We start from the raw sequence: 56,023 nt of genomic DNA, 5'->3' as shown, positions 1-56,023 counted from the left end.
GCCAGAACCAGCGCCGACAATGGGGTTTCCGCCGCAGGCCGCGCAACAAAGGCGCAGCCCGCCGCCAGCGCCGGGCCAGCCTTGCGGGTGATCATCGCATTGGGGAAGTTCCACGGCGTGATCGACGCGGCCACCCCGATCGGCTGTTTCAGCACGGTGATCCGCTTGTCGCGCTGGTGGCCGGGAATGGTTTCGCCATAGATGCGCTTGGCCTCTTCGGCAAAGAACTCGATGAAGGATGCACCATAGGCGATCTCACCCACCGCCTCGGTCAGGGGCTTGCCCTGTTCGGCGGTCAGGATGCGGCCCAGATCCTCGGCATTGGCCATCATCAGGTCGTACCAGCGCCGCAGGATCGCGGCGCGTTCCTTGCCCGTGTATTTGGCCCATTCCTTTTGCGCCGCCTCTGCCTGGACGATGGCGCCTGCCACCTGGGCCCGGCTCAGGTCCGCGACCTCGGCGATCACGTCGCCGCGCGCGGGGTTGGTCACGGCAAAGGTGCCGTTGTCGCCATCGACCCATTGGCCGCCGATATAGGCCTTGGTCGCCAGCAGCTCCGGGTTCTTGAGGAGCGATTTCAGATCGGTCATTGCGTCCAGCATGGCTGAGTCTCCGCCTAGAATGTCTCGGGTGCACCCAATCAGGTGTGTCGCCTCTTGTCTATGTCCACTCGTGGGGCGGAATCAATCCAGATTTGATCAAATTATCGGTCAAGACTTGGGAAAACTCCCACTTGATCGACTCGGGGGCTTGCGCCAATGTCCGCGCGGGCTCTGGCGATGGCGTCGCCTCATGCCGCGCGGCATGCGCCCACTCCCCGTCCTGAACGCCGGGACCTTTCTGCAAAGGAGGGTCAACCATGACCGCTGATTTGTCGCGTCCGGAATTCTATCGCTATCACAACGGAACCGAAGCCAAGCTGCCTTTCGAGGCCGCGGAATACGAGGCGCGTCTGGCCGGGTTGCGCGCCCGGATGGAGGCGCTGGGCGCCGAGGCCGCCGTGTTCACCTCGATGCACAACATCGCCTATTACTCGGGCTTTCTCTATTGCGCCTTCGGGCGGCCCTATGCACTGGTGGTCACCCCGAGCGAAAGCGTGACGATCAGTGCGGGTATCGACGCGGGCCAGCCCTGGCGCCGCTGCCATGGCGACAACATCACCTATACCGACTGGCAGCGCGACAACTACTGGCGCGCGATCCGTTCGGTGACCGGAGAGGGACGGGTGATCGGCTATGAAAGCGACCACCTGAGCCTGTTGCAGAAGGGCAAGCTCGACAGCTTCCTGGCGCCGTCGAAAACCGTCGACCTTTTCGACACCACCATGCGCCAGCGGATGATGAAATCGCCGGCCGAGATCGCATTGATCCGGCAAGGCGCGCAGGTGGCCGATGTGGGCGGCTATGCCATCCGCGAGGCGGTCAAGGCCGGGGTGCGCGAGATCGACGTGGCCATGGCCGGGCGCGACGCGATGGAACTGGAGATTGCCAAGCGGTTCCCCGATGCCGAATACCGCGACACCTGGGTCTGGTTCCAGTCGGGGCTCAACACCGATGGTGCGCATAACCCGGTGACGGGCCGGGTGCTGGAACGGGGCGATATCCTGTCGCTCAACACCTTTCCGATGATCTCGGGTTATTACACGGCGCTGGAACGCACCATGTTCGTGCAGGAAGTGGACCCGGCGAGCCTCAAGATCTGGGAGGCCAATGTCGCAGCTCATGAATATGGCATGTCGCTGCTGAAACCGGGGGCGAGCTGTGCCGAGGTCACCCACAAGATCAACGATTTCTTTGCCGAGCGTGACCTGCTGCAATACCGCACCTTTGGCTATGGTCACAGCTTTGGCGTGCTCAGCCATTACTATGGGCGCGAGGCGGGTCTGGAGCTGCGCGAGGATATCGACACTGTGCTTGAGCCGGGCATGGTGATCTCGATGGAACCGATGCTGACCATCGCCAATGACCAGCCCGGCGCAGGCGGATATCGTGAACACGATATCCTTGTGATCACCGAGGACGGCAACGAGAACATCACCGGCTATCCCTACGGGCCGGAATTCAACGTCGTCGGCTGAGGCAGGCGAGATTTTTCGCCGAAAAATCTTCGCCCCCTGACGGGGGCGGGGTATCGCGCGTCACAACCGGATCACGTAATCCTTGGTGGTGGTCTCGATCACCTCCCACGTACCGGAGAACCCGGGGCGCAGAATGAAACTGTCCCCGGCGCGCAGCGTGATCTCGGTGCCCTCGGCATCGGTCAGTATCGAATGGCCTGACAGGATGCGGCAATACTCCCATTCATCGTAAGAGATGCGCCATTTGCCAGGCGTCGCGCGCCAGATGCCGCAATAGAGCCCGTCACGCTCTTCGAGGTTCCAGGTGGTAAAGACCGGATCGCCCGACAGCACCTTTTCGGGTGCGGGGCGCTCGGTCTCACCCGCACCCTCGGGGGTCACCGGTTGGTAATAGCTGCTCATTGCCTGCCTTCCTCTGAATGGTTCGCAGCGGAGCATCGCCCGAGGTGCGGCCGTCGACAAGGCAGATTCAACCGGCTTTCTTTTTGCGTCCGAGTTTGCCACAGTTTTTCCAATCCCGGCCTATAGGGGGATGTAAATCCTCATTACATAGCCTATCTATCAGATGTATTTGACCTAAAAGGATAAAGCCATGTCCGATACCGCATTCGAGGCAATGATCCTGGAAACGCAGCGCAAGGTGCGCGAGAGCCAGGCCCAGATCGAAGGTGTCACCAGCCGGATCGAGGCGGCGCGCGCCAAGATCGGCACCGCCGAGGCCGATATCGACATCGAGAACGCCACCCTTGAGGATGTGCACGCCCATACCGAGGTGATGAATGCCAATATCGCCGAGCTGATCATGGGGCTCGATGATGTGACATCGGCCTTTTCCAAGGATTTCGACGAGATGCGCTCGAAAACCGGGTGGGAGAGCTTTGTCGGCATCTTCTCCAGCGGCAAATCGGAATCGATGCGGCAAGAGCGGATGCGCACCGCCAATATCGACGACAAGTTGCAGGATCTGATCGCCAAGTCGGATGTGATCGTCAAGCTGCTCGAAGGGCAGTTGGCGGTGCTCGAAGAGCAGCGCACCAAGGTGGAAACCAACCTGACCGGCACGCTGGACGACCGCGAATTCACCGTGCAGGAACTGGAAGCGGTGCGGGCCGAAATCCTTGCCATGGATCCGCAGATCATCGCGCTGGAAAACAAGATCAGCGTCGAACAGGACGCTGCCGCGCGCACCAAGCTGGAAACCGAACTGGCCGAGCTGAACAAGGCCTATAACGCCAAGGTACGCGACGAGCAGGTGAAACTGGCGAAGAGCCAGACGCTGGAGCGCTACATCGAAAAGGGCAAGACCTGGGTGGACAGTCTGCAAAATCAGGCCGCAACCCAGATGGTGCTGATCAACAAGCTGCAAACGGACACGCAACAGCGCGTGGTGCTCTATGACGCGCTGACCAAATCGCTGAAGACCGCGCAGCAGCAGGATGTGGCCCACCGTATCAACGAAATCGGCGTGCAGACCGACCAGGAGGCGCAGACCGCCATGGCCGCCATCGGCACCGCGACCAACCAGAAAATGGCCGACATGCTTGAGGCGCACGAGGATCACATGGTCTTTGCCCGCGACGTGCTGGAGAAAAAGGCCAAGGCCGATGAGCGCTTTGCCCGCCGGTTCGCCGCGATCGTCGAGAAGCACGACAAGAACCTCTACGGGGGCTGATCTTGGCCGACCCCGCCCACGATCACGTCGGCCTGACCGACACCTTCGCCTCGCGCCGGTATTTCCGCAAGTTCGAGGTGATCACCACCCATCTGCTGCGGGTGGCCGCCAACATGGAGGCCGAGGGCGTGATCAGCCGGGATGAGGTGCGGATCGTCTCGCGCTATATCTCGGGATTGCTGTTCACATTTAGGGCGCTGAGCATGAAATACCTGCTGGTCGGGCGCGACACGGGGCGGTTTTTTGGCTCGCTCAACATGGACAAGCGCGACAGCGGTTTTCCGGTGGCGGCCGAGTTGATGACCATGGCCAACGATGCCCAGCAGGCGGCCAGCCATCTGGCCAACATGCCCTCCGAGGCGGCGCTGAAGGACGAGATGGTCCAGACCATCCTCGGCAGTCGCGAGATCCCGACCAAGCTGCAATTCGCCCTGTCGCAGCGGCTCTATTACGAGGAACTGGCCAGGGGGCAGCTGTTCTGGGTGCGGAACGACCCCGAATGCCACTGGATCGCGACCGAGGGCGAGCGGCGCCGGTTCCTGCTGCATTGGGCGGTCTATGACAGCCAGATCAACCTGCCGGTGATCTATCTGATGCGGCTGGAGGATACCGGCAAACAGGCGCTGCCCAAGGACAGCCGCCGCTGGCCCGAGGTACAGGCGCATCTGATGGCGCAGTCGCTGGCCGGGCTGAAGCTGTTGACCATCGCCAAGGGGTTTGACGAGGATTTCGACGACCTGCACCCCAAGAATCTGCGCCGCATACACGTGGGGCCAATGTATTCCTCGGCCTATACCGAACAGTCCGGCCCGCTGCGTGCGGTGCTGGAGGACGCGCAGGCCCCTGCCGGGCAGGACTGGGCGCTGGCCTGGACCAGCGAGGAGCTGGAAAGCGAGGACGTACGTGAGGAACGCGCGGGCTGGTTCGGCACGGTCGAGCGCGAGGTCTTTGCCCTCGACCCGTTTGGCGGGCAGGGGGCCGAGACCGGGGCCACGCGCACCAGCCGCTCGATCATCCTGCCGCAACGCCCGTTCCAGGTGCTGGCCGAACGCAATCCGCCGGGTTTTGCCGATGTGCGCAAATTCGTGGTGAGCGAGGGTGGGCAGGTTCTGCGATATTGATTGGCCCTGCCGGGCCAAGCCTCCGGCGGGAGTATTTTGAGCAAAGTGAAGACAGGGGCACTGCGACATGAGCCTGACATCCGACCAGATGGAGCTGCGCGAAGAGACGATCCGCGCGCATTACCCGGCGGCGACCGCATTGCTGGACGGGTTCGATCATGCGCCGCGCGTGGCGCAGGCGAGGACGCCCGCCAGGGCGGAGGAGCGCTCGCCGGGCATCCCCGCGGCGCGACGGTTCCGCTCGACCACCCCCGGTCTGGTGACGCGGCGCACCACCCGACCCGACGGGGTGCATCTGCGCGAACGGATCGAGGCGGCGGATGACGGCGACACGCTGGTTTCGCCGCTACAGGCCACCGTGGAGCAGGCGATCCGCCGGGCGCTGGCGATCGCATTGGCCATGGGCGAGGGCTATGGCGAGCGCACGCCGCTGGGCGATCTGAAACGCGCCAATCTGGCGGGCGACCTGCCAGTGGCGCGCAAGGGCGAGTTCACCGAATTGCTGACCGCCGAGGCGCTGGTAGTCTCCCATGTGTTCGGCAATGCCCTGGCCTATCTGTTGTCGCCGCATCTGGGCGCCACCTCGGTCGAGGTGGGCGAGGTCGAGGAGTTTCTGACCGACAATGCGCAAGTGGCGCTGCACGGGGCGCTGTGGGATCTGGACCAGAAGCTGGAGCAGTTCGCGGGTGACGACGCACAGCTGATCGCCACCACCGCCGGTTTTGCCGAACAGCTGATGGCCAAGGCCGCCGCGCGCGCACAAGGCGCCGGGCATCTGGGGCCCTTCACCGGGGCCGCCTGGCATGTCGAGGCCGATGATCTCACCCTGCGCGGCTTTACGCCCGCGGCCAAGGCGCGCTCGACCAAACTGACCATGACGTTCAAGAAACCGAACGAGGTGGTCGGCAACCATATCGCCAAATACCAGGCCATGAAGCTGGCCAAGATGCTGATGGCCTATGATTTCGAGCGCCGCCTGAACCCCTTTGCGGAACTGGGCGGCTTCATCTTCACCTTCATGGGCGATGGCAAGCCGGGCACCGGCAAGACGACGCTGATCCAGATGATGGCGGGGCTGATCGACGAATACTGCCGCAACGCGGGCTATCCGTTCCGCTATCAGAACTTCGGCATCGACAATATCGACAGCTATCAGGGCAAGTCGGGCCAGAATGCCAAGGCCTTTGTCCAGAGCGTGCTCGACCCCGGCGTGATCGGGTTCGGCACCATCGACGATATCGACCAGATCGCGGGCAAGCGCGGCGACCGCCAGTCGAGCGCGGGCCAGCAGGAGGTGACGGCGGTGTTCATGGAGGCATTCGCTGGCGCCAATACCGTGGTGCGCGGCAATTGCACCTTTGGCATGTTCTCGAACTATCCCGAGAATGTCGACGACGCCCTGCGCCAGCGGGCGGGAGCGCGGTTCCTGGTCGACGGGCCGCAGACGCGCGAGGATTACATCGACATCCTGGCCCTGCTGCTGGGCAAGCGCCACGACATCCCGCTGGGCGCGCATGACCTATATGCCGCGCAAGAGATCAAGCGCGCGGTGGCCGCCAGTTTTGCCGCCCATGGCCGCCCGCAAGAGGCCGGTCTGGCGCAGGTGTGGGAGAGGGTGGGGGCGCAGGTCGGCCCGCTCGACACCATCGCCAAGCTGGGAACCTATCTGAAGGGGATACAGGAGGCCGACGAACGCTTCACCGGCCGGGCGATCAAGAACATCACCGACGCGGTCAAGGTGCGGGCGATGGATTTCGAATTGCCCGACGAATGGATGGAGAACCCCGACCTGTTCCTGTTTCGCGACTATGACGCAAAATTGGCGATGATCGAGGAGCTGCGCCAGCCCATCACGGTCGAGATGGTGGTGCAAGAGATCAACCGCTATGCGGATTCCGAGTTCCGTTATGCCGACAAGTCCGACGAGGTGGCCATCGACGGCATGGTGCGCGAGATGGGGCGGATGGAAGAGGCGAAGAAGCGGTATTTGGAGGGGAAGGGGTGAGCAGATTGGTGGTGATCCACGCGGCGAAGCCGCGACGCGCCCGACCCGCCCCCCAGGGCGGGCGCGTACCGCACCCACCCTCGGGCCGGGCGCATCGCTGCCGTCCTGCGGAAAGGCAAATATCATGATCCGCCTCATCCAATCCGGCCTGATGTTCGGCAATCTCGTCCATATCTCCAGCCCGGCGCTGGTGGAGCGGTATAATCGCGCGCTCCAGCATCTGGCGGGCAAGACCACGGCGCTTAGCGATTTCCATATCGACATCTCGGGCTATTCGCCTGAGATCGGGGACGAGTTGGGCGATCCGCTCTACCTCAACCCCAATGGGGTCAACCGGCAGTTCATCCTGCTGACGCCCGAGCAGAAGCGCGCGCCGCTGTTGAATGTCAAATTCTCGACCTCGCGCCCGATCCTGCGCGACTTCATCGAGGCGAACGAGGCGCAGCTGTTTGCGCTGACCGCCACCGATGCGGTGGCGGGGGAACTGGTGAACTCGGTCTTCAAGCTGCGCGCGCCCGCCGACCTTTTCACCCTGCGCAAGATCGAGATCGAGGCCGACACCGTCGGCGGCACGCTGAAAAACGCCGACAAGCTGGCGGCGATGATCGAACGGTTCAAGACCGAAAACGACGCCTGGTTCGACGATGTGCTGATTGCCGAGATGATCGGCATCTCGAAACAGACCGGCGATATCAGCCGCAATCCCGTGCATCTGAGCCACAAGGCGCATGAGCAGCGCAATTTCTGGACGGCGCATTTCGGCGGGCTCTACCTGTTCCCCGATGTGCAGCACCCGGCGATGATCTGCGCGGGGGAAAAGCCGCGCGAAGAGATGCCGGTGAAATACGTGTTCGACCTGAGCGAACGCAACCGGATTGCCAAGTTCCTTGATTACAACAAGCTGGCCGAACCCATCGTGCGGGCGCGCGGCATGGATGCGGCGGCGGTGCTGCGGCAAAAGATGGATTTCATCGTCATCGACACCGCCGCGGGCGCCGGTCTGAACCCGGCGGGGCTGGACCGGGGCGATATGCGGCGGCTGGCGCGGATGCATGCCGACCGGCTGCCGGACGAGTATCACGGGCTGGCGCAACTGGCGCGCTGGGCCGAGAATGGCGGCGACTGGCCCCGTATCTCGGCCGATCATCCGGCCTATTTCTATGGTCTGCGGGCGGCGGATACGCCCGACCGCGATCTGGTCAACATGCTGTTGGCGGAACTGGCACCGCTGGATGCCCGTCAGCTGTTCATCTGTCACAAGGAGCTGTTTTATGGGCTCTATGCCACCTGGAGCGAGGCCAAGAAGAGCTTCGTTGCCGATTTCCTCGCACGAGAGTATCAGGTGGACAAAGCGGGCGCCCGCGCGGCGCTGTTCGGGCACGAGCCCGCGATGGAGAGCGAGGACAGCCCGCCCGGGCTGGACGAGCGTCTGATTGCGCGGGTCGGCCCCTGGGGCGCGATACGGAGGAGATAGCGTGTTCGGACTTCTCAGGCTTGTCGTTGTCCTGTTGGTGGTGCAGACGGTCGCCTATATCGGCCTGTCGCTCTATTCCCGGGCGGTGCGGCGCGGCAAGCTGGCGCGCTGGTGGGAGGAAAAGGGCAAGACCGGCGACAAGGAAGCCTTTGTCGCGCGCGGTCTCAGGGCCTATGACAAATCGTTTCGGCGCAAGCTGATCCTGGGGGTCTACTTCGTGCCCTGGGTGCTGATCGCAGTGCTGATCTATATCGTGAATTTCAAGTGAGGACCTGGCCATGCGCTATGTCAAATGGGTGATCATCGGGCTGTTCTGGCTCAGCGTCGCCGCCTTCCTGCACTATACGTTGCCGCAGCGCGACATCGTGCGCATCGTCAACACTTATGAGGAACGGCAAGAGCTGAACGACTGGACCCGCATCTTCTGGTCACGGCCCGACGACCAGTCGGTGGCGATCATCAACCGTGATGTCCAGTTCATCCAGGGGGTGACACCCGAAGGCCGACCGCGTGTCTATCGCAACGAGGATACCAGCTGGAGCTGGCCGCCCTATTTCAAGTTCGACACCGCCAATCTCTATACCGAGGCGAATGACGCGATTTCGTCAAAGGACAAACCTGAATGGGTAGCGGTCACCCATTACGGCTGGCGTAATGAATTCCTGTCGATCTTTCCCAACGCGGTCGCAATCAAGCCGGTTGCGGGGCCGGATGTCCGCCTGATCCCCTGGCTGAACATCATCATCCTGATCCTGCTGGCCGCGCTGGTCTGGGCGATCTGGGTACGCTGGCGGCGGTTCCGGCAGCGGCGCATCGATCCGGTGATCGAGGATGTCGAAGACAGCCTCTATGCGGCCGGCGAGGCGATCGAAGAGCGTCGGGGGCGGTTCCGGCGCTGGTTGGACAGCTGGAAATCGAAATAGAACTTCATGCTTGACCTTTCACCGGCTGGAACCTTCAGAAGCGGGTGAAAGTTCTTGGGGAGCATGAAGTGAATCGCGCTGTCATCATCAGTCTGGCCGTGGCCGTCGCCGTGGCGGCATATGTCCTGTATCCGCGATCAAAGGCGGTCGAACCGGTCGCCTCGAATACAGGGGTGGCGTTGGTGTCTGTGACCTTGCCTCAGAGCCTGTCAGAGAATGCGCAGATCGGTGCCCGGGTGTACGAGGCAAAATGTCTTGTCTGCCACGGTCCCAACGCAGAGGGGCAGGATGGGGTCGCACCGCCCTTGGTACACAAGATTTACGAGCCGTCCCATCATGGAGACGAGGCGTTTCAGCGCGCGGTTTCTCAAGGTGTGCGCGCGCATCACTGGCGGTTTGGGGATATGCCTCCGGTTCAGGGCCTTAGCCGGGCCGATGTTGCAATGATCATCAGCTATGTCCGAGAGCTTCAGATTGCCAATAGCATCCGCTGAGATGGTTCAATCGGCAAAAAGATGGTCGGTCTGGGTGATCCGCAACGCCTGATCCCAGGGGATCGACAGGAACTCGGCAACCTTGTCGGCGTTCTCTTCCGGGGTAGAGGTCTGGTGAACCCGGCCATATCGGGCAAAGCCGGCATCGCGGATGCGGTCGGCCTCGTATGTCATCTCGTTGCGGATGGTAGGCAGCAGTCTTTCTAGAGTCGCCCGGGGCGTGCGTTCGCCCGCAAGCCCCACCCGATAGGCGTGACCGATCAGGTAGTCGTCGGTGAACTGGCAGTCGACCTCCAGCATGCGAGTCACCGAACGGTCCGAGAAGAAGTCGTGCATCAGTTCCAGGTTCGACGGGTCTAGGCAGATTACCAGCCGGTCGGTCTCGAAATATTCAAACAACATCCGCATCAGGGCGCGACGGTGGCGAGTGCGCTTTTCCAACGTCGCCTGTATGCCGCCCAGATCGGGCAGCGGAGTGCTTTCTTCGTTGAAGAGATACTCGATCGCCGGCACGTTCGTAACCTGTCGGATCTTTTCCAGCAGCCGTTTAGCCACGTGCCACTTCTTGCAAACCAAGATCATCAATTCGCGCTCGCGGCCCAGTGTGCTTTCGGTCTCCCAGAACCGCATTGCGAACCGGCGTCCGATACGACCGCGCCCTGTCAGGAACTTGTACAGGTTGCGCCCTTCGTTGGAGATCTGAAATTGAACACCATGCGTGGCATAGAGACGGCCCAACCGCGCCTTCAGCTCCTTTGCCTCGGGGCTGATTTTGCGGGCAAAGAGGAAATCCTGACTCAAGAGCAGGTCGTAATGGTCGTTATAGAAACTGACCGGCATCCCGTAATCCGAGAACATCAGAAAGGTCAGCGTGCGTGGATCGATCTCGCGTTCCGGGATCAAGTGGCGGACCAAGGTCTGGAAAAAGGTCTCATCCGGTATCCAGGTGGTAGCAAAAAACCGCATCACGTCGCTGCGCTCGCGGGTGAAATCGAGGATCCATTCGATCGTACGACGGCGTAGGCACCACCATTGACTGCCGATCATGACCTGGATGTCGCTCGGGATCTCGCGGGTCAGGCCAAATCGTTTCTGCGCCTCGAACATAGCGTAGAAAAGGCGTTTCTGGGTACGCTCGTTGAACCAGTGGCGATAGATCAACCGCTCTTCCTTCCAGCCAGTCTTGATCCAGTCGCTTTCGAAATAGTCGAAACTTTCGATGTAATCCTTGTCCTCAGCATCCAGAAAGCTGTGGGCGTATTCGGCGGTCTTGATGGCCATGCAGTCGCCCGACAGCATGTAGAAATGGGTGGCGCGCGGGAAATCCTCGACCGCGGCCTCGATCGCGTTCAACGTCGCCTGCACCAGAGACCATTCTCCCCAACCGCACTTGATGCGGCGCCGGGCAAAGGTGACGTTTGGATTGTCGGCCAACGCCGAACGGATTCGGGCAAAATCGGTCTTGCGCGCGCGGGCGTCGAAATGGATCGACATATAGTCGCCAGCGGCGGTCAGCCGCTCAGCCTGCATGATGATCGCATCCGGATCCTTGTGACACAGGAGAATATAGGCGATTTTTGCCATATCGGAAACGATCAATCCCTGTTTCTGCTCGTTGTCTACCCTGTTAACGTTGAAGGCCGATTGAATAAACAGAGTTTTTTTGATTTTTTGGTGCGCAAAGACGCCTGAAGCCAGACTAAGGCGGAACAGGCAAAGGAGGCAAGGCAGATGGGTTTTCCCGGCACTTGGATGACGGAAAGTGAAAGCGTGGTCTACCGGGTGGTGCCGAAATGCGCCTGCTCGACCATCGGACAAATCATGTACTACTCGGATCATGGCGCGTTCTTCGATGGCGACATCCACGATGCGCAGTCCGGGTTGCACAAATGGGCACTTGAGGCCAGCCAGGGGCCGATCACCCGCAATGTAAAGGCGCACAGGTCCTATTCCTTCACCTGCGTGCGCAATCCCTATACCCGTATCCTCAGTTCGTTCTTCGACAAGATCTGCGGCATCCAGCGCAACGGCAAGCGCTATCGCGGCAATCTGGTGCCGATGCTGGTCTATAAATACGGTGTCGAGGTCGGTGGCGAGGACGGCAAACAGGAGTTTGACCAGATCGCCAGTTTCCGCCGGTTCCTGCTGTTCGCACGCGACACCATCCGCTGGCGGCGGCCGATGGACCCGGATATTCACTGGTCGGCCATGTCGGGCCATATCTCGACCTTCATCTGCAACGGTGGGCGCTACGACAAGATCTTCTGGACCGAGGCGTTCAACGACGGCATGCAGGAGGTGCTCGATAATATCGAGACGCCGCACAAGGTCAGGCTCGACAAGATCCCCCGCTTCAACGAGAGTGAGGGGCACGGACCGAAACGGCTGCATCCGGTCGAGGATTACTTCGACGATCTGTCGAAACACCTGGTCTATGAAATCTACAAGCGCGATTTCGACCTGTTCAAATACGATTTCGAGAACCCGGCCAACAAGATGCCAATCGACGAGATCGACCTGGACGAGGTGCACGCCAAGCTGGGCGAATAGGGCGTCGACCACGACCCCGCCCAGTTGCGCAGGGTTCTATCCGCGGTGCAGGTTGCTGGCGCCCGATCTATTGCGTTCACGGTCTGCTGTCCTGTGACAATGGCCTCGAAGAGCTGTCCTGCGAGATAGCCAATGCGAAAAGCGAGCGGGTCGTGACCGCCTTGACGGGGCGGACACCGCTGTTCAGCCAAAGTCGGAACAGCGGTGCCCGATATGGGTCAGTTGACCCCGGCCAGCCACAAATAAAGCGGCAGGCCCAGCGTGACGTTGAAGGGAAAGGTCACCCCCAGCGAAAGCGTCAGATAGACACCGCTTTCGGCGCGGGGCAGAGCGATCCGCATCGCGGCGGGCACCGCGATATACGAGGCCGAGGCCGCCAGCACCATCAGCAGGAACAGGCCGCCCGGCGAGAGCGGGATCAGCTGCCCGAGGCCGAGTGCCAGAAGACTGGACAGGACCGGCATCAGCAGACCGAAGGCAAACAGACCCGGTGTCAGCAGCGCCCGGTTGCGCAGCAGGCTGCGTCCGGCGGACAGGCCCATGTCCAGCAGGAAAAGGCAGAGCACACCGGTGAACGGGGTGACGATGAAGGGGGCGATGGTCTCCATCCCGTCGCCGCCGGTGGCCGCGCCGATGACAAAGGCGCCCAGCAGTAGAACGATGGACCCATTGGCCAGCAGGTCGCGCCACAGGTGATCGGTGCCTTCGGTCCGGGCGCCGCCCCGATGCGCCAGCCACAGCGCCGACAGGATCGCGGGCACCTCCATCGCGGCGGCCACCGCGATCATGTAGCCCTCGTAGCTGTAGCCGCCCAGCTCCAGCAGGCTGGTGGCGGTAACAAAGGTGACGATCGAGATCGACCCGTAATGCCCCGCCACGGCGGCGGCGTTCATCGGGTCGAGCCGGGTCATCGCCCGCAACAGCAGATAGGCGGCAAAGGGCAGCGCAAAGGACAATGCGACACCGGCACCGATGGCCGCGAAGAGGTCGGCGTGAATGCCATGCTCCGCCAAGCTGGCACCGCCTTTGAAGCCGATGGCCATCAGCAGATAGATCGACATCAGCTTGGCCGCGCCTTCGGGGATCGACAGGTCGCTTCGGGCGAAGGCGGCGATCAGGCCGAGGGCGAAAAACAGGATGGTGGGGGTCATGAGATTGACGGTCAGGCTATCGAGGATCAGAGGCATGAGAAGTCCTTGGTTTCGTGCGTTCGCGTCTCATCGCTTGCCTTCACGGATAAGGCCAATACATGATGTCAGTGGTATTCATAGTTTTAGGCTATCTGTCATGCGCCCCTCTCTGCGTCAGCTCGAATACATCGTCGCCGTTGACCGGCTGGGCCGGTTCGGCCTTGCTGCGTCGGCGCTGAATGTCAGTCAGCCGAGCCTTTCGGCCCAGATCGCCGAGGTCGAGGCCGAGCTTGGCCTGCGGCTGTTCCATCGCAGCCGTACGGGCGTGGTTGCGACGGCGCAGGGGGCAGAGCTGATCCGCCGCGCCCGACGTATCCTGCGCGAGATGGAGGACCTGCGCGCCGCTGCGTCGGGTGGGGTTCCCTTTGGTGGGCGGTTGCGGCTGGGCGTGCTGCCCTCGATCGGCCCCTATCTGTTACCCGGTGTGGTCAGCGCCCTGCATCGCAACCACCCCGAATTGCGTATCCTGGTGCGTGAGGAAAGCACCCAATGGCTGGAGCAGGGGCTGAAGGCCGGGCGGTTCGATCTGATCATCTCGACGCCCGAGGATCATCCCGGCACGGTGCAGACACGGCTGTTTTCCGAGCGGCTCTGGATCGCTGTGGCCCGCGATGATGCGCTGGCGCGCGATGTGGGTCCTGTGCGCGCGAATGATCTGCGCGGGCGGATGTTCCTGACGCTTGATCGGGGTCACCGCCTGTCGCGCATCGTCTATGCGCTGGCCTCAGAGTGCGGCGGCGTGGTGTCCGAGGAATACGAGGGCACCAGCCTGGACGGTATCCGGCTGATGGCGGCCTCGGGCGCAGGGGTGGCGATCCTGCCCGAGGTCTATGTGCGCCGGCAGGGAGAGGCCGGGCATGAAACGGTGTTGCGCCCCCTGGTGGCGGCGCAGGCAAGCCGGGACATTGCGCTGCTGCAACTGGGTGGCGGCGAGGAAATGGCCGGCACCGGCCTGATCGCAGGCGCCTTGCGGCAGGGTGCAGAGGCCTTGGGGATCGCGGGGGTTCGGGCAGGGGAGGAAACCTGAGAACGGGGCCCTCCCGCCCGTCGTCGATGATTCTGGCGAAACATCTCCTCCCGTTGGGCCGGGCGCCGCGCTAGTGGCGCGGCGCCCGGATCGCCAGTTTGCGGGCGAGGATGCCCGTCAGGGCGGACCGAGCCGCCCCTTGAGCCAGATCAGACCTGACGCACCGCGCCCTTGGCGGCGCTGGTGGTCAGCTTGGCATAGGCCTTGAGCGCGGTCGACACCTTGCGCTTGCGCGGTTTGGCCGGGTGCCAGCCCTTGGCCTCTTGCGCGGCGCGGCGCGCGGCCAGAACCTCGTCCGAGACCGCCAGATGAATGCGGCGGTTGGGAATGTCGATCTCGATACGGTCACCATCTTCGACCAGACCGATGGTGCCTCCCTCGGCCGCCTCTGGCGAGACGTGGCCGATGGACAGCCCCGAGGTGCCGCCCGAGAAGCGTCCGTCGGTCAGCAGCGCGCAGGCTTTGCCCAGCCCCTTCGACTTCAGATAGGAGGTCGGATAGAGCATCTCTTGCATGCCCGGTCCGCCGCGCGGCCCCTCATAACGGATCACCACCACGTCGCCTTCCTTGACCTTGCCGGTCAGGATGTTGTTGACCGCATCATCCTGGCTCTCGCAGACATGGGCGGTGCCGGTGAATTGCAGGATCGACGCGTCCACACCGGCGGTTTTCACGATACAGCCGTCCTCGGCGATATTGCCGAACAGGACCGCAAGCCCGCCATCCTGGCTGAAGGCATGCTCTTTGGAGCGGATCACGCCGCTTTCGCGATCGGTATCCAGCTCCTTGTAACGGTTCGACTGGCTAAAGGCCTGGGTGGTACGCACGCCGCCGGGCGCGGCCTTGAACAGGCTCTCGGCCTCGGGGTTGTTGGCGACCTTGATATCCCATTTCGCAATTGCCTCGCCCATCGAGGCCGAATGTACCGTGCCGCAGCCGTCATGCAGCAGCCCGGCGCGGCTCAGCTCTCCCAGGATCGAGAAGATGCCGCCCGCGCGGTGCACATCCTCCATATGGACGTTTGCGGTATTGGGCGCGACCTTGCATAGGCAGGGCACCTTGCGGCTGAGCCGGTCCATGTCGGACATGGTGAAATCCACCTCGCCCTCATGGGCGATGGCCAGAAGGTGCAGCACGGTATTGGTCGAGCCGCCCATGGCGATATCCAGGCTCATCGCGTTTTCAAACGCCTCGAACGTCGCGATTTCGCGCGGCAGCAGGCCCTTCTCTTCGCCCTCGTAATGGCGTTTGGTGATCTCGACGATGCGGCGACCGGCTTCGAGGAACAGCGCCTTGCGGTCCGAATGGGTGGCGAGCGTCGAGCCATTGCCCGGCAGCGCCAGCCCCAGCGCCTCGGCCAGGCAGTTCATCGAGTTGGCGGTGAACATGCCCGAACAGGATCCGCAGGTGGGGCAGGCGTTTTCCTCGATATGCTGCACCTGTTCGTCGGTGAACTTGTCATTGGCGGCGGCGACCATGGCGTCGACCAGGTCGATCTTGGTCATTTCCAGATCGGCGATGTCGATCTTGCCCGCCTCCATCGGCCCGCCCGAGACAAAGATGCAGGGAATGTTGAGCCGCATCGCCGCCATCAGCATGCCGGGCGTGATCTTGTCGCAGTTCGAGATACAGACCATCGCGTCGGCGCAATGGGCGTTGACCATGTATTCGACGCTGTCGGCGATGACCTCGCGCGAAGGCAGCGAATAGAGCATGCCGTCATGACCCATGGCGATGCCATCATCCACCGCGATGGTGTTGAATTCCTTGGCGACACCGCCTGCGGCCTCGACCTCGCGGGCGACCATCTGGCCCAGGTCCTTCAGGTGCACATGTCCCGGCACGAACTGGGTGAAGGAATTGACGATGGCGATGATCGGCTTGCCGAAATCGCTGTCGGTCATGCCGGTCGCGCGCCAGAGCCCGCGCGCGCCCGCCATGTTGCGTCCATGGGTCGAGGTTCTGGATCGGTACATTGGCATCTTGCTGTTTCCCTATTGCCCGCAGCGGGCGGTTGATCTCTGAGGACGCGGTTGGAGGCGCCGGTTGGTTTTCGCCTTGTCCGGCCCCAGCCAGGCCCTTGTTTGCCAGGGGCGGACGTTATAGCGTACGCTACAGCATGGACGTTATAACGCACAAGAGAATTCGCGGGGCAAAAGGCATGCAGCCGGAAGAAATTACCCTGAAACTGCGCGAGGTGCGGGCCGCGGCGGGACTGAGCCTTGCCAAGGTGGCCGAGCTGACCGGCGTCAGCAAGGCGATGCTGGGACAGATCGAGCGTGGCGAATCGAGCCCGACCATCGCCACGCTGTGGAAGATCGCCAAAGGGTTCCAGATGCCGCTGAGCGCGCTCATCGGCCCTGCCGCGCTGCGGGATCCGAACGATGCGCGGCTCTTTCGCACCGTGACCTTTCCCGGCAGTATCGAGGTCAAGATCGTGTTTCCCTTTGACCCGCTCTTGGGGGCCGAGACCTTTCATGTCGCCTTGAAACCCGATCAATGCCACCAAAGCGCCGCCCATGCTGCCGGTGTCACCGAAGAGGTGTTCATCTTGCAGGGTACGCTGGAGGTTCTGCGCGAAGGAGATTGGGTGCCCTTGGGCGCGGGGCAAGGCCTGCGCTTTGCCGCCGACCTGCCGCATGGCTATCGGGCCGGGCCCGAGGGCGCGGCCTTTCTGAACATGCACCACTATCCGCGCGAAAGACCGGTCCCGGCTTCGGGCTGAGCCCGTTTGGCCAAGCTAGAGCGTCAAGGCGGCCTCTGCCGCGCGGGTCAGTTCTGCCATGGCCATGATCCATGGGGCGGGGCCGTGGCTGATGCGGGCCACGCCCAAGCCCGCCAGGCGGGCGTGCTCGGGGGCCTTTCCGGTCTGCATGATGTTGACGGGCAGCGAGGTAGCGGCGCAGATCTCTCCGATCAGGTCTGGCGTGACCAGTCCGGGCAGGAACAGCCCGTCCGCGCCTGCGTCGCCATAAGCGCGCGCGCGGGTCAACGCCTCTTGCACGAGGGCTGGATGATCCTCGGGCGCGCTGCCCTGAAAGAACACGTCCGAACGGGCATTGATGAAGAGCGGAACCCCGGTCGCCTCGGCGGCCTTGCGCAGGGTTGTCAGGCGCGCGACCTGCTCGGGCAAGGGCAGCAGGCCCTGTTCACCAATGACGCGATCCTCGAAATTCACCCCGACCGCGCCGGCGGCGATCACCCGTTCCGTATTGGTGGCCAGATCACCGGGGCGACTGGCAAAACCCGCCTCGAAATCGAAACTGACCGGCAATTCGACGCTTCGTGTTATCCGCGCCAGGATTTGCAGCGCGAATTCCAGCGGCATCTGCTGTCCGTCGGCATAGCCCTGAGCGGCCGCCAGTGACCAACTGCCGGTGGCAATGGCGCGCGCACCCGCCTTGGCAATGGCCCGCGCGCTGCCTGCATCCCAGGCGTTGTAGAGGATGAGCGGTTGCCCGGGCCGGTGCATCGCGGCAAAGGATTGGGCAAGGGCGATCTGGTTCATGCGCATGTCCTTTCGGTCTGGGCATAGGCCCGTTCAAGCTCGATCAGGCGCTGTTTGCGCCACAGGCCACCACCATATCCGGTAAGCGCCCCGTCCGCGCCCAGAACGCGGTGACAGGGGATCACGATAGCGATCTGGTTGGCGCCATTGGCGCGTGCCACCGCGCGAACCGCCTGGGGACGGCCCAACCGGCGGGCCAGCTCGGAATAGGAGATTGTGCTGCCGGCGGGCAGCGTCTGCAAGGCCTGCCAGACGCTGCGGGTAAAGGGCGTGCCGTGCAGGGCAAGATCCAGGGTGAACCGGGCGCGTTGCCCTGCCAGGAACTCGGTCAGTTGTGCCTGGGCCAGGTCGATGGGTGGCAATCGACCAAAGCCCAGATCGCCCTTGCAACTGGCGTGCAGGCGCTTCAGCTCGGTTGGCAGGGCCTTGCGATCGGCGAATTCCAGCAGGTGCAACCGGGTACGGTCGCTGACCGCGATCATCACGCCCAGGGGGGTGTCGAACCAGTCGGCCCGGAGCATTGCATTGGCGCGAAAGCTGCCCGGTGGCAGGCCAAGATGCCGTGCAAAGGCCGCGCGAAAGGCGGCGGGCGACTCGTATCCGGCCTCGATTTGCGCATCGATCACACGCCCCCCATCTGCCAGCGTGGTCAGCCCTGCCTGCAACCGTGCCTGCCGCGCCATGTCGAGAAAGGTCTGGCCGAACTGCCGCTTGAAACTGCGCCGAACGGTCGACGGGTCGAGGCCCATCTCGGTCAGATCCCCCTCGGTCCAGCGTCGCGTCGGGTCGGTCTCGAGCGCGGTGAGCAGGCGGGCTACCAAAGGGTCGCCCGCACCCTCGGGCCGCAGCGGGCGGCACCGCAGGCAAGGGCGGTATCCGGCGGCGAGACAGGCCGCCACCGTGGGCAGGAAGCGACAATTCTCACGCTTTGGTTTGCGCGCCGGGCAGGTCAGCCGACAGAAGATGCCGGTAGAGGTAACGCCAACATAGGCGCGACCGTCCCAGGCGGGATTGCGCGCCGTGAGCGCGGAGTAAAGCGTGTCGTCGTCGGGCAGGAGCAGATCGGTCATGTTCCGAACCTAACGCAAGAGCTGCGCCGGGGTCGCCGGAAATCGGGCGCCTATTACAATTCTCTCGTGCCATCTGGCGCGCGGCCGAGTTTGCGTAAGATCAAAGACGCGATGGCCGTTGCCTGTTTGATGGAAACAGGACACGCGAACAGGAGTTGGCAGAATGTTGGAGATTTCCGCACGCAAGGTGGCGCAGGTGGCGATGATGGCGCGCGAGCTGGATCGGGCCGAGGGCGAATTGCGCGCCTTTATCGACCGGATGAGCGAGGACGAACAGGCCGAGTTGGTCGCGATCATGTGGATCGGACGCGGCAGTTTCGAGGCCGAGGAACTGGGGGAGGCGATCGAGACCGCCAAGGCCGAGGCAACCACCCCCTGCGCCGACTATCTACTGGGCTCGCCGCATCTGTCGGATCATCTGGAAAACGGGCTGGATGCACTGGGCATCTCGGCAGAGGATGTGGAAAACGATCTGATGTAGGATTTGGCCGAGGGGGGCGGGGGCTCTGCCCCCGGCCTACAAAATTCGTCGAATTTTGTAGGCTCCCCCGGAGTATTTGCAGCGGAATGAAGGGGCAGGTTCGGTGCCCTTGTCAGTTGGTATGATCCACGATTTGCAGGTGCTGGGCCAGTTTGCCCACTTCGCCCATCCAGCGCGCCAGCAGTTTTGGATCGCTGGAGGCGGCCTGGACGCCAGCGGGGATTTCCCGGTTCAGAACCGCCTCGACCGCCAGAGAGACCGGGATCGAGACCAGCCGCGCCATGGCAGTGCCGCGCGCGTCGCCCCAGGCATCCATCACATAGGATTTGTGCCAGACCTCGCGCCCGTCCTTCTCGGCCTTGAGGCCGACGCAGAGAACGACCCGGTCCGGTTCACCCTCGTCATAGGCGTTCTCGGACCAGAACTGGTCGGACATCTGCTTGAGCCGCGCGTCGCCCTCGGGGCCTTTCAGCGTCTCGATTTCACGAAACACATCGCCCCAGGCGTCGGCCCAACCATTCAGCCGCAGGGTGCCGCGCACGAATTCCTTGACCGGCCAATGCTCCTCGAAATGGTACTGTGCCATGAATGGCAGCGAGTCGCGGTTGGGATAGACCTCGAAGCTTTCGGGCGTGGGCAGCGGCGCGGTGTAGCTGCTGATCGCATCCCAGGGCCGCGTCACATCCAGAGGGGCATAGTCGCGGATCGAGCGCGAGGGCGAGCGCAGTGCCTTCAGCACGCCAAGCGGCGACCAGCTGAACTTGTAGCGGAAGGGGTTGGGGTGTTTCGGGATACCACCGCAATAGGAGATGAAGCTGAGATCGTTCTGGGCGTCGAACGCGTCAGAGGCGCGGTAATCGGCCACCAGCTCATGCGCCATCAAATGGTCGATGCCGGGATCAAGGCCGATCTCGTTTACCAGGCTCACACCAGCGGCGCGGGCGCGGTCGTCCAGCGCGCGCATCTCGGGCGCGATGTACGACGACGAGACGAAATGCGCACCCTTGGCGATCGCAAGTTCGGCCAGTGGCACGTGCCAGTCGCCCGGCAGCATCGAGACCACAACATCGCCCTTGGCCAGCACCGCGCCCAATGCGTCGATGTCGAAGGCGCGGATGTCGTCGGTCAAGTCGCCCAGCTCGGCACGGGCTTTTTCGACGGTCCGGTTCCAGACGGTGACGGGATGGCCCGCCTCGATCAGGCGGCGCAGGCCGGGAATGGCCGACAGGCCGGTGCCACACCAATGGATGGTCATGAGGGTATCTCCCTTATCCGAATTTCAACTTGGCGGTGATGATCGACAGAACGATCACCGCGGCGCAGGCATTGGCGACGATCAACGGCAAGTCGCCGACCATCAGCCCATAGAGCAACCAAAGCGACACTGTCATCAGAAACAGCAGGTTCGACGGCAGCGACAGACCGGCGGTGTTGCGGCTGGACCAGGCTTTCCAGGCCTGCGGGATCCAGCAGATGGTGCCCAGTGTGCCGGCAAGAAAACCGAGATAGATTTCCATCACCCCTCCAGATGGTCAAGGAATGTGGCCCGTGCCCGGCCCCAGACCCCTGCATCCAGGTCAGTCAGCGTCAGTAGCGAGGGCAGGAGTTGCGCGGCATAGTCCTGGCTGCTTTCGACTGGCAGCATCGAGGGCAGGTTGTCGATCGCCATCACGTCAAGCACCGGGTCCTCGGCCACGCGCAGCACCGGCGCGTCCCAGCTGGTGGCGCGATCATAGACCGGCACCGGGTTGTAATCGCTGTCGGGGTCGCAGGCCACGTCGCCGATGGCGGTCAGGGCGCGCGGGGCGCTCAGCGCCTCGTGCGGCACAAAGACCGGCGTGCCGGGGCGGGCGAAAATGCAGTTGAGAAAGATGTCATGAGCGAGGAGCTCGGGGAACGGCCCGCCGCTGGCGGTTTCGGCCATGTCCCATTTGGTGACCTCGACCCCCATCGCGGTGCAGAGATCAGCCGCACCGGTGCCGACCCGGCCCAGCGCGCCGATCACGATGGCACGGGGACGCGGGGCGCCGGTGGCGTCGAGTTCTGCGGCAAGTGCTGCGTTCAGCGCGTCCTTGCTGGCATAGACGCCCACCGGGCCGCAGATGCCGCCCTGCTGCTGCGCGGCCCAGGCCTTGAGCGTGACCGCCGCCCCTGCATAACCCGCCCAATAGCCGAATGCCGCGACCCGGCGGCCGGTCTCGTCCACCAGGTATTCCAGGTCATAAAGCGTGCCGCCCCCGGCCTTGAACCGTTCCAGCAACCGGCGGCCGGAATGCTGCCCCTTGAAGGCATGGCCGAACATGATGTGGCGATGCGGCAGCGGCGTGCCGTCCTCGGGCAATTCCTTGAGCCCAAAGATGATGGCGTCGCTCGGGGCATCCGGCCAGCTGTTCTCGGGCGCAATTTCGCAGCCCGCGTCGCGGTAGCCGCCCAGCGGAATCGCGCGGACCGAGCTTTCCTCGACCGTGACCCGGAGACCGGCGGCGATCAGGGCGGCAGCGCCATCGGGGGTCAGGCCGACCCGTTCCTCGTTGGGGCGCTGTTCGGCCCGGACCCAGAGATGCGTCATGTCTTGTCCTTTGTTCAAAGCAGACCGGCGGCCTTGACGGCCTGGACCGAGGCGCGCGCCTCCATCGCGGCGCGGAAGGCGCGGATTGTCGGGAAGGGCTCCAGATCGACCCCGTCGCCCTCAAGCCAGCCGGTTACCACGTAGAGATAACAATCGGCGATGCTGACCGCCTCGCCCAGCACGAAAGGGCCGCGCAGCCCGTTCGTCTCGACATAGGTGGCCGAGGCGGTCATCGTCTCGGGCACCTTGGCGGTCATGTCGGCCCAGCTGTCGGCGCGGTCGGCCCAGCGCGCGCCGCGCAGCTTGTGGGCGTGGTTCACATGCATGGTGGAGGCAAGGTAATACATCACCTCGCGCATGCGGGCGCGCAACAGCTGATCGGCGGGGACCAGCCCCTTGTCGGGCGCGCTGTCGGCGATGAACTCCAGCAGCGCCCCGGTCTCGGTCAGGACGCCGCCCGGCACCACCAGAGCCGGGACCCGGCCCTTGGGGTTGATCTGGTGGTAGGCGGGTCTGGTCTGTTCGGCGGCGCGAAAGTCGAGCTGTACTTTCTCATGCTCGATCCCCGCCTCGTGAAGCGCGATGGCAACGGCCACGGAGATGGTGCCGGGAGCACAATAGAGCTGCATCGGATCCCCCTAGAGATGCGTCTGGGCAAACTGCCGCTCTGGGGCCTCCAGATGCGGGACGGCGTTGAACAGCACCGGGCTGAGATGCGTGCCGATCGGGTAGAGACGATGCATTGACGTGTTCATGATGGCAAGAGCCACCCGCGCCATGGCCGGTATATCCAGCCCCATCGCCTGACGCATCACCATCGAGATGAGCCCGCCCGAGGTGACCACGATGGCCGGGCCCGACCCTTGCGCGATTTCGGAGAGCGCGGTCTGAACACGGGTTTCGAACTGCTCGAAGCTTTCGGGCGCGTCCTGGATCCGGCCCTCGGCCCAGGCGGTGAAGGTCATCGGCAGGTGCTCGACAAAGCCTTCGCGATCCTCGGGGATGGTGACACCGTGCTGCGCCTCGAAAAGCTGGGCGAGAGTGAAATACTCGATCTCGTTCAGGCGCGGGTCCTGCACCACATCGGCCAATCCCATGCTGGCGGCGGTCTCCAGGTGGCGGGTCAGGGTGCCGCAATAGACGCGGGGATGATGGGCGCGGGTGTCGGCCAGATGCGACCCCAGCCAGCGCGCCTGCTGGTGACCCAGCTCGCTCAACCGGTCATAACTCGCCTCATCGCGGGCTGTGGTATTGGCCTGTCCGTGGCGGATCAGCGTGATGTGAGACATGTCATCCTCCGGTTCGGGCAGACTCTTAGGCAAGGATCGGGGCGGGGGCCAGAGGGGTTTGGCGCCGAGGGTGCGAATTTCGCGGGTGGCGGTGCGTGTGGTTGGTTGCGGATGCTTCCGGCGGGAGTATTTTCAGCGGAATGAAGGGATGGGAGGACAGGCGATGACGGTGAACGCGGAGCGGTTTCTGGAGGATCTGCACAGGCTGCGCAGCTTTGGTGCGGCGGGGGTCGGCAAGGGCGTGGTGCGGCCGGCCTATTCCGAGGCGGATATCGCCGCACGCCGCTGGCTGGCGGGCCGGATGGAGGAGGCGGGGTTGCACGTGCGGTTCGACCCGGTCGGCAATCTCTTTGGTCTGGCCGAGGGGCCGTCGCTGCTGATGGGGTCGCATTCCGACAGCCAGCCCGAGGGCGGCTGGCTGGACGGCGCATTGGGAGTGATCGCGGCGCTGGAGGTTGCGCGGAGCAGCGAGCGCCCGGTTTCCGTGGTCAGTTTCCAGGACGAGGAAGGGCGGTTCGGGGTCACCACCGGATCGGCGATCTGGTCGGGGCATCTGCCGCTGTCCGAGGCGGATGGATTGACCGATCACGCGGGCGAGTCTTTTGCCAGCGCGCGGGCGGCAATGGCGGATCTGGCCGGTGATTTTGTCGACCCGTCGCAGTTTACCGGTTTTGTCGAGATGCATATCGAACAGGGCCCGACGCTGGATACCGAGGGCGAGCAGATCGGGGTGGTCAGCGATATCGTCGGGATTCGGGACATGAAGGTGACATTTGAGGGTCAGCAGAACCATGCCGGCACCACGCCGATGCATCTGCGCCGCGATGCGTTCCAGGCGCTCGGTGAGTTCAACACCCGGCTGGGCGAGCGATTCCGCAACGTGGTCACCCCGCGCACGGTCTGGACCATCGGCCATGTCAGGCTGCACCCGAACGCGTCGTCCATCGTGCCCGGGCGGGCGCGGTTCTCGATGCAGTGGCGGGATGGCGACACCACGCGGCTGGCACGGATGGAGGAGATCATCCGCGCCACCGCGCAGGAGGTGGCCGAGGCGCGCGGCATGAAGCTGGGCTTTGGTCCGCTGCTGGGGCTGGAGCCGGTGGCGATGGACCCGGCCCTGCGCGCGGCACTGGAACGGGGCGCCGAAGCGGTGGCGCCGGGACGATGGCGGCGCATGCCGTCGGGCGCGCTGCACGATGCCACCAACGTGTCGCGCTTGATGCCGGTGGCGATGCTGTTTGTCCCTTCGATCGGCGGGATCAGTCACGACTTTGCCGAAGATACCGACGAAGAAGACCTTGTCGCTGGATTGCAGGTTCTTGAGCACGCGGTGCGGGCCCTTGGGTGAACCGTTGGAATGCCCGTCGGGCGCCATGTTTCTGCCCGGTTTCACAGTCACTTTATAGGCAGACAATCAACTCAAGTTTGCCCGAGGATCGCGACTGAATGTTACGCACGCTTTTGTTCCTTATCTCTTTTTACGGAATTCTCGCAGCCTGCCAGGACTCGGTGAGCCGCAACCAGGATGCGCGCATCCTGGCGATCGGCGATTCGCTGTTGTCGTGGAACTCGGCATTGGGCAGCTCGATACCGGACGTGATGGCAAAAGAGCTGGGGCAGCCGGTAGTGGACCGGTCCTTCAGCGGTGCCTGGATGCTGACCCGGGACGAGGGGGACGAGGGGCGCGGGCTGAACGTGCCCTATCAATACGAGCCCGGAAACTGGGACTGGGTGGTGGTCAATGGCGGCGGCAACGATCTGTTGTTCGGCTGCGGATGTGGCCGGTGCGGCACGGTGATGAACCGGCTGATCTCGGAAGATGGCGAGAGCGGCCAGATCCCCGACCTGATCCGTCACATAAGGGCCCAAGGGGCGCGGGTGATCTATCCGGGTTACCTGCGCAGCCCCAATCTGCTGACCCCGATCGAGCACTGCAAGAACGACGGTGACGAGCTGGAAGCGCGGATTGCACGCTTTGCCGACACTGACGAGGGCGTGTTCTACATTTCGATGCAGGATATCGTGCCCCCCGGCGGTCTGACCTACTTCGCGCCCGACCTGATCCACCCGTCGCGCAAGACCAGCCGCAAGGTGGCAGAGCGGCTGGCCTCGGCGATCCGTCAGCTGAACGCGCGGCCCTAACCCAAAAGCAGGATTTCGGAGCTGCCTGCGCTGCGGCGCAGGCCGTGCAACTCGGCCAGGTCCGGGTCGTCGATCCAGGCGCGCGCGGCTGCGGCGTCCGGGAAGCTGAGAAGTGCGGCCACGTCTGGGATGTCGGGCGTTCCGTCCAGGGCAGTTGGGGCGGGTGTTGCGGTCTCGACCTTGCCGCCGTGACGGGCCAGCGCGGCGCCGGCCCTTTCGCGATAACTGGCCAGGGCGTCGGGGTTGGTTATGGTGGCCTTGAAAACAGCGTATATCATCTGGGTCTCCTTCTCGGTTGCGATGGAAAGAGCATAATCACGCGGATGTGTGGCAAAAACGCGTGGTAATGCATGGGTAACATGCATAAATGCACATCATGCAAATCGACTGGGACGATCTGAAAACGGTACTGGCTGTGGTGCGCGGTGGCACGCTTGCTGCGGCTGCGGCGGAACTCGACCTCAACTATACCACCGTGTCGCGGCGGATCCTGCGGGCCGAGGCGGCGCTGGGCGAGGTCTTGTTCGAGCGTTTGGCCGACGGGTACCGCGCCACCGATGCCGGTCGGCTGGTCGCTGAACACGCCGCCGGGATGGAGGCGCGGCAGGACGATCTGTTGCGCCGCCTGCAAGGCCGCGACCAGAGCCTGAACGGAGAGCTGGTGATCACCGCGCCGCAACTCCTTGTCGGGCCGCATGTCGCACCGGTCATGGCGCGTTTTGCCGAAGCGCATCCGCAGGTCCAGATCCGGCTCAGGGCCACCAACGACCTGTTGGACCTGACCCGGCGCGAGGCCGATCTGGCCATTCGCATCAGCCGCAGCCCGGGCGATACACTGACCGGGCTCAGGCTGTGTTCGCAACAGTCGGCCAGTTTTGCCGCGCCGGGCCTGGCCGAACGGCTGGCCGCCGATCCGGCAACGGCGGTGGACTGGATCGCCTATGAACAGAACCCACGTGTGCCTCAGGTGGTGCTGGAGCAGTATCCGAACACCCGGCTGCGTCTGGTATTTGATGATATGGCGGCCATGGTCGGTGCCGCGCAGGCGGGGCTGGGCGCGGTGCGGATGCCGCTGTTTCTGGGCCGGGCCACGCCGGGATTGGTGCAGGTGCCGCTACTGCCGCCGCAGCCCTACGCCGATATCTGGGTGGTTGCGCATCGCGATGTCTGGCGGGCGGCGAAACCACGCGCCTTTCGCGAGGTATTGGTACCCTGGTTCAAGGCGAACAGGCTGCTTTTCGTGGCCTGACCCGCGCGGCTGCGGGCGATGGCGCCGCTCCGAAACCGTGCGTCGGTCTCAGTGGCGGGCGATCAACAGGATATGCGCTTCGGCTTGCTGACCGCCGATACGGGCGCGTGCCTCGTGCAGCTTGGCCTGCGCCGCTGTCAGGCGCTGTATCGCCCGGTCCCGCTCGTCAAAAAGGCGCCGCACGCGAGAACCCGGATTTCCGATCATCAAATAGCTCCGTCCCATGGCGCCTGGCACCAGGGTCGCGGCCTGTTCCAGACTCTGCCGCCAGGCCATGTCGGCAAGGGTATAGCGGCGTACTGCCTTGAACAGCATGCGCTTGCGGATTTCGAGATAGGAATGCATGGCAGCCTCCCGTTGCGCCAAGACTGCGACGGGCATTGCTGCCGCCGCTCTATGAGTCCGCGCTTCCGTCGAGGAGTCTATCGCTGGCGGGCCGTACAGGTCAACTCTGTGGCCCGGGGCCCCGATCCTAGCGCCAGCTGACATCGCCCAGAAAAATGTAACCTGCCCCATAGATCGTCTTGATCAGGCGCGGGTTCTTGGGGTCTTCGCGCAGCTTGGTACGCAGGCGCGAGATGCGCACATCCATGGCCCGGTCAAAGCTGTCGCCGGCACCGCCGCCCAATGCCTCTTGCATCTGGGCCCGGCTGATCAGGCGCTTCGGGCTTTCCAGGAACAGCCTCAAAACCTCGCCTTCGGCATGGGAAAACGGAGTTTCGGCGCCGGTGTCGTCTTCCAGCGCGTAGCGGTCGAAATGGGCGGTCCAGCCGTTGAACTCGGCGGTGTCACCACCCCCCGAAACCGGCCCGCGCTGGCCGTCGCGCAGGCGGGCGCGGATGCGGGCCACCACCTCGGCGGGGTCAAACGGTTTGGTGATATAGTCGTCGGCGCCCAGTTCCAGCCCGGTGACCCGGTCCTGCACCTGCGCCCGGCCCGAGATGATGATCACCGTCGCCCCCTGTTCCAGCGCCAGCCGGTGCACCAATGCCAGCCCGTCGGTATCGGGCAGCGACAGGTCCACCAGGCAGACATCCGGCGTCACGCGCTTCAGCGAGGCCTCGAACTCGCGGGCGCGCGAAAAGCTCTGGGTACGGAACCCGGCCTCGGCCAGCGCCTCGGTCAGGATCAGGCGGATCTCGGGTTCATCGTCCAGGATGGTGACGAGCGGGGCGGTCATGATACCTCCTCGGGTCGCAGCAGCGCGGCCAGTTGCGCGCGGGTAAAGGGCTTGCGCAGTACCGGGCCGCGCGTCAATGCCTCGCGGTGCAGCGGGTCGGACAGCGGCAGCGAGGTCATCAGGATGCAGGGCAGCGACTTGGGCAATCGTTTCAGCAGGTCGATGCCGGTGGCGTCGCCTTCCAGCTTGATGTCGGACAGCACCAGCGCGATATCCTCGATATCGGCGGCCAGCGCGCTGGCCTCGTCGGCCGAGGTGGCCTCGATCACCGAATACCCCAGTTCGACCAGCATGTCGCGAAAGGTGGAACGCAGGTCCTCGTTATCCTCGACCAGCAGCGCCAGACCGCCCTGTACCTGCGGCGCCGCACGATAAGGCAGGCGCAGGGTTATGGCGGCGCCGGTAGGGGTGTTGGCGATGCGCATGTCGCCTCCCGCCAGTTTGACCATGTCATAGACCATGGGCAGGCCCAGTCCCGACCCCTCGCTCCCCTTGGTGGTAAAGAACGGGTTCAGCGCCTTTTCCAGCGCCTCCTTTGAGAACCCCGGCCCGGTGTCGGTCACCGCGATCTCGATCCAGATGCGTGAAATGGCATGGGCACTGATGGTGATCTGGCCATTGGCACCACAGGCATCGCGCGCGTTCAGCACGAGGTTCAGCAGCGCGTCCTGCAACATGCCGGCATCCAGCATAAGCGCTTCGTCGGGCGTGTGGTCCAGCACGCTTAGCCCGATGCCGCGCGGCAGGCTGGGGGTGGCCAGCAGCTTCAGGTCCTCGAGCAGCCCGTGCATGTCGGTGGCGCGCGGGCGCAGGGTGCGGTTGCCGGTCATGTCGGCGATCCGATTGAGCAGGCGCCCGCCCCGCTGTGCCGTGGCCTGTGTGGCCGAGACCAGTTCCGCCGCCTCTTCGGGCAGGTCCATCTTCTCCATCTTCGACATCATGCCCAGGATGATGGTCAGAAGGTTCGAGAAATCATGCGCCAGGCCGCTGGTCATCTGCGCTGCCATGGCGCGGCGGCGCGACTGCTGCAGGGCGACACGCGCCTGGGTTTCCGAGGTCACGTCCATCGACAGGATATAGACCCCGCCCGCCCCGTCGGGGGTAAAGGCAACCCGGATGCGGCGGGAATCATGCGCCTCGTTGAATTCGAAGACCGGGCTGTCGCCGCCATAAGCGGCCTCCAGATGCGGACCGATCTTGGCAAAGGCATCCGGGCCCAGAGCGTCGGAGATATGCAGGCCCAGAATGTCCGAGGGTCTCCCGGGCATCACCGCGCTCAGCCGACGATTGGAATAGGTGTAATGGCCGTCGCGGTCCACATGGGCGATATGGGCCGGCATCATCTCGGTGGTCAGGCGGGTGCGCGCCTCGATCTCGGTCAGCTGGCGCTGCGCCTCTTCCAGCGCGCTGATGGTCGCGGCCAGCTTGCGGTTGGTGGCGCCCAGCTCCTCGGCATGGGCCAGCAGCTGGCCCGAGAGTTCCTCGGAGCGGGCGCGCAGCAATTCCTCGATCCGCTTGGTACGGGTGATGTCGGTATAGACGGTGACCCATCCCCCCTGCGGCAGCGGTGCCCCCTCGATCGAGATAACCTGACCATTCGCACGGACCCGTTCAAAATAGTGCGGGACAAAGGCCAGCGCCTGTTCGACCCGGCTGCGGACCAGTGCATCGATATCGTCGACCGGACCGTAATCGCCCCGCTCGGCGATATAGCGGATGGTGTCGTCGAACCTGGCGCCGGGTCGGATCAGCCGGTCCGGCAGGTGAAACATTTCCTGAAAGCGCCGATTGCTGACGGCGAGGCGCAGGTTGTTGTCATAGATCGACAGGCCCTGAGCGATCAGGTTCAGACCGGCACTGGTCATGGCCTTGATCCACTGATCGTTCCTGTCCATGGCTGATATCCCCCTTGGCGCCATGGCTAGCACCGGCGTGACAGGGGGAAAAGGTTCTTGTCCGTCTCGTGGCAGCGGCAAAACGCCAGCCTGACGTTCCGGCGCAAGAGGGGTGAGGGTTTCGTGCCTGTGCGGGGTCTGGTGAAATGACGCAGGGAGAGGCCTGTTACAATTCGTAAGAATTGCGAAAACATCACGAAAATATTGGCCCCGATCAATACGCCTGTCCCTGATGGGGCAGAATCGTCTGGTCGGTATCCGCAGGCGATGATGTCCGGCCCGAAGGAGCGGGCCGGCAACGGGAGGGAGAAAGAGATTGGCTCAGACGCAGTCTGGCGCAGAGGGGCTTCAGTCCCTTCCGGCGCTGCTTAACCGCAACGCAACCCAATACGGGGACCGGCCCGCCTATCGGGAAAAGGAATTCGGCATCTGGCAGTGCTGGACCTGGGCCGAAACCGCCGCTGAGATCCGCGCACTGGCGCTGGGATTTCTGGAGCTGGGTGTGGCAAAGGGCGATCATGTCGCCGTGATCGGTCGCAACCGTCCCGCGCATTACTGGTCGATGGTGGCCGCCCAGATGGTGGGCGCCGTGCCGGTGCCGCTCTATCAGGACGCGGTAGCCGAAGAGATGGCCTATGTGATGGAGCATTGCGGCGCCAAGTTCGTTGTCTGTGGCGATCAGGAGCAGGTCGACAAGGTCATCGAGATCCAGGAGACCGTGCATCAGGTCCAGCACATCCTTTACACCGACAAGCGCGGCATGCGGAAATACGACCACAGCCAGATGAACGCGCTCGAAGACCTGATGGCCGAGGGGCGTGCCGGGCACTACCGGTTCGATGCCGAGCTTGACCGGCGGATTGCCGAGATCACCTATGACGATACCTGCGTGATGCTCTATACCTCGGGCACGACGGGCAAGCCCAAGGGCGTGGTGCTGTCGAACCGCAACGTGATCGAAAGCGCCAAGAACTCGGCCAAGTTCGACAATCTGACCAAGGACGAGAACATCCTCTCCTATCTGCCGATGGCCTGGGTGGGCGATTTCATCTTTTCGATCGGCCAGGCCTATTGGTGCGGCTTCTGCGTGAACTGTCCCGAAAGCGCGGATACGATGATGACCGACCTGCGGGAGATCGGGCCGACCTATTTCTTTGCCCCGCCGCGCGTGTTCGAGACACAGTTGACCAACGTGATGATCCGGATGGAGGATGCAAGCCCGCTCAAGCGGAACATGTTCCACCGCTACATGGCGCATGCCAAGAAGGTGGGCGGCAAGATCCTGGATGGTGAACCGGTCAGCGCCGGCGACCGCCTGAAATACGCGATCGGCAATGCGCTGGTCTATGGCCCGCTCAAGGATACGCTGGGTTTTGGCAATGTGCGCGTAGGCTATACCGCGGGCGAGGCGATCGGCCCTGAAATCTTCGACTTCTACCGCTCGCTGGGTATCAACCTGAAACAGCTCTACGGCCAGACCGAGGCAACGGTGTTCATCACCGTGCAGCCCGATGGCCAGGTGCGCGCCGATACCGTAGGAGTGCCCGCCCCCGATGTGGAGATCAAGATCGCCGAAAATGGCGAGATCTTCTATCGTTCGCCGGGCACCTTTGTGGAGTATTACAAGAACCCCGAAAGCACGGCCTCGACCAAGGATGCCGAGGGCTGGGTCGCCACCGGAGATGCCGGGTTCTTCGAGGAAGGCTCGGGCCACCTGCGCATCATCGACCGCGCCAAGGATGTGGGCAAGATGGCCGATGGCAGCATGTTCGCGCCCAAATATGTCGAGAACAAGCTGAAGTTCTATCCCGACATTCTGGAGGCGGTGCTGTTCGGCAATGGCAAGGACCGCTGCGTCGCCTTCATCAACATCGACCTGACGGCGGTGGGCAACTGGGCGGAACGCAACAACATCGCCTATGCCAGCTATCAGGAACTGGCGGGTCATCCCAAGGTGCTGGAAACCATCCGCTCGCATGTGGAGACGGTGAACGCCTCGGTGGCCGAGGACCCGATGCTGTCGGGCTGCCAGGTGCATCGCTTTGTCGTGCTGCACAAGGAACTGGATGCCGATGACGGTGAGATGACCCGCACCCGCAAGGTGCGCCGCCGCATCGTCGAAGAGAAGTTCGCCGACATCATCGCCGCGCTCTATGACGGGTCCGAAAAGGTCTCGACCGTGACCGAGGTGACCTATGAGGACGGGCGCAAGGGCGCGATCAAGGCGACGCTGACGGTTTGCGATGCCAAGGTCGTGGCGACCACCGCGCAGCAGGTGGCAGCGGAATGAGGTCCGGCGGGACGCCGCTCGCGCCCTTTGGGCGCATCGCCCCGCCCACCGTCCCGTCAGCCGGGGCACTGCCGAAAGACAAGGGAGACACCGATGCTTGACGCATCCGAAGGATACACCACCGCGGACGGCCGCAAGATTGGCGGCGTGGTGATGGAGATGAAGAACATCACCCTGCGGTTCGGCGGTGTGGTGGCGATCAAGGATATCAGTTTCGACATCCGCGAGGGCGAGATCCGCGCGATCATCGGCCCGAACGGCGCCGGAAAGTCCTCGATGCTGAACGTGATATCAGGCTTTTATGTTCCGCAGGAAGGCGAGGTCTGGTTTCACGGATCGCGCCGTCCGGCGATGCGCCCCTATGAGGTCGCCCGCCAGGGCATCGCGCGCACCTTTCAGAACATCGCACTCTTCGAGGGCATGAGCGTTCTGGATAACGTCATGACCGGGCGGCTGAACTATATGAAAGCGGGTCTGCTGAGCCAGGCGCTCTGGCGCGGCAAGGCCGAGCGCGAGGAGACCGAGAACCGCGAGGCGGTGGAAAAGATCATCGACTTCCTCGAGATTCAGCATATCCGCAAGACACCGGTGGCACGCCTGCCCTACGGCCTGAAAAAGCGGGTCGAACTGGCCCGTGCGCTCGCCGCCGAGCCCAAGCTGTTGCTGCTGGATGAACCGATGGCAGGCATGAACGTCGAAGAGAAGGAGGATATGAGCCGCTTCATCCTCGACGTGAATGACGAGTTCGGCACTACCATCGCCCTGATCGAACACGACATGGGCGTGGTCATGGACCTGAGCGACCGGGTGGTGGTGATGGATTACGGCAAGAAGATCGGCGACGGCACGCCGGATGAGGTGCGCAACAACCAAGAGGTCATCGACGCCTATCTGGGGGTGGCCCATGACTGATCTTTGCTTGAACGACACGATGGAAACCGGGGGCACGGGACATGTCTGACCAACTGATTTTCGCGATCGAGGTAATCCTGAACGGCCTGATGGCGGGCGTGCTCTATGCGCTGGTCGCGCTGGGTTTCGTGCTGATCTACAAGGCGTCGGGCATCTTCAATTATGCCCAGGGCGTGATGGCGCTGTTTGCGGCCATGACCCTGGTGGGCATCATGAACGGACAGGTACCGTTCGCGCATCTGATCAACGCCATCTTTGGCGGGCATATCACCCATTTCGGATGGAATATTCCAGCGTTGCTGGCGATCATCCTGACGATGGGCGTGATGGTCCTGCTGGCCTGGGCGGTGCAGCAATTCGTGATGCGCCACCTTGTCGGTCAAGAGCCGATCATCCTGTTCATGGCCACCATCGGGCTTGCCTATTTCCTCGAAGGCGTGGCCGACCTGATGTGGGGCTCCGAGATCAAGACGCTGGATGTGGGTCTGCCGCAGGGCCTGAACGTGTGGATCGACGACACCACCTATGGCATCTTCGGCTACGGTTTCTTCATCGACAATCTGGATATCGTGGCAACGGTGATCGCAGCACTGCTGGTGGCGGCGCTGGTGGCCTTCAGCCAGTATACCAAGCAGGGCCGGGCAATGCGCGCGGTGGCCGACGACCACCAGGCGGCGCTGAGCGTCGGCATCTCGCTGAACTTCATCTGGGTGCTGGTCTGGTCGGTTGCCGGTTTCGTGGCGCTGGTCGCGGGCATCATGTGGGGCACCAAATCGGGTGTGCAGTTCTCGCTGTCGCTGATCGCGCTCAAGGCGCTGCCGGTGCTGATGCTGGGCGGATTCACCTCGATCCCCGGCGCCATTGTCGGCGGGCTGATCATCGGGGTGGGCGAGAAGCTGTTCGAATTCGCGATCGGCCCGATGGTGGGCGGCGCGACCGAGAACTGGTTCGCCTATGTTCTGGCACTGATCTTCCTCGTGTTCCGGCCGCAGGGCCTGTTCGGCGAGAAGATCATCGAAAGGGTCTGAGGCTCCGGTGGGCGACCCCGTTGCGGCCAGGGCCGCAACGAGACCCGCCCGCCCGGAACCTTCGCAAAGGGGAGGAAAGATGAACAAGCTGATCGCCATCGTGAATGTCGTCGCCTGGTCGGGCTTCTGGGCCTTTGGGTATATTGCCCTGACCGCGCAGGACCTGACCGATCGCCAGCTGATCATCGCCAGCCTCCTGGCCTTTGCCGGGTTCATCATGGGGATCGTCGCGTATCTGCGGCTGGTCCGGGCCGCCGAAGCGAGCGGCTATGCAAAAAAGACAAATCAACTCGATGCCGCGGCCCGCAACCGCGCGCAGTCCGAAGGGGGCATGTAAGCGATGTTCTACCGTGAAGCCGGAGATTTCAAAACCTCCTACCAGGCCGACAGCCAGACCTTTCCGATCAAGTTCGACCGCTATCGGTATTATGTCGTGCTGGCGATCGCCTTCGGGATCATCCCGTTCGTGATCAACGACTACTGGGCAAACGCGCTGTTGCTGCCGTTTCTGATCTATGCAATCGCCGCGATCGGGCTGAACATCCTGGTCGGCTATTGCGGCCAGGTCAGCCTGGGCACCGGCGGATTCATGGCGGTGGGCGCCTATGCCTGCTACAAGCTGATGACCGCATTTCCCGAAGTGAGCATGTTCATTCATGTGATCCTGGCGGGCGGCATCACCGCGGCAGTAGGGGTGCTGTTCGGGCTGCCCAGTCTGCGGATCAAGGGGTTCTATCTGGCGGTGGCAACACTGGCGGCGCAGTTCTTTCTGGTGTGGCTGTTCAACCGGGTGCCGTGGTTCTACAACTATTCGGCCTCGGGCCAGATCAACGCGCCCGAGCGGGATACGTTCGGTATCATCATCACCGGTCCCAACGCACCGGCCTGGGCCACCTATCTGTTCTGCCTGATCTTTCTGACCGCCTGCGCGCTGATCGCCCGCAACCTGACCCGTGGCACAATGGGCCGGACCTGGATGGCGATCCGTGACATGGACATCGCCGCCGAGATCATCGGGGTGAACCCGCTCAAGGCGAAGATGACCGCCTTTGCCGTCAGTTCCTTCTTCATCGGCATCTCGGGGGCGCTGTTCTTTGCGCTCTATCTGGGCGCGGTCGAGGTGGGCGAGGCCTTTGGCATCCAGAAATCGTTCCTGGTACTGTTCATGGTGATCATCGGCGGTCTCGGTTCGATCTTTGGTTCGTTCGCGGGGGCAGCCTTCCTGGTGCTGCTGCCGGTGGTCCTGAAGGTCGTCGGCGCAGACATGCTGGGCTGGCCCACCGATATCGTGGCGCATCTTCAGCTGGTGATCGTCGGCGCGCTGATCGTCGCATTCCTGATCATGGAGCCGCATGGCCTCGCGCAGCTGTGGCGCGTCGCCAAGGAGAAACTGCGGCTCTGGCCCTTCCCGCACTGAGGCGGGCAGGCGCATCCCGATACGGGGCGGTAGGATCGCCCCGTACACCACCATCGGTCAAAACCAAGGGAGGAAAAACCCGATGAAAATGAAACTGGCAACCGTGGCGCTGGGCGCCTTGATGGCCGCAGGTCCGGCTCTGGCTGACCTGACTTTCCCGTCGCTCAGCTATCGCACTGGCCCCTATGCCGCGGGCGGTATCCCGTTTGCCGACGGCTATGCCGACTATTTCACCCTGCTCAACGAGCGTGATGGCGGCATCGGCGGCGTCAAGGCCAACGTGCTGGAATGCGAAACCGGCTATAACACCGAAAAGGGTGTCGAATGCTATGAATCCACCAAGGGCCAGGGCGCCCTGGTGTATCAGCCGCTGTCGACCGGCATTACCTATCAGCTGATCCCCAAAGCCACCGCTGACGGCATCGCGATCCACTCGATGGGTTATGGCCGCACCTCGGCGAAGAACGGCAACGTGTTCAGCCATGTCTTCAACTATCCCGCCAACTACTGGGATGGTGCATCGGGTGCGGTGAACTATCTGCTGGAGAGCAACGGTGGCGACATCAAGGGCAAGAAGATTGCCCTGGTCTATCACAACTCTGCCTATGGCAAGGAACCGATCCGTACCCTGGAAGAGCTGAGCAAGAAGCACGGTTTCGAGCTGAGCACCCTGCCGGTCGACCATCCGGGTCAGGAGCAGAAATCGCAGTGGCTGCAAATCCGTCGCGACAAGCCTGACTTTGTGCTGATGTGGGGCTGGGGCGTGATGAACCAGGTCGCGGTGCAGGAAGCCGCCAACATCCGCTTCCCGATGGAAAACTTCATCGGCATCTGGTGGTCGGGTTCGGAAAACGACGTGCTGCCCGCCGGTGACGCCGCCAATGGCTACAAGGCGCTGACCTTCCACAACGTCGGCACCGATTTCCCGCTGTTCGACGATCTGCAGAAATACGTGATCGACGCAGGTAAGGCCGCCGGCGCCGGTGACCAGGTTGGTACCGTGCTCTACAACCGTGGTCTCTATGCCGCCATGCTGGCCGCCGAAGCCGCCAAGAAGGCACAGGAGATTTCGGGCAAGGCCGACATCACCGCCGCCGACATGCGCGACGGTATGGAAGCACTGGAAATGACCGAAGCGAAGATGGCCGAACTGGGCCTGCCGAACTTTGGCCCGGCCTTCTCGGTGTCGTGCAGCAACCACGGCGGTGACGCCCTGGTCGGCGTGACCCAGTGGGATGCGGCATCCAAGACCTGGTCGCTGATCTCGGACTTCAAACCGACCGACAGCGAAGTCATCGGTGCGCTGATCGAGGAAGACTCGAACGCCTACGCGACCGAGAACAACATCTCGCCGCGCTGCAACTAAGCGTGTGACCGGGCCCGGCAATCGGGCTCGCATCGAACCCGGGACGGCGGTCCGCCGCCGTCCCACCCCGATCATCCCCGGCGAACCGGGGCCAATGAGGACAAGCGCGGATGCTGGATGCGGCAACAACCACGGATACGCAGGTGGAAACCCTGCTGGAGGTCAACAATATCGAGGTGATCTACAATCACGTGATCCTCGTGCTCAAGGGTGTCAGCCTCACCGTGCCCAAGGGCGGGATAACCGCGCTTCTGGGTGGCAACGGCGCCGGCAAGACGACAACGCTCAAGGCGGTGTCGAACCTGCTGCATTCCGAACGCGGCGAGGTGACCAAAGGGTCGATCAAGTATCGTGGCGAGACCATCCACGAACAGGATCCTGCCGCGCTGGTGACCAAGGGCGTCATCCAGGTGATGGAGGGCCGCCATTGTTTCGAACACTTGACTGTCGAGGAAAACCTGCTGACCGGCGCCTATACCCGCAAGGATGGCGGTGCCAATATCCAGCGTGATCTCGAACTGGTCTACAACTATTTCCCCCGCCTCAAGGAGCGCCGCCGCAGTCAGGCAGGCTATACCTCGGGCGGTGAGCAGCAGATGGTGGCGATGGGGCGGGCGCTGATGTCGCGGCCCGAGACCATTCTGCTGGACGAACCCTCGATGGGTCTGGCGCCGCAGCTGGTCGAAGAGATCTTCGAGATCGTCCGCGACCTGAACCAGAAAGAGGGCGTGTCTTTCCTGTTGGCCGAGCAAAACACCAACGTGGCGCTGCGCTATGCCCATTACGGCTATATCCTGGAATCGGGCCGTGTGGTGATGGATGGCCCTGCCAAGGATCTGCGCGAGAATCCGGACGTCAAGGAATTCTATCTCGGCATGTCCGATGAGGGCCGCAAGAGCTTCCGCGACGTGCGCTCGTACCGTCGTCGCAAGCGGTGGCTGAGCTGATGAAGGATCATGCCATGACCCATTTTGACACGCTTGAAACACGCTCGGACGACCAACGCACCGCTGATCTGGCGCGCGATCTGCCCGAGCAGATCGCACGCGCCAAATCCGCTCATGGATTTGCGCGGCTGCTGGCCGATGTCGACCCGGCCGCAATCACGGATTTGCAGGCTCTGGCGGCGTTGCCGGTGCTGCGCAAGTCGGAGTTGAGCCGGGCGCAGAGCGAGCACCCCCCATTTGGCGGTTTCACCGTCAAGCCGGCGCACGGGTTTGCACATGTGTTCCAGTCACCCGGACCGATCTATGAACCGGGCGGCACCGATCATGACTGGTGGCGGATGGGCCGTTTCCTGCATGCCGCGGGTATCGGGCAGGGCGATATCGTGCAGAACTGCTTTGGCTATCACCTGACACCCGCTGGCATGATCTTTGAAAACGGCGCTCGGGCGGTCGGTGCGGCCGTGCTTCCCGCCGGAACAGGCCAGACCGAATTGCAGGTGACCGCCGCGCGCGATATCGGCTGCACCGCCTATGCCGGTACGCCCGATTACCTCAAGGTCATTCTCGACAAGGCCGAGGAGATGGGCGTTACGCTCAGCTTTACCAGGGCGGCAGTAGGGGGCGGGGCGCTGTTCCCTTCGCTGCGCAAGGAATATGCCGATCGTGGCATCTCGTGCCTGCAATGTTATGCCACCGCCGACCTGGGTAATATCGCCTATGAAAGCGCGGCGATGGAGGGGATGATCGTCGATGAACACGTGATCGTCGAGATCGTCACCCCTGGAACCGGTACGCCGGTGGCGCCGGGCGAGGTGGGCGAGGTGGTTGTGACCTCCCTCAACCCCGATTACCCGCTCATCCGCTTTGCCACCGGTGACATGTCCGCCGTCCTGCCGGGTCATTCGCCCTGCGGACGCACCAATATGCGGATCAAGGGCTGGATGGGACGTGCCGACCAGACCACCAAGATCAAGGGCATGTTCGTGCGTCCTGAACAGGTGGCGGCCCTGGTCGACAAACACGCCGAGATCGTCAAGGCGCGGGTGATCGCCACCCGCGTGGGCGAGATGGATGCCATGACGGTGCAGATCGAAAGCAGCGGCGGCGATGATGCGGCCTATGCCCGATCGGTTGCCGAAGTGCTCAAGCTCAAGGGCGCGATCGAGGTCGTGGCTCCGGGCAGCCTGCCCAAGGACGGTCTGGTGATCGAGGATCAGCGTCGCTACGACTGATCCCGCCTGACAGAGACAGATGGCCCCGCGCAGAGGAATCCGCGTGGGGCCGCGTCGTTTTGCGCCCTGCCCGCAGGCGCGAGGAGAGAGGGAATATCCCCTCAGGCACTGGTATTTCCGACTAATCTGGTCGATTAAGGAGCGGTAGAACCGCAATACCCGCCAGGACCCGCGATGGCCGAAACCCGATATGCCGCCCATGGCTCCCGCCGCCGTCTGTCTTCGGGCACCCGCCTGCTGGGCGGACTGGCCTATGCCATTGCCACGGCTTGCCTGTTGCCCATGGTGGCGGTGGCATTGGCGGCGCTGACTGGCGGCACCGAAACGCTGAGCCATCTGCTCGAGACCGTGTTGCCGGGTTATGCGGCGACAACCTTGCTGCTGGTCGCGCTGGTGGCCGCCGGGACCTTTGCCGTGGGCGTGGGAGCGGCCTGGCTGGTGACGATGACACGGTTTCCCGGCGTGCGTTTGCTGGAAATCGCGCTGGTGCTGCCGCTGGCCTTTCCCGCCTATGTGCTGGCCTATGCGTATACATTTGTGCTGGACCATCCGGGGGTGGTGCAGACGACCCTGCGTCAGGTGACGGGCTGGGGACCGCGCGACTACTGGTTCCCCGAGATCCGCTCGACCGAAGGCGCGGCGGTGATGCTGATCCTGGTGCTTTACCCCTATGTCTACCTGCTGGCGCGGGCGGCCTTCCTGCAACAAAGCGCCAGCGCCTTTCTGGCGGCGCGGGCGCTGGGAACCGGGCCTTGGGCGGCATTCTGGCGGGTGTCGCTACCGATGGCGCGGCCCGCGATCGCGGGCGGGGTGCTGCTGGCGGTGATGGAGACCATCGCCGATTTCGGCACGGTGGCCTATTTCGGGGTACAGACATTTGCCACCGGCATCTATACCAGCTGGTTCTCGATGGCCGACCGGGCGGCGGCGGCGCAGCTGGCGCTGTGTCTGCTGGGATTTGCCCTGCTGCTGGCAGTGGCCGAACGCACCCAGCGTGGCAAGGCGCGCTATTACCAGTCCGGGCGCCGGCATGCGGGGCTGCCGGCGGGCGAGCTGACGGGATGGCGCGCGCTGGGCGCCTTTACCCTATGCGCGGTCCCTGTGGTTCTGGGCTTTGTCCTGCCGGTGGTGATCCTGGTGCAAATGGGGCTGGAATCCGAACAGGACCTGCTGTCGCGCCGCTATGTCGGGTTTATTCGCAACTCGCTGACGCTGGCGGGTACGGCGGCTGTGGTGACGGTGACAGCAGCGATCTGCGTCGGCTTCTTCCAGCGGCTCAGGCCGGGTCGGCGCTCGGACGGGGCCGCCTATCTGGCGCGGCTGGGATATGCGGTGCCGGGGGGGGTAATCGCGGTCGGGCTGATCGTGCCCTTTGCCGCCTTTGACAACGCGCTGGATGCATGGATGCGAGCCCAGTTCGGCCTGTCCACCGGGCTGTTGATCACCGGGTCTATCTGGCTGTTGATCGCTGCCTATATGGTGCGGTTCCTGGCGGCGGCGCTTGGCGCCTATGAGGGCGGGCAGAGCATGGTGCATGCCAATATGGATGCCGCCGCCCGGTCGCTGGGACAGGGGCCGCTGGGCACGCTCCGCCGTATCCACCTGCCGATCCTGACGCCATCTTTGCTGACGGCGCTGCTGATCGTTTTCGTTGATGTGATGAAAGAGCTGCCCGCGACGCTGATCATGCGCCCCTTCAATTTTGACACGCTGGCGGTGCAGGCCTATCGCCTGGCCAGCGACGAACGGTTGGAGGGGGCGGCGGTGCCGTCGCTGGTGATCCTGGCGATGGGGCTGTTGCCGGTGATCCTGATCTGCCGTCAGGTCGGGCGGGGCAAGTAAGCGGTCCTGACACGCAGGCATGAAAAAAGGCGCGGGCGAGGGTCCCGCGCCTTTGTCTTCCGGGTGGGTTGGCTTACTTCCAGCCGACCTCGTTGAAGATCTTCTGCGCCATTGGAATGTTGGCGGCCACCTCGGACAGGTTCACTTCATCCGCCTTGAACTCGCCCAGTGCGGCCACGTTCTCGGCCAGGTCCACTCCGGCGACGGCGGGGTATTCGTCATTGCCGTTGGAAAAATAGACCTGAGCCTGATCGCTCGCGAGGTATTCCAGGAACTTGACCGCATTGTCGCGGTTGGGTGCATGGGCGGCCACGCCGCCGCCCGACAGGTTCATATGCGCGCCTTCGGCGTCCTGCGAGGGGAAGGCGATGCCGATCTTGTCGATCTCGGCGCTCAGCCCCTTGACGTCGCTGCGCAGGGCGCGGGCAAAGTAGTAGGAGTTGGAAACCGCGATGCCGCATTCGCCCGAAACGATCCCACGCAGCTGGTCGGTATCGCCGCCCTGCGGTTCGCGTGCCATGTTGGCGACCACGCCCTGAGCCCAGTCGCGCGCGACATCTTCGCCGTGATGGGTGATGATCGAGGCCAGCAGGGTCTGGTTATAGGTGTTGGTGGAAGAGCGGATGCAGACCTGCCCCTTGTAGGCGGGATCGGCCAGATCGAGATAGGTGGCAGGTGGGGTGCTGACGCTGGCCTTGTCATAGAAGTAGAGCCGCGCGCGCTGCGAGAAACCGAACCACTGGTTGTCGTTGTCCTGCAGGTTGGCGGGAATGCGGTCTTCGAGCACCGCGCTGTCGATGGCTTGCAGCAGACCGGCCTCCTTGGCACGCGCCAGGCGCGAGGTGTCGACGGTCAGCAGAATATCGGCGGGCGAATTTGCGCCCTCGGCCTGCATGCGGGCGATCAGCTCATCGGCCTTGCCCTCGATCCGGTTGATGCGGATGCCGGTGGCGTCTTCGAAATCGGAATAGAGCCGCTCGTCTGTGTCATAGTGGCGCGACGAATAAAGGTTCAGTTCGCCCTCGGCGATGGCCGAAGTGGCGAACAGGGCAAGCGCGATGGCGGTGGTGGTCTTGAACATGGGGGTCTCTCGCGATTCAGTTAATCTGACTGAAATAGTCAATTACCAAATTTCACCAGGGGTGCAAGGTAAAACCGATTATTTCAGTCGGGTAATTCTGCCGCGGTCACCTTCGGTATTGTTCATTTGCCAGGCTGCCAGCAACCGGTGGCGCGTGCGCCGCTTCCAGGATCATCGGCAGGATGTAAACCACGTGGCAGGGCGTGTGCAGCGGCACAGGGACCGTGATCCTACTGGGCCAGCAGCGCGTGCAATTGTACATCGTCGTCAGCAGGGCGCCGTGGCGTGCCAGCCTGTCGATGTCGGGTGTACGGATCTCGGACCCGGTACAACCCAGATCGGCGAACCCCAGGTCGTCGGCGAGAATGAAAATGATGTTGAGCTTGCGGGACATGGTGGCCTCCTCCTGGGTGACTGGAGGCTATCGTGCCCGGCCCGTTGCGGGAAATTGGAAAACGTTTGCCCGCAAAAACAAAACCGCGCCCAGAGGCGCGGCTTTCATTGCATCTCGGGTGTCTTTCGACAGTTCAACCCTGGCGGGCTTTGAACTTGCGCTGCGTCTTGTTGATCACATAGACGCGGCCTTTGCGACGCACGACGCGGCAGTCCCGGTGGCGGGACTTGAGCGAGCGGAGCGAGTTCCTGACCTTCATGGTCGTCTCCAATTCCTGCGGCGCGGGCCAGCGCCTGGGTTACGCGGGTCCCCTGTGTGAACAGAGGCGTGAAATCATGGTGGGCGGTACAAGGTTCGAACTTGTGACCCCTACGATGTCAACGTAGTGCTCTACCACTGAGCTAACCGCCCATGATTGCCGTCGCGCGCCTGCCCCAGAACGTAATGGGGCGCGGTAGCCCGCGCCGGTAAGCGGGGTCTATAAAAGGAGTCGGCGGGGGGATCAAGGGCTTTTGATCGAACTATTTTCCGGTCTATGATTTTGTTGATCCCGGAGGCCGCATGACCAATACCGCTTATCATCTGACCCTGCCCGCCGCACGTACCTCCAGCGTGGTTTTTGCCTCGCCTCATAGCGGCGCGCGCTATGATCCGCCGTTTCTGGCGCAGACGGTGCTGGATGACCATTCGATTCGCTCTTCCGAGGATGCCTTTGTCGATCAGCTGTTCGACTGCGCCCCCGAGTTCGGAGCCCCGCTTTTGCGGGCGGCGGCGCCGCGCGCCTATCTCGACCTCAACCGCGGCTGCGACGAGTTGGACCCGGCCCTGATCGAAGGGGTGCGCAAGGGAGGGCATAATCCGCGTGTTGCCTCTGGGCTTGGGGTGATCCCTCGCGTCGTGGCGGGCGGTCGGGCCATCTATCGGGGGAAATTGAGCCGGGCCGAGGCAGAGCAGCGCCTGCAGGCGATCTGGTACCCTTATCACGCCCAGCTCCAGCGCCTTTTGAACGAGGCGCATGCGGCCTATGGTCAAGCCATTCTGATCGACTGCCACTCGATGCCCCGCGAGGCGGTGGAAGGCAGCGCTCGCGCCGCCGCGCGTCGGCCCGACGTCGTGTTGGGTGACCGGTTTGGCGCCTCTGCCGCGCCCGAGATCGTGGAGCGGGTTGAGGCGGCCTTTGCCGGGGCTGGTCTGCATGTGGTGCGCAACACGCCTTTTGCTGGCGCCTATGTGACTCAGGCCTATGGGCGCCCGTCGCGGCGCCAGCACGCCATACAGATCGAGATCGACCGCGGGCTCTATATGCACGAAACGACCATTCGCCCCAACGCGAATTTCGACGCGATGCGGAAGCTGTTGCGTGAAGTGGTTTTGGAAATCGCGTCTATTGGACAACAGCGCCTGCCGCTAGCGGCGGAATAGCGGCGGATCGCGGGCTAGCCGAGAGAGGTTAGGTCCGTCACATCCGGTTTGGCGCCTGCCGCTGTCAACATCGCGTGAACCTGGCCACGATGATGGGTCTGGTGATTGAACAATTGCACCGCGCAAAGCGCTCTGGAGGTGGTGACGCGTGTCGCCCCACCGGCCTGATACCAGACGACTGTGCCGCTGAGTTCCGCATCCTTCAGGTCTGCGGCCCAGCGTTCGATTTGCCGGTCACGCCTCCGGCGGAGCAACCTGTAGTCCTGCCAGTCAGCCGGATTCGTCAGCGAGTGCGTGATCGTGTCCTGCGGGCGCTCGTTCCCCATCAGCCGGGCCAGGATCAGAGCATCCGCCCAGTACAGGTGATTGAGTGTTGCGGCGATTGAGCCGAAGAATGCACCGCGATCCTGCCAGCGCGCTGCGTCCGTCAGTGCCTCGGCGGCACGGATCAGGGATCGGTTCTGCCAGCTGTTGTAGCGGGCCATAAGACGACAGAACTCGCCTGTAATCATTCTTTTCCTCGCATTGATATCTGGTGAAGAAGGGGGCGGGATGGCGCGCTCAGCGCATTCCACGACCCTTGAGGATCGCATCCGCGCCAAAGCGTTTGCGGATGGCGTCGGTGGCGCGCTCGGCGCGGGCGCGCTGTGCTGCCTGCGGGTCGAGCAGATCGCCCGACACATCCGCCTCGGCCTCGGGGCACAGATGCGACAGCCCGCAGCCCAGCAGCCGATAAGGACCCTGATCGCCTAACTGGTCAAACAGGGCGCGCGCGGTGCGATAGATGCGGTCGGCCATCTGGGTCGGGTCGCGCAGCGATTGCTGCCGCGACAGGATCCGATGATTGGCACGTTTCAGCTTCAAAGTCACGACCCGGCCCGCCAGTCCGCGTGCCTTGGCCCGGTCGGCTACCTTCTCTGCCATTCGCCAGATATGGCCGTCCAGCACGTCCAGATCGGCGGTGTCCTCGAAAAACGTGGTCTCGTTGCTGATCGACTTGATCGGGTCATGTGCAGACACGCGACGGCGATCCTCGCCGCGTGCCAGATGCCACAACCGCTGTCCCATGGAACCGAAGCGGGCGATCAGCGCCTCCTGCTCCCATCGAAGCAGGTCGGTGAAGGTGCGGATCCCGGCACGTTCCAGCTGCTCCTGCGCCGCCGGGCCGATCCCCCATATCAGGCGCACCGGCTTGTCACGCAGGAAATCCGCCGTCTCGGCCCGTCCGATCACCGAGAATCCCCGCGGCTTTTCGAGATCCGAGGCCACCTTGGCCAGAAACTTGTTATGGCTCAGCCCGATCGAGCCGGTCACGCCCAACTCGTCCTTCATCCGCTTGACCAGCCGCGCCAGCATCACCGCCGGCGGATGCCCGTGCAGCCGCTGAGTGCCCGAGAGGTCCATGAAGGCCTCGTCGAGCGACAGCGGCTCGATCACCGGGGTCAACTCGTCCATCAGAGCGCGGATCTGCTTTGACACCTCGGCATAGACCGACATGCGCGGTTTGATCACCACTGCGTCAGGGCAGAGCTTCAACGCGTGGAACATTGGCATCGCCGATCGTACGCCGCGGATGCGCGCCACATAACAGGCGGTTGAGACGACCCCGCGCTTGCCGCCGCCGATGATCACCGGCTTGTCGGCCAACTCCGGATTGTCACGTTTTTCGACGCTGGCATAGAAGGCGTCACAATCCATATGGGCAATGGTCAGGCTGTCCAGTTCCGGATGCCGCAGCACCCGTGGGCTGCCACAAGACGGGCAGCGCCGGGCATTTCCGGTGCGCGAGAAACAATCGCGGCAGAGACCCGAGGCCGCATTCATTGAGCTAATCCGGTTGAGGTCAGGCGGTAGGACATTCATATCTAGCCTGAACTCACTGGGGATGAAAAGGTGGTAGGAACAGGAGAACAATTCGTCGGGGCCAAGCTAGCTCTGTTCTTGGGGGAGCAACTCTTGGTAATCCGCCGTGACGATCGCCCGGATATTCCCTGGCCTGACTATTGGGACCTGCCGGGCGGGGGGCGCGAGGGGGATGAAACACCGCTCGACTGTGCGTTGCGCGAAACCCACGAGGAGGTTGGACTTGTCGTGCCGGTTGAGCAGGTGGGCTGGAACGTGAGCTATTCGCGCCCGGGTGGTCGAATGTGGTTCTTTGCGGCCCATCTTTCGGTGGAATACGTGAAGAGAATCCGCTTCGGCAACGAAGGGCAGGGTTGGCGATTGATGGCGCCGGCCGAATATATCCATCATGCACGCGCGGTGCCGCATTTCGCCGATCATCTCCGGCTCTATCTGGACAGTGACGATTATGGGCGCGCCCGACACTCTGGCAAGCGCTGAACGAACGCTCGGCCGTTCTGGAAGGAAAGACCCCCCGCGCCAAAGGCGGGGGGAGGTAACGAACCTCAGGAAGAGATGGTTCGTTGGGGAGTGTCTCGAGTTTAGAATCGCTCAAAAATGGTTGCCGGGGTAGGCCGGATATCCAGACCCGGGAAACTCGCTTTTTTGATGTGTTTTTACGGGCACAGCGGCAAAATGGCGCGGATTTCACCAAAGGAACTGATATCAGGTCGTTTTTTTAACCCAACGTAAGGTGACGTTGGGTCGGATTCCCGCCTTGTGGCTGGGCGCGGCGAGAATTTTGAGACCGGAAGAGCCAGCCTGTGTCAGGCCCGGTTTGGTGCCATCGCTTGCGGAGAGGTCATTTCGGCAAGGATCGACAGTGCCGCCGCGCGCGGATCCGGAGCCCGGACAACGGGCCGCCCCACCACGATATGATCAACCCCGTCAGCAATGGCGTTAGCCGGTGTCGCAACGCGTTTCTGGTCCCCCAGATCGGCACCCGCCGGACGGATGCCGGGGGTCACGATCAGCCGCCCGGCGGCCTCGGGCAGAGCCCGGATCGCGGCTGCCTCTTGAGGGCTGGCAATGACGCCATCGGCCCCGGCTTCGAAGGCGCGGGCAGCGCGTTCCAGCACCAGCTCCTGCACATCGCCGGGTTTGATCAGCGACGCATCAAGATCGTCGCGGTTTAGCGAGGTCAGCACGGTGACGGCCAGGATCTTGAGGTCCTTGCCGGCAGCACCTTCCTTTGCGGCACGCACTACATGCGGGTCGCCATGCACGGTCAGAAAATCCAGATCGAACTGAGCTAGGCCCCGAACGGCGGCCTCGACCGTGTTGCCGATGTCAAAGAGTTTCATGTCCAGGAAGATGCGCTTGCCATGTTCCTGCTTCAGCTCGTTGGCCAGAGCGAGACCGCCGCCGGTGAGCATCCCCAGCCCGATCTTGTAGAAGGAAACCGTGCTACCCAATCGTTCGGCCAGTTCCAATCCGGCCAGCGCATTGGGCACGTCAAGGGCGACGATCAGACGATCGTCGGCAAGCATCTTGTCTGTCATGTGGGGATCCTCCGGCTCGGGTCGCTCGTTCATACTGAAGCGGCCTCGTCGAGGCAAGCGGTGAGGGAGAGAGGCCTGCTGAGGAGGAGATCGGACTTAGAGTTTGCGACAGGGCGACATAATCAGGCCACGGCCGGTAGCACTTGATCATCCAGGTACAATTGGTCCTTTCCTGAGCGGAATTCGGGCATCCGGCGCAGTTGGCGCATCGCGTCTCCGACAAAGGCCTGAGTGCGAGCAAGCGGGCTGATCTCTTCGGGCAGTTCGAGCGAACAGAACAACGTTACCATTCTGTCTGCCAATGTCATGCAGACGCTTGCAGAATGGCGCGCGGTGCTTGGGCAAACGTGGTATTGCGAAATCTCGACATTGGTGATCTGCATTGGGGCCTCCCTGATCTCGCTAAAGAAACACAAAAATATTGCGAAATAAGGGCGGAAACAGGGGAAAATGCGGTCAATTCGATCAATTCGAGTAAACCCTTCGCGACCCCCTTGAAGATATTTTGGCATTCCCCAGATTGAATGCGAGGCCCAGACCGACGCGCGCCGCCTCGCGGGCGCAGACACCCTTGGGCGCTTGAAAAAGGAGAGAAAGATGGACTTGTCGAAGTTCACCGAGCGGGCACGTGGATTCGTGCAGGCAGCGCAGACGATTGCGCTGCGCGAAGGGCACCAGCGTTTGGCGCCCGAACACCTTCTCAAGGCATTGATGGATGACGATCAGGGGCTGGCGAGCAACCTGATCACCCGCGCCGGCGGCGCGCCGTCGCGCGTGGTCGAGACGCTGGATGTGGCGCTGTCCAAGATCCCCAAGGTCAGCGGCGACGCGGCCCAAGTCTATCTGGACGGTCAGACCGCCAAGGTGCTGGACGAGGCCGAGAAGATCGCCAAGAAGGCAGGCGACAGATTCGTGCCGGTCGAGCGGGTGCTGATGGCGCTTTGCATGGTCAAATCCAAGGCCAAGGAGGCGCTGGATGCCGGTTCCGTGACCGCGCAGAAGCTCAACGAGGCGATCAACGATATCCGCAAGGGGCGTACTGCCGACACGGCCAGCGCGGAAGAGGGCTATGACGCGCTCAAGAAATACGCGCGCGACCTGACCGAGGCCGCAGCCGAGGGCAAGATCGACCCGATCATCGGGCGCGACGAGGAAATCCGCCGCTCGATGCAGGTGCTCAGCCGCCGGACCAAGAACAACCCCGTCCTGATCGGCGAGCCGGGCGTCGGCAAGACCGCCATCGCCGAGGGCCTCGCGCTGCGTATCGTCAATGGCGATGTGCCAGAAAGCCTGCGCGACAAGAAGCTCTTGGCGCTCGACATGGGCGCGCTGATCGCAGGCGCGAAATACCGTGGCGAGTTCGAGGAACGGCTGAAGGCGGTTCTGACTGAGGTCACCGAGGCCGCGGGTGAAATCATCCTGTTCATCGACGAGATGCACACGCTGGTCGGCGCCGGTAAATCCGATGGTGCCATGGATGCGGCCAACCTGATCAAACCGGCGCTGGCGCGCGGCGAATTGCACTGCATCGGTGCCACCACGCTGGATGAATACCGTAAATATGTGGAAAAGGACGCGGCCCTGGCCCGCCGGTTCCAGCCGGTGATGGTCGAAGAGCCGACCGTCGAGGACACGATCAGCATCCTGCGCGGCATCAAGGAGAAATACGCGCTGCACCACGGCGTCGATATTTCTGACTCGGCCCTGGTGGCTGCGGCGACGCTGTCGCATCGTTACATCACCGACCGGTTCCTGCCAGACAAGGCCATCGACCTGATGGACGAGGCGGCCAGCCGTCTGCGGATGGAGGTCGACAGCAAGCCCGAGGCACTGGACCAGCTGGACCGTCAGATCCTGCAATTGCAGATCGAGGAGGAGGCGCTGAAGAAAGAGAACGACGCCGCCTCGCAGGACCGGCTTGGCACGCTGCAAAAGGACCTTGCCGATTTGCAGGAGAAATCCGCCCAGATGACAGCGCAGTGGCAGGCATCGCGGGACAAGATGAACGCGGTGCAATCCGTCAAGGAACAGCTCGAACGCTCCCGTGCCGAACTGGAGATCGCCAAGCGCGAAGGCAACTTGGCCCGAGCTGGTGAGCTCAGCTACGGCATCATTCCCGAGCTTGAAAAACAGCGGGAAGAAGCCGAAGCCGGAGAGGATACCGGTCTCAAGGCCGAAGAGGTCGTGCGCCCCGAACAGATCGCGGCGGTGGTCGAACGCTGGACCGGCATTCCTACCTCGAAGATGCTTGAAGGCGAACGCGAGAAGCTGCTGCGGATGGAAGACGAGCTGCATCGGCGTGTCATCGGCCAGGATACCGCGGTCAAGGCGGTGGCCAATGCCGTGCGCCGGGCGCGCGCGGGTCTGAATGACGAGAACCGCCCGCTGGGCTCGTTCCTGTTCCTCGGGCCCACCGGTGTGGGCAAGACCGAGCTGACCAAGGCGGTGGCCGAGTATCTGTTTGACGACGACAATGCGATGGTGCGCATCGACATGTCCGAGTTCATGGAGAAACACGCGGTGGCCCGCCTGATCGGCGCGCCTCCGGGCTATGTCGGCTATGACGAGGGCGGGGTGCTGACCGAGGCGGTCCGCCGCCGGCCCTATCAGGTGGTCTTGTTCGACGAGGTCGAAAAGGCACACCCGGATGTGTTCAACGTGCTCTTGCAGGTACTGGATGATGGCGTGCTGACCGATGGTCAGGGCCGCACCGTCGACTTCAAGCAGACGCTGATCGTGTTGACCTCGAACCTCGGCTCCCAGGCCTTGAGTCAACTGCCCGAAGGCGCCGACAGCGCCCAGGCGCGGCGTGACGTGATGGATGCGGTGCGGGCGCATTTCCGGCCCGAGTTCCTGAACCGGCTGGACGAAACGATCATCTTTGACCGGCTCAAGCGCGCCGACATGGACGGGATCGTGTCGATCCAGATGGGTCGCCTGGCCAAGCGTCTGGCGCAGCGCAAGATCGTGCTGGAACTGGACGACGCGGCGCGCAAGTGGCTGGCAGATGCGGGATATGACCCGGTTTATGGCGCCCGCCCGCTGAAACGGGTGATCCAGCGCGACCTGCAGAACCCGCTGGCCGAAAAGCTGCTGGCCGGTGAGGTCAAGGATGGCGAAACCATCCCCATTACCGCTGGCGAGGAAGGGTTGATCATCGGCGACCGCGTGGTCAGCTCGAACCGGCCCCGCCCGGATGATGCCGTCGTGCATTGAGCCGCCGCGCGAACTGAACCAGAGGCCCGCCAGAAATGGCGGGCCTTTTCCTGTTTGAAACAACCCATTTGGAATCGGCAGGGCGCAAGCGACAAGTTCGTGAACGGGGGCATTTGCCCGGAGCGCGGTTCTTTCCTAAGCTTACGTCACAAGTGCGGACCCTACGCCAAGGAGGTCGCCATGTGCTTTTCGGCTACGGCCAGTTTTGTCGCCGGTGCCGCCCTGATCGCGGGTGGCGCGGTCGCGCTTCGCAGGACAGGAAGTCTCGGGCCGCGGTTTCTGGGTTTCGCGGTCTTTCCCTTGTTTTTTGGTGTACAGCAACTTTCCGAGGGTGCGCTGTGGCTGACAATGAGTGGTCCTGACCCGGTCCCTTCAGGGGGCGCGGCGCTGGTTTTCCTGTTCTTTGCCTACTGGTTCTGGCCATTCTGGGTGCCGCTGTCCTCGGCCTTGGTCGAGCCTGACCCTTTTCGACGCCGGGTCTTCTGGGGACTGGCCGCCTTTGGTTTCAGTCTGGGCGCGACGCTTTTCCTGCCGGTGCTGGTTCGGCCTGAAACGCTCGAAATCTATCTCGTGAAGCACTCGATCCAGTATGAGAACCCGAGCATGTTTCCGGGCGAGACCGCCAAGATCGTGGCTCGGCTGGTCTATGCGGTGGTCATCTGCCTGCCGCTGTTGGGCTCATCCCATCCCCGGATACGGATCTTCGGGGGGCTGATCCTGGCATCGGTCGTGGTGGGCTTTGTCTTTGCCGCCTATGCCTTTACCTCGATCTGGTGTTTCCTCGCGGCGATCATCTCGGGATACATAGTCTATATGGTGATTGCCATCGGGCGCGAGGATGCGCTGGTTGACCCGTCACGGGGCAACCTGTCCTGAGGCTCAGCCGCTGGAGGTGCGCTCGTCGCAGGTTTTCTTGGCCTGACTGACGGACAATGTGTTGCCGATGATCCCGACGTCGTTGGTCAGGGAAGAGGCGGGGCCCTGAGGCGGCGGGGTGAAGCCGAATGTGACGGCCTGCGCGCCGGGTTGGGCGGTGCTGGGGGACGGGCCTTTCCAGACATAGAGCCGTTGATTGCCGGGCTTTCTCATCTGGTTCAGCGCATGATCCCCGGCTCCGCACCAATAAATCGAATTCTCCGAGAAATCGGCGACGACCTCAATCAAGCCGCCGGGCAGCGGATAGGCGACCGAGCGGGATTCGTTTCCCGCCAGCGCGGCCGCTCCGGTCACACTGGCGAGGAGGGTTGCAACAATACAGGCCGGGCGTTTGGTCATGGCGAACTCCTGTCTGATGACAAGAATACGCGTGAACGCCCGGATTGGATCAGAAACCACCGCTTGGTTCGGAGGGCGACAGTAAACCCGGCTGAGGTCTACTCTCCGATCGCCTCGCGCGCGATCTCGTCCAGAAGGGTCTGAACCTCCTGCATCGGTCCCTCTGGGAATTGTCGGAATCCGATAGTGACCTCGTCCGAGCCTGGCTGCTTGGCGACGAAGATGCCATAGGGGCAGAATACGATGTTCATCGGATCGGCCTCCATCACCTTGCGCGACAGAGCCGCGGAGCAGAACGAGAACACCTTGGCATCTTCGAACAGAACCACGTCCGAGCCGACATCGGCCCGCGTCCGTTCCAGCATGTCACCCACATGGCTGACGCTGTCGATCACCAGCCCGCGCCCGACAATCGCGCTTTCCAGGCCAAAGGTGACGTCCTCGAAATTTTCGGTGGTGGTATAGGTCACTGCATCCTGAGCGGATGCCGCCCCAGCGGTCAGCGCGATCACCGCGCCCAGTAACATCTGTTTCATTGCTCTCTCCCATAGTAGCCGTGCGGGTTGCACCGTGAACGGTTCGCCTCCAATCTGAATCGGAAAGAGTTCCGCCGCTTTGCGTCACATCAAGATATAGGAGTTTTCGCATGGGTTTCGCCTATAACGCAATCGAGGTGATGGCCTTTGTCTTTGTCAGCGTCATTGGCCTGATGATGCTGACCGCTGTTGTCCTGTTCTTTGTCGACCGGTTCCAGACCGGCGATGCGATCAGGCGGAACTATCCCGTCATCGGACGATTCCGGAACATCTTTACCGAGTTGGGAGAGTTCTTTCGGCAGTATTTCTTTGCCATGGACCGCGAGGAGATGCCGTTCAACCGGGCGCAGCGGAACTGGGTCTATAATGCCAGCGAGAACAAGGGGAACACGGTGGCCTTCGGGTCGACCCGCAACCTGAACATTCCGGGCACGCCCATCTTCATGAATGCGCCGTTTCCGCCGCTGGACAACCAGTTCGGCGCGACCGAGCCGCTGGTGATTGGCCCGACCTGTCGCCAGCCCTATTCGGCGCCGTCGATCTTCAACATTTCGGGCATGTCCTATGGTGCGATTTCGAAACCGGCGGTTCTGGCGCTGTCCAAGGGGGCCAAGGCGGCGGGCGTCTGGATGAACACGGGCGAGGGCGGGTTGTCGCCCTATCATCTGGAGGGGGGCGCCGACATCGTTTTCCAGATCGGCACTGCCAAGTTCGGGGTGCGCGATGCCGAAGGCAATCTGAGCGACGACAAGCTGCGCGAGGTGGCGGCGCATCCACAGGTCAAGATGTTCGAGATCAAGCTGAGCCAGGGCGCCAAGCCGGGCAAGGGGGGCATCCTGCCCGCGGCCAAGATCGACGCCGAGATTTCGCAGATCCGGGGCGTGCCGATGGGGATGGATGCGATCTCGCCCAACCGTCACCGCGAGGTTGACGATTTCGACGGGCTGCTCGATCTCATCGCCCATGTGCGCGAGGTGACCGGCAAGCCGGTCGGGATCAAGACCTGCATGGGCTCGGCCGATCCCTGGTTCGATTTCTTCCGCCGGATCAGAGAGCGCGCGGATGACAGCGCGCCCGACTTCATCACCGTCGATGGTGGCGAGGGAGGCACCGGCGCCGCGCCGATGCCTCTCATTGATCTCGTCGGCCTGCCGTTGCGCGAGGCGCTGATCCGGATGGTCGATCTGCGCGATCTGTCCGGGCTGCACGACCGGATCCGGATCGTGGCCAGTGGCAAGCTGGTGGCGCCCGGCGATGTGGCCTGGGCAATCTGCCTGGGTGCCGATTTCATCACCTCGGCGCGCGGCTTCATGTTTTCTCTGGGATGTATCCAGGCGCTGAAATGCAACAAGAACACCTGTCCCACCGGCATCACCACCCATATCCCTTCGCTGCAAAAGGGGCTGGTGGTGCATGAAAAGGAAAAGCGCGTTGCCGCCTATGCGCGTTCGGTCATCAAGGAGGTGGAGACCATCGCGCATTCGGTTGGTGTCCCCGAACCGCGACTAATGCGGCGGCGGCATGTGCGGATTGTCTGCGACGACGGCACCTCGGTTCAGATGGACGATCTTTATCCGTCTGTGAACAGCGCCGCCGAAGGCCTGGAACGTGCCCGTGGCAACCGGCAGTTCGAAGACGGGTTGCGGCGTCTGGGCGTGGTCTGAAGAGACAATTGTTTCAGCACGGCAACGCAGCTGTGATGCGAGTTGCGTTGGACGGTGCCCTGCGACGGGATACATTTCCGGGAAATGGCATAGACGGAGATCCCGATGGCCCATCGCTGGAGCAACGACCTGACCCCCGCCGACGTGACCCCGCGCGGGGCATGGATGAATCGCAGGCAACTGATGGCGGGCATGACTGGCGCGGGGCTGGTGGCCCTGGCTGGCGGGGCGCGGGCCGAGACGCTGGAGCCTAACACTTGGGAAGAGATCACCAGTTATAACAATTTCTACGAATTTGGCACCGGCAAGGACGACCCGGCGGCCTATGCCCATCTGCTCAAGACCGAGCCTTGGTCGGTCAAGATCGACGGGATGGTCGACCGACCGGGTGACTATGATTTTCAGGACATCCTGTCCGAGATGACAATCGAAGAACGGATCTATCGGTTCCGATGTGTCGAGGCCTGGTCCATGGTGATCCCCTGGAACGGGTTCGAACTGGCCGATCTGCTGGCCATGGCGGGTGTGCAGGAGGGGGCGAAATATGTCGCTTTCGAAACGCTCTACCGGCCCGAGGAAATGCCCGGAACCCGCTATCCGGTGCTGGAATGGCCCTATCGCGAGGGGTTGAGGCTGGACGAGGCGATGCACCCGCTGACACTGATGGCCACCGGCCTCTATGGCAAACCGCTGCCCAATCAGAACGGCGCACCGCTGCGTTTGGTCGTGCCGTGGAAATACGGCTTCAAGTCGATCAAGTCGATCGTGCGGATCACGCTGACAGACAAGGAACCGCCGACAAGCTGGAACATGGCGATCCCGAACGAATACGGGTTCTACAGCAATGTGAACCCCGAGGTGAATCACCCGCGCTGGAGCCAGGCCAGCGAGCGGCGCATCGGGGGCGGTCTTTTCGCCAAACGCCAGCCGACGCTTATGTTCAACGGCTATGAAAAAGAGGTCTCGGACCTTTACCAGGGCATGGATCTTGCGAAATACTTCTGACCCATGGAGCGGGTGAACGCATCGCTGCGCCGGATTCCGATCTGGCTGGTCTATCTGATCGGGGTGTTGCCGGCACCCGTGTGGCTCTGGTTGGGCGCGACGGGGCAGCTGGGCGTCGATCCCGCGAAGGTCATCGAGCACCGGCTTGGAGAGTTGGCGTTACAGGCGCTGATCCTGGGGTTGGCCGTAACGCCCTTGCGGCGGATAGCCGGCCTGAACCTTATGAGGTTCCGCCGCGCCATAGGGGTGCTGTCATTCTACTATGTCAGTTGCCACCTGCTGGTCTGGTTGGTGCTCGACGTCCAGATTCCGGCCCAGATCTGGGCCGATATCGTCAAACGTCCCTTCGTCACCATTGGCATGGCGGGTTTTGCACTGTTGTTACCCTTGGCGCTGACCTCGAACAATTGGTCGGTGCGGCGTTTCGGACAGGGATGGCGCCGACTGCACCGGCTGGTTTACCCGGCGGTCCTGCTTGGCGCGATACATTTCCTGATGCTGACCAAGGGGTTCCAGATCGAACCGCTGATCTATCTGGGTTTGGTCCTTGTCCTGCTGGCGGCGCGCCTGCCGGTGACACGCCGCAGAACCGCGCATTGAAACCCAGAACTTGGTCGCGGCTCTGGGGATGACCGAAGCCGGGGTATCGGTTCCGGCACGAATGCCCCCGCTTCCTGTCCTGATAGCGGTTATTTGACGGTCGTTCGACCGGGGGACAGGGTCGGGTTTGACTTCATCTTGCGCACAAGAGCCCATTAAGACTTTGAATATATTGGATTTTCCCCTTCTTTTGAGATTTTTTGAGATTTTTGTATTTTTGTGCTTGCGACTCTTTTTGGTTGGGCCTAGAACCCCCTTCACCGGCGGCGCTGAGGTGCTGCGGACGGGTCGGAGAGACGGCCGGACACGCTGGAGAGACGGCGGCATTCGAGGAATGAGCGGGGCGGGCGCGCTGAGGGATTGGCGCATCGGTCTTGTTTTTGGCCTTCGGGTGGCAGTGCTGTTTGACATTGATGGATGACTGAAGAGATATGTGGGCGGTTTGGTTCGTTTCGACGGATTGATCGTCTGTATAT

Annotated in this window: 57 protein-coding genes and 1 tRNA gene (1 of these 58 cut by a window edge); 31 read left to right on the top strand and 27 right to left on the bottom strand. The window is 63.0% G+C overall.

Going from position 1 to position 56,023, the window contains the following annotated elements; all coding sequences use genetic code 11:
• Nucleotides 1–602 carry the 5' portion of an NAD-dependent succinate-semialdehyde dehydrogenase gene (locus MB818_RS07055; RefSeq protein ID WP_238904571.1) on the bottom strand. 874 nt of this gene lie to the left of the window's left edge, so only the first 602 of its 1,476 coding nucleotides appear in the window; it begins with the start codon at nt 600–602; its stop codon lies off the left edge, out of view.
• A 257-nt stretch (nt 603–859) separates the two neighbouring features.
• Between MB818_RS07055 and MB818_RS07050 the strand changes: the two genes are divergently transcribed.
• On the top strand, nt 860–2,077 hold the full coding sequence (locus MB818_RS07050; RefSeq protein ID WP_238904569.1) for an aminopeptidase P family protein: 1,218 nt from the start codon (nt 860–862) through the stop codon (nt 2,075–2,077).
• Nucleotides 2,078–2,137: 60 nt separating this feature from the next.
• On the opposite strand, the gene MB818_RS07045 is transcribed toward MB818_RS07050, so the two are convergent.
• Nucleotides 2,138–2,479, bottom strand: coding sequence for a cupin domain-containing protein (locus MB818_RS07045; protein WP_234138645.1), 342 nt, complete (start codon nt 2,477–2,479; stop codon nt 2,138–2,140).
• Between the two features lie 190 nt (nt 2,480–2,669).
• Between MB818_RS07045 and MB818_RS07040 the strand changes: the two genes are divergently transcribed.
• From MB818_RS07040 to MB818_RS07010, 7 genes are all read left to right on the top strand, one after another.
• Complete coding sequence (locus MB818_RS07040) at nt 2,670–3,749, top strand: coiled-coil domain-containing protein (RefSeq protein ID WP_234138648.1); 1,080 nt, start codon at nt 2,670–2,672, stop codon at nt 3,747–3,749.
• A gap of 2 nt (nt 3,750–3,751) precedes the next feature.
• Nucleotides 3,752–4,870 carry a hypothetical protein gene (locus MB818_RS07035; protein WP_238904566.1) on the top strand — a complete coding sequence of 373 codons (1,119 nt, stop codon included), beginning with the start codon at nt 3,752–3,754 and terminating at the stop codon, nt 4,868–4,870.
• 67 nt (nt 4,871–4,937) lie between these two features.
• Entirely contained in the window at nt 4,938–6,875 is a 1,938-nt protein-coding gene (locus MB818_RS07030) for an AAA family ATPase (protein WP_238904564.1), read from the top strand.
• Between the two features lie 124 nt (nt 6,876–6,999).
• Nucleotides 7,000–8,349 carry a DUF6638 family protein gene (locus MB818_RS07025; RefSeq protein ID WP_238904561.1) on the top strand — a complete coding sequence of 450 codons (1,350 nt, stop codon included), beginning with the start codon at nt 7,000–7,002 and terminating at the stop codon, nt 8,347–8,349.
• 1 nt (nt 8,350) lies between these two features.
• Entirely contained in the window at nt 8,351–8,617 is a 267-nt protein-coding gene (locus tag MB818_RS07020; protein WP_234144335.1) for a hypothetical protein, read from the top strand.
• A 10-nt stretch (nt 8,618–8,627) separates the two neighbouring features.
• Entirely contained in the window at nt 8,628–9,272 is a 645-nt protein-coding gene (locus MB818_RS07015; protein WP_234138671.1) for a DUF1523 family protein, read from the top strand.
• A gap of 125 nt (nt 9,273–9,397) precedes the next feature.
• Nucleotides 9,398–9,766: a c-type cytochrome gene (locus tag MB818_RS07010; RefSeq protein ID WP_238904694.1), complete on the top strand. Its 369-nt coding sequence runs from the start codon at nt 9,398–9,400 to the stop codon at nt 9,764–9,766.
• A gap of 6 nt (nt 9,767–9,772) precedes the next feature.
• Here MB818_RS07010 and MB818_RS07005 read toward each other — a convergent pair whose 3' ends face one another.
• Nucleotides 9,773–11,350 carry a DUF5928 domain-containing protein gene (locus MB818_RS07005; protein ID WP_234176720.1) on the bottom strand — a complete coding sequence of 526 codons (1,578 nt, stop codon included), beginning with the start codon at nt 11,348–11,350 and terminating at the stop codon, nt 9,773–9,775.
• 147 nt (nt 11,351–11,497) lie between these two features.
• On the opposite strand from MB818_RS07005, the gene MB818_RS07000 reads away from it, so the two are divergent.
• The gene (locus MB818_RS07000; protein ID WP_234138681.1) at nt 11,498–12,316 is read left to right on the top strand and encodes a sulfotransferase family protein; all 819 of its coding nucleotides are present in this window, start codon (nt 11,498–11,500) and stop codon (nt 12,314–12,316) included.
• A gap of 218 nt (nt 12,317–12,534) precedes the next feature.
• Here MB818_RS07000 and MB818_RS06995 read toward each other — a convergent pair whose 3' ends face one another.
• Complete coding sequence (locus MB818_RS06995) at nt 12,535–13,503, bottom strand: sodium-dependent bicarbonate transport family permease (protein ID WP_234138684.1); 969 nt, start codon at nt 13,501–13,503, stop codon at nt 12,535–12,537.
• A gap of 100 nt (nt 13,504–13,603) precedes the next feature.
• On the opposite strand from MB818_RS06995, the gene MB818_RS06990 reads away from it, so the two are divergent.
• The gene (locus MB818_RS06990; protein WP_238904558.1) at nt 13,604–14,533 is read left to right on the top strand and encodes a hydrogen peroxide-inducible genes activator; all 930 of its coding nucleotides are present in this window, start codon (nt 13,604–13,606) and stop codon (nt 14,531–14,533) included.
• Nucleotides 14,534–14,682: 149 nt separating this feature from the next.
• Here the strand turns inward: MB818_RS06990 and ilvD are convergent, their stop codons facing one another.
• The gene (gene ilvD / locus MB818_RS06985; RefSeq protein WP_238904555.1) at nt 14,683–16,515 is read right to left on the bottom strand and encodes a dihydroxy-acid dehydratase; all 1,833 of its coding nucleotides are present in this window, start codon (nt 16,513–16,515) and stop codon (nt 14,683–14,685) included.
• Nucleotides 16,516–16,694: 179 nt separating this feature from the next.
• Between ilvD and MB818_RS06980 the strand changes: the two genes are divergently transcribed.
• The gene (locus MB818_RS06980; RefSeq protein ID WP_234163123.1) at nt 16,695–17,258 is read left to right on the top strand and encodes a helix-turn-helix domain-containing protein; all 564 of its coding nucleotides are present in this window, start codon (nt 16,695–16,697) and stop codon (nt 17,256–17,258) included.
• Between the two features lie 15 nt (nt 17,259–17,273).
• Here the strand turns inward: MB818_RS06980 and MB818_RS06975 are convergent, their stop codons facing one another.
• Complete coding sequence (locus tag MB818_RS06975; RefSeq protein WP_238904552.1) at nt 17,274–18,041, bottom strand: isocitrate lyase/PEP mutase family protein; 768 nt, start codon at nt 18,039–18,041, stop codon at nt 17,274–17,276.
• On the bottom strand, nt 18,038–19,111 hold the full coding sequence (locus tag MB818_RS06970) for a bifunctional transcriptional activator/DNA repair enzyme AdaA (RefSeq protein ID WP_234163121.1): 1,074 nt from the start codon (nt 19,109–19,111) through the stop codon (nt 18,038–18,040). The genes MB818_RS06975 and MB818_RS06970 overlap by 4 nt, the downstream gene beginning before the upstream one ends.
• Before the next feature lie 163 nt (nt 19,112–19,274).
• Here MB818_RS06970 and MB818_RS06965 point away from each other — a divergent pair, with 163 nt between their 5' ends.
• Nucleotides 19,275–19,592 carry a DUF3775 domain-containing protein gene (locus MB818_RS06965; RefSeq protein WP_234138692.1) on the top strand — a complete coding sequence of 106 codons (318 nt, stop codon included), beginning with the start codon at nt 19,275–19,277 and terminating at the stop codon, nt 19,590–19,592.
• Between the two features lie 112 nt (nt 19,593–19,704).
• On the opposite strand, the gene MB818_RS06960 is transcribed toward MB818_RS06965, so the two are convergent.
• The 5 genes from MB818_RS06960 to MB818_RS06940 are packed head-to-tail and all read right to left on the bottom strand — an operon-like array spanning nt 19,705 to nt 23,450.
• Nucleotides 19,705–20,847, bottom strand: a complete 1,143-nt coding sequence (locus MB818_RS06960) for a saccharopine dehydrogenase family protein (protein ID WP_234176715.1) — start codon at nt 20,845–20,847, stop codon at nt 19,705–19,707.
• A gap of 13 nt (nt 20,848–20,860) precedes the next feature.
• Nucleotides 20,861–21,109 carry a SemiSWEET family sugar transporter gene (locus MB818_RS06955; protein WP_234144326.1) on the bottom strand — a complete coding sequence of 83 codons (249 nt, stop codon included), beginning with the start codon at nt 21,107–21,109 and terminating at the stop codon, nt 20,861–20,863.
• Nucleotides 21,109–22,161: a saccharopine dehydrogenase gene (locus MB818_RS06950; protein ID WP_238904550.1), complete on the bottom strand. Its 1,053-nt coding sequence runs from the start codon at nt 22,159–22,161 to the stop codon at nt 21,109–21,111. Before MB818_RS06950 ends, MB818_RS06955 begins: the two co-directional genes overlap by 1 nt.
• 14 nt (nt 22,162–22,175) lie before the next feature.
• Nucleotides 22,176–22,790 carry a glutathione S-transferase family protein gene (locus MB818_RS06945; RefSeq protein WP_238904547.1) on the bottom strand — a complete coding sequence of 205 codons (615 nt, stop codon included), beginning with the start codon at nt 22,788–22,790 and terminating at the stop codon, nt 22,176–22,178.
• Between the two features lie 9 nt (nt 22,791–22,799).
• A complete protein-coding gene (locus MB818_RS06940; protein WP_234138703.1) occupies nt 22,800–23,450 on the bottom strand; it encodes a histidine phosphatase family protein in 651 nt (216 codons plus the stop codon).
• A gap of 163 nt (nt 23,451–23,613) precedes the next feature.
• Here MB818_RS06940 and MB818_RS06935 point away from each other — a divergent pair, with 163 nt between their 5' ends.
• Nucleotides 23,614–24,798, top strand: a complete 1,185-nt coding sequence (locus MB818_RS06935; RefSeq protein ID WP_234138704.1) for a Zn-dependent hydrolase — start codon at nt 23,614–23,616, stop codon at nt 24,796–24,798.
• Nucleotides 24,799–24,959: 161 nt separating this feature from the next.
• On the top strand, nt 24,960–25,592 hold the full coding sequence (locus MB818_RS06930) for an SGNH/GDSL hydrolase family protein (protein WP_369426325.1): 633 nt from the start codon (nt 24,960–24,962) through the stop codon (nt 25,590–25,592).
• Here the strand turns inward: MB818_RS06930 and MB818_RS06925 are convergent.
• Complete coding sequence (locus MB818_RS06925; protein WP_234138706.1) at nt 25,589–25,870, bottom strand: DUF1330 domain-containing protein; 282 nt, start codon at nt 25,868–25,870, stop codon at nt 25,589–25,591. The two genes, MB818_RS06930 and MB818_RS06925, sit on opposite strands and share 4 nt — an antisense overlap.
• Nucleotides 25,871–25,968: 98 nt before the next feature.
• On the opposite strand from MB818_RS06925, the gene MB818_RS06920 reads away from it, so the two are divergent.
• Nucleotides 25,969–26,841, top strand: coding sequence for a LysR family transcriptional regulator (locus MB818_RS06920; protein ID WP_238904545.1), 873 nt, complete (start codon nt 25,969–25,971; stop codon nt 26,839–26,841).
• Between the two features lie 48 nt (nt 26,842–26,889).
• Here the strand turns inward: MB818_RS06920 and MB818_RS06915 are convergent, their stop codons facing one another.
• From MB818_RS06915 to MB818_RS06905, 3 genes are all read right to left on the bottom strand, one after another.
• Nucleotides 26,890–27,186, bottom strand: coding sequence for a hypothetical protein (locus MB818_RS06915; protein WP_234138708.1), 297 nt, complete (start codon nt 27,184–27,186; stop codon nt 26,890–26,892).
• 127 nt (nt 27,187–27,313) lie between these two features.
• Nucleotides 27,314–28,021 (bottom strand): response regulator transcription factor, encoded by a 708-nt coding sequence (locus tag MB818_RS06910; RefSeq protein WP_234138709.1) that lies wholly within the window; start codon nt 28,019–28,021, stop codon nt 27,314–27,316.
• Nucleotides 28,018–29,916: a PAS-domain containing protein gene (locus MB818_RS06905; RefSeq protein WP_234138710.1), complete on the bottom strand. Its 1,899-nt coding sequence runs from the start codon at nt 29,914–29,916 to the stop codon at nt 28,018–28,020. The genes MB818_RS06910 and MB818_RS06905 overlap by 4 nt, the downstream gene beginning before the upstream one ends.
• A 316-nt stretch (nt 29,917–30,232) precedes the next feature.
• Between MB818_RS06905 and MB818_RS06900 the strand changes: the two genes are divergently transcribed.
• From MB818_RS06900 to MB818_RS06860, 9 genes are all read left to right on the top strand, one after another.
• Nucleotides 30,233–32,206 (top strand): long-chain fatty acid--CoA ligase, encoded by a 1,974-nt coding sequence (locus tag MB818_RS06900; protein WP_234144318.1) that lies wholly within the window; start codon nt 30,233–30,235, stop codon nt 32,204–32,206.
• 93 nt (nt 32,207–32,299) lie between these two features.
• A complete protein-coding gene (locus MB818_RS06895; RefSeq protein ID WP_234138712.1) occupies nt 32,300–33,118 on the top strand; it encodes an ABC transporter ATP-binding protein in 819 nt (272 codons plus the stop codon).
• A 41-nt stretch (nt 33,119–33,159) separates the two neighbouring features.
• Nucleotides 33,160–34,146: a branched-chain amino acid ABC transporter permease gene (locus MB818_RS06890; protein ID WP_234144317.1), complete on the top strand. Its 987-nt coding sequence runs from the start codon at nt 33,160–33,162 to the stop codon at nt 34,144–34,146.
• A 79-nt stretch (nt 34,147–34,225) separates the two neighbouring features.
• Nucleotides 34,226–34,483 (top strand): hypothetical protein, encoded by a 258-nt coding sequence (locus MB818_RS06885; protein ID WP_234138714.1) that lies wholly within the window; start codon nt 34,226–34,228, stop codon nt 34,481–34,483.
• Nucleotides 34,484–34,486: 3 nt separating this feature from the next.
• Complete coding sequence (locus tag MB818_RS06880) at nt 34,487–35,563, top strand: branched-chain amino acid ABC transporter permease (RefSeq protein WP_234138715.1); 1,077 nt, start codon at nt 34,487–34,489, stop codon at nt 35,561–35,563.
• A gap of 82 nt (nt 35,564–35,645) precedes the next feature.
• Entirely contained in the window at nt 35,646–36,929 is a 1,284-nt protein-coding gene (locus tag MB818_RS06875) for an ABC transporter substrate-binding protein (RefSeq protein WP_234138716.1), read from the top strand.
• 110 nt (nt 36,930–37,039) lie between these two features.
• A complete protein-coding gene (locus tag MB818_RS06870; protein WP_234144315.1) occupies nt 37,040–37,876 on the top strand; it encodes an ABC transporter ATP-binding protein in 837 nt (278 codons plus the stop codon).
• Nucleotides 37,877–37,890: 14 nt separating this feature from the next.
• Nucleotides 37,891–39,108: a phenylacetate--CoA ligase family protein gene (locus MB818_RS06865; RefSeq protein WP_234144314.1), complete on the top strand. Its 1,218-nt coding sequence runs from the start codon at nt 37,891–37,893 to the stop codon at nt 39,106–39,108.
• Nucleotides 39,109–39,282: 174 nt separating this feature from the next.
• Nucleotides 39,283–40,950 (top strand): ABC transporter permease, encoded by a 1,668-nt coding sequence (locus MB818_RS06860; protein ID WP_234144313.1) that lies wholly within the window; start codon nt 39,283–39,285, stop codon nt 40,948–40,950.
• Nucleotides 40,951–41,023: 73 nt separating this feature from the next.
• Here the strand turns inward: MB818_RS06860 and MB818_RS06855 are convergent, their stop codons facing one another.
• The 4 genes from MB818_RS06855 to MB818_RS06840 form a co-directional block, all read right to left on the bottom strand.
• Nucleotides 41,024–42,031, bottom strand: coding sequence for a Fe(3+) ABC transporter substrate-binding protein (locus MB818_RS06855; protein WP_234138720.1), 1,008 nt, complete (start codon nt 42,029–42,031; stop codon nt 41,024–41,026).
• A 106-nt stretch (nt 42,032–42,137) separates the two neighbouring features.
• Nucleotides 42,138–42,425, bottom strand: coding sequence for a sulfatase-like hydrolase/transferase (locus MB818_RS06850; protein WP_234176698.1), 288 nt, complete (start codon nt 42,423–42,425; stop codon nt 42,138–42,140).
• A gap of 133 nt (nt 42,426–42,558) precedes the next feature.
• Nucleotides 42,559–42,684, bottom strand: a complete 126-nt coding sequence (gene ykgO, locus MB818_RS06845; protein ID WP_011048967.1) for a type B 50S ribosomal protein L36 — start codon at nt 42,682–42,684, stop codon at nt 42,559–42,561.
• A gap of 77 nt (nt 42,685–42,761) precedes the next feature.
• Nucleotides 42,762–42,836 (bottom strand) — tRNA-Val (locus tag MB818_RS06840).
• A gap of 150 nt (nt 42,837–42,986) precedes the next feature.
• Between MB818_RS06840 and MB818_RS06835 the strand changes: the two genes are divergently transcribed.
• Nucleotides 42,987–43,847, top strand: a complete 861-nt coding sequence (locus tag MB818_RS06835; RefSeq protein WP_234138722.1) for an N-formylglutamate amidohydrolase — start codon at nt 42,987–42,989, stop codon at nt 43,845–43,847.
• Between the two features lie 14 nt (nt 43,848–43,861).
• Here the strand turns inward: MB818_RS06835 and MB818_RS06830 are convergent, their stop codons facing one another.
• Together MB818_RS06830 and MB818_RS06825 are read right to left on the bottom strand one after the other, a co-directional pair.
• Nucleotides 43,862–44,332, bottom strand: coding sequence for a DinB family protein (locus tag MB818_RS06830; protein WP_238904543.1), 471 nt, complete (start codon nt 44,330–44,332; stop codon nt 43,862–43,864).
• A gap of 76 nt (nt 44,333–44,408) precedes the next feature.
• A complete protein-coding gene (locus tag MB818_RS06825) occupies nt 44,409–45,671 on the bottom strand; it encodes a DNA polymerase IV (protein WP_234163114.1) in 1,263 nt (420 codons plus the stop codon).
• A gap of 69 nt (nt 45,672–45,740) precedes the next feature.
• Between MB818_RS06825 and MB818_RS06820 the strand changes: the two genes are divergently transcribed.
• Nucleotides 45,741–46,190: an NUDIX hydrolase gene (locus MB818_RS06820; protein WP_234138725.1), complete on the top strand. Its 450-nt coding sequence runs from the start codon at nt 45,741–45,743 to the stop codon at nt 46,188–46,190.
• Between the two features lie 326 nt (nt 46,191–46,516).
• Here MB818_RS06820 and pyrF read toward each other — a convergent pair whose 3' ends face one another.
• Both pyrF and MB818_RS06810 read right to left on the bottom strand, forming a co-directional pair.
• Nucleotides 46,517–47,251: an orotidine-5'-phosphate decarboxylase gene (gene pyrF / locus MB818_RS06815; RefSeq protein ID WP_234138726.1), complete on the bottom strand. Its 735-nt coding sequence runs from the start codon at nt 47,249–47,251 to the stop codon at nt 46,517–46,519.
• Nucleotides 47,252–47,373: 122 nt separating this feature from the next.
• Nucleotides 47,374–47,634 (bottom strand): hypothetical protein, encoded by a 261-nt coding sequence (locus tag MB818_RS06810; RefSeq protein ID WP_234138727.1) that lies wholly within the window; start codon nt 47,632–47,634, stop codon nt 47,374–47,376.
• Between the two features lie 214 nt (nt 47,635–47,848).
• On the opposite strand from MB818_RS06810, the gene clpB reads away from it, so the two are divergent.
• Complete coding sequence (gene clpB / locus MB818_RS06805) at nt 47,849–50,467, top strand: ATP-dependent chaperone ClpB (protein ID WP_238904540.1); 2,619 nt, start codon at nt 47,849–47,851, stop codon at nt 50,465–50,467.
• Nucleotides 50,468–50,647: 180 nt separating this feature from the next.
• Nucleotides 50,648–51,343: a DUF6629 family protein gene (locus tag MB818_RS06800; protein WP_238904537.1), complete on the top strand. Its 696-nt coding sequence runs from the start codon at nt 50,648–50,650 to the stop codon at nt 51,341–51,343.
• A 3-nt stretch (nt 51,344–51,346) separates the two neighbouring features.
• Here MB818_RS06800 and MB818_RS06795 read toward each other — a convergent pair whose 3' ends face one another.
• Nucleotides 51,347–51,742 (bottom strand): hypothetical protein, encoded by a 396-nt coding sequence (locus tag MB818_RS06795; protein ID WP_234167436.1) that lies wholly within the window; start codon nt 51,740–51,742, stop codon nt 51,347–51,349.
• Nucleotides 51,743–51,840: 98 nt separating this feature from the next.
• Nucleotides 51,841–52,278 carry a DUF302 domain-containing protein gene (locus MB818_RS06790; RefSeq protein ID WP_234144302.1) on the bottom strand — a complete coding sequence of 146 codons (438 nt, stop codon included), beginning with the start codon at nt 52,276–52,278 and terminating at the stop codon, nt 51,841–51,843.
• Nucleotides 52,279–52,388: 110 nt separating this feature from the next.
• Here MB818_RS06790 and MB818_RS06785 point away from each other — a divergent pair, with 110 nt between their 5' ends.
• The 3 genes from MB818_RS06785 to msrQ all read left to right on the top strand — a co-directional run bounded on the left by MB818_RS06785 (nt 52,389) and on the right by msrQ (nt 55,547).
• A complete protein-coding gene (locus MB818_RS06785) occupies nt 52,389–53,942 on the top strand; it encodes an FMN-binding glutamate synthase family protein (protein ID WP_234138732.1) in 1,554 nt (517 codons plus the stop codon).
• Between the two features lie 105 nt (nt 53,943–54,047).
• Entirely contained in the window at nt 54,048–54,947 is a 900-nt protein-coding gene (gene msrP, locus MB818_RS06780; RefSeq protein WP_234138733.1) for a protein-methionine-sulfoxide reductase catalytic subunit MsrP, read from the top strand.
• A gap of 3 nt (nt 54,948–54,950) precedes the next feature.
• The gene (msrQ, locus tag MB818_RS06775) at nt 54,951–55,547 is read left to right on the top strand and encodes a protein-methionine-sulfoxide reductase heme-binding subunit MsrQ (RefSeq protein ID WP_234138734.1); all 597 of its coding nucleotides are present in this window, start codon (nt 54,951–54,953) and stop codon (nt 55,545–55,547) included.
• Nucleotides 55,548–55,680: 133 nt separating this feature from the next.
• Here msrQ and MB818_RS06770 read toward each other — a convergent pair.
• On the bottom strand, nt 55,681–56,023 hold a 343-nt coding region (locus MB818_RS06770; RefSeq protein ID WP_238904534.1), incomplete at its 5' end, for a hypothetical protein.

The sequence above is a fragment of the Ruegeria alba genome (assembly GCF_022321465.1).
Taxonomy (GTDB): domain Bacteria; phylum Pseudomonadota; class Alphaproteobacteria; order Rhodobacterales; family Rhodobacteraceae; genus Ruegeria_B; species Ruegeria_B alba.
This window is presented reverse-complemented; position numbering and strand designations above follow the sequence as displayed.

Coding starts and splice junctions, on each gene's coding strand:
- MB818_RS07050 (WP_238904569.1), top strand. CDS start 860: ATGACCGCTGATTTGTCGCGTCCGGAATTCTATCGCTATCACAACGGA.
- MB818_RS07045 (WP_234138645.1), bottom strand. CDS start 2,479: ATGAGCAGCTATTACCAACCGGTGACCCCCGAGGGTGCGGGTGAGACC.
- MB818_RS07040 (WP_234138648.1), top strand. CDS start 2,670: ATGTCCGATACCGCATTCGAGGCAATGATCCTGGAAACGCAGCGCAAG.
- MB818_RS07030 (WP_238904564.1), top strand. CDS start 4,938: ATGAGCCTGACATCCGACCAGATGGAGCTGCGCGAAGAGACGATCCGC.
- MB818_RS07025 (WP_238904561.1), top strand. CDS start 7,000: ATGATCCGCCTCATCCAATCCGGCCTGATGTTCGGCAATCTCGTCCAT.
- MB818_RS07015 (WP_234138671.1), top strand. CDS start 8,628: ATGCGCTATGTCAAATGGGTGATCATCGGGCTGTTCTGGCTCAGCGTC.
- MB818_RS07005 (WP_234176720.1), bottom strand. CDS start 11,350: ATGGCAAAAATCGCCTATATTCTCCTGTGTCACAAGGATCCGGATGCG.
- MB818_RS07000 (WP_234138681.1), top strand. CDS start 11,498: ATGGGTTTTCCCGGCACTTGGATGACGGAAAGTGAAAGCGTGGTCTAC.
- MB818_RS06995 (WP_234138684.1), bottom strand. CDS start 13,503: ATGCCTCTGATCCTCGATAGCCTGACCGTCAATCTCATGACCCCCACC.
- MB818_RS06990 (WP_238904558.1), top strand. CDS start 13,604: ATGCGCCCCTCTCTGCGTCAGCTCGAATACATCGTCGCCGTTGACCGG.
- ilvD (WP_238904555.1), bottom strand. CDS start 16,515: ATGCCAATGTACCGATCCAGAACCTCGACCCATGGACGCAACATGGCG.
- MB818_RS06980 (WP_234163123.1), top strand. CDS start 16,695: ATGCAGCCGGAAGAAATTACCCTGAAACTGCGCGAGGTGCGGGCCGCG.
- MB818_RS06975 (WP_238904552.1), bottom strand. CDS start 18,041: ATGAACCAGATCGCCCTTGCCCAATCCTTTGCCGCGATGCACCGGCCC.
- MB818_RS06970 (WP_234163121.1), bottom strand. CDS start 19,111: ATGACCGATCTGCTCCTGCCCGACGACGACACGCTTTACTCCGCGCTC.
- MB818_RS06965 (WP_234138692.1), top strand. CDS start 19,275: ATGTTGGAGATTTCCGCACGCAAGGTGGCGCAGGTGGCGATGATGGCG.
- MB818_RS06960 (WP_234176715.1), bottom strand. CDS start 20,847: ATGACCATCCATTGGTGTGGCACCGGCCTGTCGGCCATTCCCGGCCTG.
- MB818_RS06955 (WP_234144326.1), bottom strand. CDS start 21,109: ATGGAAATCTATCTCGGTTTTCTTGCCGGCACACTGGGCACCATCTGC.
- MB818_RS06950 (WP_238904550.1), bottom strand. CDS start 22,161: ATGACGCATCTCTGGGTCCGGGCCGAACAGCGCCCCAACGAGGAACGG.
- MB818_RS06945 (WP_238904547.1), bottom strand. CDS start 22,790: ATGCAGCTCTATTGTGCTCCCGGCACCATCTCCGTGGCCGTTGCCATC.
- MB818_RS06940 (WP_234138703.1), bottom strand. CDS start 23,450: ATGTCTCACATCACGCTGATCCGCCACGGACAGGCCAATACCACAGCC.
- MB818_RS06935 (WP_234138704.1), top strand. CDS start 23,614: ATGACGGTGAACGCGGAGCGGTTTCTGGAGGATCTGCACAGGCTGCGC.
- MB818_RS06925 (WP_234138706.1), bottom strand. CDS start 25,870: ATGATATACGCTGTTTTCAAGGCCACCATAACCAACCCCGACGCCCTG.
- MB818_RS06920 (WP_238904545.1), top strand. CDS start 25,969: ATGCAAATCGACTGGGACGATCTGAAAACGGTACTGGCTGTGGTGCGC.
- MB818_RS06915 (WP_234138708.1), bottom strand. CDS start 27,186: ATGCATTCCTATCTCGAAATCCGCAAGCGCATGCTGTTCAAGGCAGTA.
- MB818_RS06910 (WP_234138709.1), bottom strand. CDS start 28,021: ATGACCGCCCCGCTCGTCACCATCCTGGACGATGAACCCGAGATCCGC.
- MB818_RS06905 (WP_234138710.1), bottom strand. CDS start 29,916: ATGGACAGGAACGATCAGTGGATCAAGGCCATGACCAGTGCCGGTCTG.
- MB818_RS06895 (WP_234138712.1), top strand. CDS start 32,300: ATGCTTGACGCATCCGAAGGATACACCACCGCGGACGGCCGCAAGATT.
- MB818_RS06890 (WP_234144317.1), top strand. CDS start 33,160: ATGTCTGACCAACTGATTTTCGCGATCGAGGTAATCCTGAACGGCCTG.
- MB818_RS06885 (WP_234138714.1), top strand. CDS start 34,226: ATGAACAAGCTGATCGCCATCGTGAATGTCGTCGCCTGGTCGGGCTTC.
- MB818_RS06880 (WP_234138715.1), top strand. CDS start 34,487: ATGTTCTACCGTGAAGCCGGAGATTTCAAAACCTCCTACCAGGCCGAC.
- MB818_RS06875 (WP_234138716.1), top strand. CDS start 35,646: ATGAAAATGAAACTGGCAACCGTGGCGCTGGGCGCCTTGATGGCCGCA.
- MB818_RS06870 (WP_234144315.1), top strand. CDS start 37,040: ATGCTGGATGCGGCAACAACCACGGATACGCAGGTGGAAACCCTGCTG.
- MB818_RS06865 (WP_234144314.1), top strand. CDS start 37,891: ATGACCCATTTTGACACGCTTGAAACACGCTCGGACGACCAACGCACC.
- MB818_RS06860 (WP_234144313.1), top strand. CDS start 39,283: ATGGCCGAAACCCGATATGCCGCCCATGGCTCCCGCCGCCGTCTGTCT.
- MB818_RS06855 (WP_234138720.1), bottom strand. CDS start 42,031: ATGTTCAAGACCACCACCGCCATCGCGCTTGCCCTGTTCGCCACTTCG.
- MB818_RS06850 (WP_234176698.1), bottom strand. CDS start 42,425: ATGTCCCGCAAGCTCAACATCATTTTCATTCTCGCCGACGACCTGGGG.
- ykgO (WP_011048967.1), bottom strand. CDS start 42,684: ATGAAGGTCAGGAACTCGCTCCGCTCGCTCAAGTCCCGCCACCGGGAC.
- MB818_RS06835 (WP_234138722.1), top strand. CDS start 42,987: ATGACCAATACCGCTTATCATCTGACCCTGCCCGCCGCACGTACCTCC.
- MB818_RS06830 (WP_238904543.1), bottom strand. CDS start 44,332: ATGGCCCGCTACAACAGCTGGCAGAACCGATCCCTGATCCGTGCCGCC.
- MB818_RS06825 (WP_234163114.1), bottom strand. CDS start 45,671: ATGAATGCGGCCTCGGGTCTCTGCCGCGATTGTTTCTCGCGCACCGGA.
- pyrF (WP_234138726.1), bottom strand. CDS start 47,251: ATGACAGACAAGATGCTTGCCGACGATCGTCTGATCGTCGCCCTTGAC.
- MB818_RS06810 (WP_234138727.1), bottom strand. CDS start 47,634: ATGCAGATCACCAATGTCGAGATTTCGCAATACCACGTTTGCCCAAGC.
- clpB (WP_238904540.1), top strand. CDS start 47,849: ATGGACTTGTCGAAGTTCACCGAGCGGGCACGTGGATTCGTGCAGGCA.
- MB818_RS06800 (WP_238904537.1), top strand. CDS start 50,648: ATGTGCTTTTCGGCTACGGCCAGTTTTGTCGCCGGTGCCGCCCTGATC.
- MB818_RS06795 (WP_234167436.1), bottom strand. CDS start 51,742: ATGACCAAACGCCCGGCCTGTATTGTTGCAACCCTCCTCGCCAGTGTG.
- MB818_RS06790 (WP_234144302.1), bottom strand. CDS start 52,278: ATGAAACAGATGTTACTGGGCGCGGTGATCGCGCTGACCGCTGGGGCG.
- MB818_RS06785 (WP_234138732.1), top strand. CDS start 52,389: ATGGGTTTCGCCTATAACGCAATCGAGGTGATGGCCTTTGTCTTTGTC.
- msrP (WP_234138733.1), top strand. CDS start 54,048: ATGGCCCATCGCTGGAGCAACGACCTGACCCCCGCCGACGTGACCCCG.
- msrQ (WP_234138734.1), top strand. CDS start 54,951: ATGGAGCGGGTGAACGCATCGCTGCGCCGGATTCCGATCTGGCTGGTC.